The sequence below is a fragment of the Longimicrobium sp. genome, assembly GCF_036399255.1.
Classification (GTDB): Bacteria; Gemmatimonadota; Gemmatimonadetes; order Longimicrobiales; family Longimicrobiaceae; genus Longimicrobium.
Genome location: NZ_DASWNM010000134.1, coordinates 1 through 56754 on the forward strand (window position 1 = coordinate 1; position 56754 = coordinate 56754).

Here is a 56754-nt window from a genome sequence, read left to right on the forward strand (position 1 = left end):
TTGTATCGTTGCCTACGGCGCGCGCAGCCCGACCCGGAGCGCAGCGGAGGGACACGCCCACATTCGCCGTTCGTCCTTTTGGTTCCGGCTACGCCGGGTTAGGGAATAGGGAATAGGGAATAGGGAATAGGGAATAGGGAATAGGGGACAGGTTACAGGGGACAGGGGACAGCCGGCGGCGGCGGGGTGGAGGCCGCTACTGCTGGCCCAGGTTCCGTGAGCAGGGGTCTGCGCGGCAGGTGGGAAACTCACACGGAGTCCACGGAGTTTTCTCGTGCCGTTTCCTCTGCGTCACGAGGCAGAACGCTGATCCGTGGTGAGCGGAGACATGGCGCGCCGGTCGGCGAGGCACGAGCCGGCGTGGGGGGTCGGGAACGGGAGAGGGATGGAATGCGGCAGGGGGCCATCCGCGTTTGGGGGGGGAGGATGCGGATCGCCCGGTGATCTCCGCGGCGCACAGGAACAGGCGGTACGCACCACCTGATGCGCGATCTCGTGAACCGTCCGCCACCTCCACGTTAGACCGGGTTCCCCGGTGCGCGGCGCGGTGCTCAACGACCTGGATACCGCCCGCACCGGCTTCGGCTACTACGGCATGGAAGAGGAGCGCCAGAACGGCCGCCGCAACGGCAAGGACCACTGACCCGCATCCCCAGGTGAAGAGAAGCCCCGGCGCGATCCGCTCGCGCCGGGGCTTTTTCGTGTTCGCTTGCGGTCACCAGCAGCACAGGCAGTTGGGCCCGCCGACCGTCAGGGAAGGATCGTTGCTATCGCAGGCGCCGCAGCCGCTATCGCAGCTGCCGCAGTTGGTCCAGCCAGTGCCGCATGCCGCATCGCAGGTGTTGCACCCCGGACAGGTGCACGCGGTCTGGCAGGTGCACTGCTCGCCGAGCACAGTGCCCTTCTTCTCGTCAGCGGGCGTCGTGCCGAACGAGTCCACCGTCAGTTGATCCAGATTCAACTTGAGCTTTCGCATGATGCTCTCCTTGCTTGGAAGGTTGTGCCGGCGCCGCCGGGGTGGAACGGTGTGCGACAGGTTTGGCTGAGCCTTTTTCCTCTATTTCCGGCCGCATCTTACATGCCGCTCTCCGGATGGCCGCCGGGAACGGTGGGTCCGGACCCCGCGCGATCCCGGCCGCCATGGCCTGGATCGTCCCGTCCACACTTCGGGGCTCTTCGGGGACCGAGCGCGCGAACGGTGCGCCCACCCGGGACAAGGGCGCGGACCCAAGCGGATCCGCGCCCTTCTCGTCTCCTTCCAGCGTCAGGCCGCGAAGCCGTCAGTACGCGGCGAGGCCGGTGATGTCCTGGCCCAGGATGAGGCCGTGGACGTCGTGCGTGCCCTCGTAGGTGTAGACCGACTCCAGGTTGGCCATGTGGCGCATGGACTGGTACTCGATCAGGATGCCGTTGCCGCCCAGCAGCCGCCGCGCCTCGCGCGCCACCTCGGTGGCCATGTCGACGTTGTTGCGCTTGGCCAGCGACACCTGCTCGGGGCGCATGGTGCCCTGCTCCTTGAGGGTGCCCAGGCGCCACGCCAGCAGCTGCGCCTTGGTGATCTCGGTGAGCATCTCGGCCAGGCGCACCTGCTGGATCTGCGTGGCGCCCAGCGGCCGGCCAAACATCTCGCGCTGCTTGGCGTAGCTCAGCGCCTCGTCGTAGCACGCCATCGCCGCGCCGATGGCGCCCCACGCAATGCCGTAGCGCGCCTGCGTAAGGCACATCAGCGGGCTCTTCAGGCCGCCCGACCTGGGAAGCAGCGCGCTGTCGGGCACGCGCACGTCCTGCAGCACCAGCTCCGACGTGTCGCTGGCCAGCAGCGACAGCTTGCCCTTCTGGTCCCTGGCGCTGAACCCCGGCGTGTCGGTGGGGACGATGAAGCCGCGGATGGACTTGCTGTCGTTCAGCTCGCCCGTCTTGGCCCAGATGATGGCGATGTTGGCCGTGGAGCCGTTGGTGATCCACATCTTGGCGCCGTTGATCACCCACCCGTCGTCCGTCTTCTGCGCCCGGGTGATCATGCCGCCCGGGTTGGAGCCGAAGTCCGGCTCCGTGAGCCCGAAGCAGCCGATCACCTCGCCCGCGGCCATGCGCGGCAGGTACTCGTGCTTCTGCTCTTCGCTGCCGAACGCGTAGATGGGGTACATGCACAGCGCGCCCTGCACGCTGGCGAACGAGCGGATGCCGCTGTCGCCGCGCTCCAGCTCCTGCATGATGAGCCCGTACGACACGTTGTCGAGCCCGGCGCAGCCGTACTCCTCGGGGAGGTTGGCGCCAAAGACGCCCAGCTCCGCCATTCCGGGAATGAGCTGCTTGGGAAGGTAGCGGCCGATGTAGGCGTCGTTGATGACGGGCATGAGCTCGTCATCCACCCACTGGCGCACGGTGTCGCGGATCATCCGCTGCTCTTCGGTGAGCAGCGCATCCATGTCGTAGTAGTCTACGCCCTGGAACCTGGCCATATATAGGGGCTCGTCTTCGGGTATCGGGGTCCGTCTCGAAATCGGTCAAGAGGGCGCGGAAGATAGGCTTCGCCGCGGGTTGCGGCAACCGCTCCCCCCGCGCTCCGCGGCGGAGATCGGCGCCAGCGCGCGACGCCGCGACCTTCGCTGGCGAAGCTCGTCCGCAAAGCACCGATTGCGCCGCCCGGCGCGGCCCGTAATCTTGTCGGGCCTCCCCGCCCGGCGTTTCCAGCCTCCGAGGCCCACCATGAAGAACAGAATCCTCGTCCTGCTGCTCCTGCTGGCCGCCGCCGCATGCGCCCCCTCGCCCGGCGGCGCGGGGGGCGTTCATCCGCGCCGCTCCGACCGCCTGACGTTCGAAGAGATCCAGGCGGTGGGGGTGACGAACATGTACGACGTGGTCCAGCGGCTTCAGCCCGGCTGGCTGCGGCAGCCGCAGGCGGTCGTCGGCAGGTCCCTGATCGGCGTGTTCATGGATGGGACGCGCATGGGCGAGGTCGAGTTCCTGCGCCAGATCTCGCCCAGCATGGTGGGCTCGGCGCGCTACCTGACCGGCGGACAGATCGGGGTGGAGCTCACCGAGCTGCAGCAGGTGGGGCTGGGCGGCGCCATCATGCTGACCAGCGGGCGAAACCGGCGGCCGTGACCTGACGCGCGGCAAAACCAGGTCTCATACCAGATCCTGAAAAAGAATGATCGTACAGAGGAACAGGGTCAGACAGAGAAAGCGAGCTGAAATATCATCTTGGTTCCTCTGTCTGACTCTGTTCCTCTGTACTCATGAAGGTGTTGTTTTCCCGGATCCGGTATCATGTCACGCAGAAACGCGGAGGACGCAGAGAGAAGCTCTTCTCTGCGTCCTCCGCGTCTTTGCGTGAGCACATCCTTTTGCCGCGGCCGCGCTACTCGATGGTGTGCGACCCGTCGCGCTCGCTCCCGGGCCCGCGGCGGCTGGCGCGGGCGCGGTCCACCAGCGTCCACCACAGCAGCAGCAGGCCGATCACCGTCCAGACGATGCCCACGACGGTGATCCCGCCCGGAAGCGAGCCCAGCCCGTACCCCAGCGCCATCCCGCCCGCGATGGCGCCCACGATGTTCACCCACGGCGAAGCCAGCCAGTCGCGCATCAGCCCTTTCCGTCTTTCGTCGGTCGGTCACCCGTCGCCCGGCCGCGCAGCACGTCGAAGAACACGCGGCGGGCCACCTTGTACGCCACGAACCCCAGCACCACCCCCAGCACCAGCCAGAACGCCATCATCGGCGACTCCAGCAGCCCGCTCCACGCGATCAGCCACAGGTACAGCGCCGCCACCACCACCGCCGGGACGTACGCCAGCCGCGTGGCCCGCTCGATGTGCGCCCGGCGGCAGACCGCGCAGCGCCCTTCGGAATCGGGCTTTTCGCCCTGCACGCGCCGCCCGCACTGCGCGCAGGTAAAGGGAGGGTGCTCCTCCACGGCGGCCGGGGTGGCGGAGGCGGCCATCTCAGAGGCGGCGGATCAGGGCGTCGGCGAACGTGTCGGTGGTCCCCGTGCCGCCCAGGTCCGGCGTAAGCGTGTCCTTTTCGCGGATGGCGGATTCCAGCGCACGCTTGATGCGGCCGGCCTCGCCGCGCATCTCCAGGTGCTCCAGCATGAGGACCGCGGCCAGCAGCAGCGCCGCCGGGTTGGCGATCCCCTTCCCCGCGATGTCGGGCGCCGAGCCGTGCACCGCCTCGAAGATCGCCGCGTCCTTGCCGATGTTGGCGCCCGGCGCCAGCCCCAGCCCGCCCACCAGCCCCGCGATCTCGTCCGAGAGGATGTCGCCGAACATGTTCTCGCAGACGATCATGTCGAACCGGGTGGGGTCCATCACCAGCTGCATGGCCGTGGCGTCGATGATGCGGTCCTCGAACTCCACCCGCCCCTCGTACTCCTTGGCGATCTCGCGGCCCACGTCCAGGAAGAGGCCCTGCGTGTACTTGAGGATGTTGGCCTTGTGGGCCAGCGTCACCTTCTTGCGCCCGTTCTTGACCGCGTAGTCCATGGCGTAGCGGATGATGCGCTCCACCCCGAAGCGCGTCACCAGCATCACGCTCTCCGCCGCCGCGCGCGGGTCGCCGCCGATCCCCACGTAGTGCTCCACACCGCTGTAGAGCCCTTCGGTGTTCTCGCGGATCAGCACGATGTCCACGTCCTCGTAGCGCCCGCCGGGCACGATGGTCTTGGCGGGCCGCACGTTGGCGTACAGGTCGAACTCCTTGCGCAGCGCCACGTTGATGGAGCGGAAGCCCACGCCCACGGGGGTGGTGAGCGGCCCCTTGAGCGCCACGCGGGTGCTGCGGATGGCGTCGATGGTCTCCTGCGGCAGCGGCGTGGTGTGCTGCTCGATGGCGGCCACGCCGGCGGCGCGCCGGTCCCACTGGATGTCGGCGCCGGTGGCTTCCACCACCCGCACCACGGCCTCGGTGATGTCCGGCCCGATCCCGTCCCCGGGGATCAGCGTTACGGTATGCGGCATCTTGCTCGGTCTCTGTCGGTCATGGGCGGGCGCCGGCGGCCCCCGCGTCTTCGCTCGTGATTCGTCCCGCGCGTCCGCCCCACGCGCCGTGCAAGACGGATGCGAGCGCCTTCGCACGGGGGCAAAGGGCTCGGGGCGACAAGCTAGATTGGCAGCCCCGCCAGCGCGAATCCGGAGCCGTGAGTTACATCACCTTGCTGACTTGGTCGGCCACCTCTCCGATCAACCTACCAATCTTCATCCCACTGGTCAGAAGCTTCTGCACCGCCTCAGATCGCTCGTTCATCTTGGTCAAAGTGCCCCATATACCGGATAACGCCTTCACCTCCGGAGCATCTTTGTGCTCATCGACAGCAGTTTCGTGCTCCGCGTAACTAAGTGATCCTTCTACGAGCGCACGTCTGAACGCCCGCGCACCAGTGATTTCGTAATCATCTAGTGCTTTCTCAATTATCCCAATCTGCTCAAGAATAAATCGGCGCACCTCGTCAGGAAGATCGGACGTAGCGACATCAGTTCGCAGTGCCTCCAGCTTTGCCCAGAGACTGTCAATTTCCTCTGTCTCAAGAAGTTGTCCCTCATCAGGCAACAGCTCTGAGCAAAACGCAAGCGCGTTCAACGTCTCGGGAGTAATCAGCGGCTGATAGTTGCTCCACGAAGCTCCCAGATGACTCGGATCAATTGCCCGCAGAGCACTTCGGAATGCATTCGCATAGAGTTCATCGCTGATGTTGGTTTCCGACATTGCATCACGTGCGTACGTGATTTCCTTGTGGAGCAGTCCCAACTTATCAGTTACAGCAAATGCAAGTTCTACAGCGTTGTCGGCCTCAATCCAAAGACACTGGCCCACACGGACAATGCAGAAGATCCCGGGTTCTGGTTATGTGCACGTCGGAGGATTCGAAGGCTCCGGAAGGCGGAGTTGATGTGCCTCGGCATCAGTTTCGGTTCCTGATCAGTCTAAGATGGTATTCCCGCGGTTCAGTCCGGGATCAGCAGTCGCACCGCTAAGGCTGTCGCCGCCGAAGTGACGAGCGCGCGGTCGGCGGGGTCGCCGGGGGCGCCGTCGGCCTCGCCCCACCACACCAGCATGCCGGTGCGCGCATCCACCACCGCCGCGCTCAGCCGCACGAAGGCGGCGCCGCTGTCGGGGGTGACGAGCGTGGCGCTGCGGGGGATGACCACCAGCCGCGCCTCCGTGAGCGCCATGTAGCGCCGCACCGCGTCGTGCAGCCCGCCCTGGATGCGGCGGGCGCCGTACGCCTCGTAGCGGTCGTTGGGAAGCGCGGCGGGGTCCGGGGCAAAGTTGGGCGATCCCGCCAGCGTCCGGCGCAGCCGCGCGGGGTCGATCCACTGCGTCCGCGTGTCGCGGGCGTGGATGGCCGCCACGATCTCGTCGGTGATGATCTCGCGGTTGAACGGCAGGCCGCTGGACGCCTGCACGGGGAGGATCAGCACCCGCTGCCCGCCCAGATCCATCGGCGCGATGGAGACGGCCGGCGCCACCTGCCCCGGCGGCGGCTTCTTTCCCCCGCACGCGGCGGCAAGGACGAAGAGCGCGGCGCAGGCGAGCGGAAGCGTCCGCCGCGCGAGGGGGCGGCGGAGACGCGGGGTGGGGCGGCGGATCAAAGCAGGTGTCCCCCGTCGACGGGAATCACGGCGCCGGTCACGTGGCGCGCGTACTCGGAGCAAAGGAAGACCACCACGTTGGCCACGTCCTGCGGGTCGCCCAGGCGGCCCAGCACGGCGCGCTCGCGGGCGGTGTCGAGCACCTCGGCCGGAACGCCGCTGGTCAGGCGCGTGGTGCGGATGTAGCCGGGCGCCACCGCGTTCACGTTCACGTTGTTGGGGCCCAGCTCCAGCGCGGCGCTGCGGGTAAGGCCCAGCAGCCCCGCCTTGCTGGCGCTGTAGTTGGCCAGCCCGAACTCGCTGCGGATGCCGTGCACCGACGACACGTTGACGATCTTGCCGTCGTGCTGGCGGCGGAACAGCGGCGCCACCGCGCGGATCATGTTGAAGGCGCCGGTCAGGTTGGTGTCCAGCACCGTGCGCCACTGCTCGTCGCTCAGCCGCCAGAGCGCGCGGTCGCGGGCGATGCCGGCGTTGTTCACCAGGATGTTGACCGAGCCGAACTCCTCGTGCGTCTGCTGGACGAAGCGGTCCACCGCCTGCGAGTCGCGCACGTCGCACTCGGCGCAGCGCACCGTCACCTCCAGCTGGCGGATCTCGCGGGCGGTCTCTTCCGCCTCTTCGTGGATCTCGCGGCTGCCGTCGTAGCTGAAGTAGTTGAAGGCCACGTGCACGCCGTGGCGCGCGAACTCCAGCGCAATGGCGCGCCCGATCCCCGTGGCGCCGCCGGTGATGATGGCCACGCGGCCGCGCAGCCCGGTGCCGTACTTGAGGGCCTTGGTCTGCGTCTCCTCCACCACGTCTTCCAGCAGCTGCTCCACCGGGTCGTTTTCCGCGGGAACGCGGATGATGTTGCCGGGGATGCTGGGCATGGGCTGGTACGAGGCCCGGGCCTGGTCGGCTGCGCGCGGGGGATCTTCGCGGGGATCGCGAGGGGGCATTCCGGCGACCGGGTGTGGGGGTGCGGTGAGGCAGAGGCGGCGCAAGGATTCTACCGCCCGCGGCGCCGCCGGGGCAAGCGCATGATGCGCCGCGGCGTACGCCCGGAGTGTGCGGAAGGCAACTTTCGTGCGCGGGGGGTCCTCTCCGTTCGCTCGTTCCTCGCGGCGGCTGGCGATGCCACTTCGAAGCCGATGGATCCAGGCTCGGCGACGAAGATCGAACTGGCGTCCGACAGGGGTGCCCCTCCCCCGGCCCCTCCCCGTTCGTTCCTCACGGAGAGGGGAGAATTCGATCCCGCTTCGGCGGGATGAAGTGTTCTGGCCTCGCGCACCGAACCTTCGGCACGCGTCACCTCTCCCCCGCAGTTTGGGGGAGAGGCCGGGAGAGGGGGCGCCCGTCGGACGCAGCTCGAACCTTCCGCGGCGCTACGCATCCTCCGAAGCGAAAAGGGACCCCGCCGCAGCGCGACGGAGCCCCCCCGATCAGCAGAACGCCGTTGCCGGCTGTTCCCTGTTCCCTGTTCCCTATTCCCTATTCCCTGTTCCCTGCAGTCTCCTCAGTACGGCGACGCCTCGTAGTTGTCGATCTGCGCGCGCTGCAGCTTGCCGCTGTAGTCCAGGTAGCAGACCTTGGTCTCGCTGTAGAACTCGTAGACCTCCCAGCCGCCCTCGCGGTGGCCGTTGCCCGTCTGCTTTACCCCGCCGAACGGCAGGTGCGCCTCGGCGCCGATGGTGGGCGCGTTGACGTAGGTGATGCCGTTGTCCAGGTCCTGGAACGCCCGGAAGCTGGCCACCGCGTCGCGCGTGTACAGCGAGCTGCTCAGCCCGTACTTCACTTCGTTGTTGATGCGGATCGCCTCGTCCAGCTCCTTGAAGCGGATCACCGACAGCACCGGCCCGAAGATCTCTTCCGTCGCCAGCCGCGAGCCCGGCTTGACGTCGGTGAAGATGGTGGGCTGGAAGAAGTAGCCGTCGTCCAGCCCCTCGCCGGTGGCGCGCTCGCCGCCCATGGCCAGCGTGGCCTCGCCCTTCCCGATCTCGATGTACTCCTCGACCTTCTGCAGCGAGGCCTCGTGGATCAGCGGGCCCACCTCCACGTCCTTCTCGAGCCCGTAGCCCAGCTTGAGCCCCCTGGCGCGCTCCATCAGCCGCGCCACGAACTCGTCGTGGATCTCGTCCTGCAGCAGCAGGCGCGACGTCGCCGTGCAGCGCTGCCCCGTGGTGCCGAACGCGCCCCACAGCACGCCGTCGATGGCCAGGTCCAGGTCCGCGTCGGCCAGCACGATCTGCGCGTTCTTGCCGCCCATCTCCAGCGACAGCCGCTTGTGCATGCGCCCGCACGTCTGGGCGATGATGCTCCCCGTCTCCGTCGATCCCGTGAACGAGATCACCGGGATGTCCGGGTGCTCCACGATGGCCGCGCCCACTTCCTCGCCCAGGCCGTGCACCAGGTTCACCACGCCCCTGGGGATCCCGGCCTCTTCCAGCACCTCGACGAGCAGCGCCACGGTGTGCGGCGTGTCCTCGGCGGGCTTGATGACCACGGTGTTCCCGCAGACCAGCGCCGGGAACATCTTCCAGGTGGGGATCGCGAGCGGGAAGTTGAACGGGGTGATGAGGCCGCAGACGCCGATGGGGCGGCGGTACGTCATCGCCCACTTGTTGCGCAGCTCCGACGGCACCGTCTGGCCGAACAGGCGGCGGCCCTCGACGCCGGCGTAGTAGGCGGTGTCGATGCCCTCCTGCAGGTCGCCGCGCGTTTCCTGCAGCGTCTTGCCCATCTCGCGCGTGGCGGCCCGGGCGATCTCGTCCTTGCGCGCGGTGAGCAGGTCGCCCACGCGGCGCAGGATGTCGCCGCGGGCCGGGGCCGGGGTGCGGCTCCAGTCGGGGAAGGCGGCCTTGGCGGCGGCCACGGCGCGGTCCACGTCCTCGCGACTGCTGCGCGGAAAGTTGCCGATCAGGTCCGACCGCCTGGCCGGGTTGCGGTTCTCGAAGTATTGGCCCGTCGACGGCTCCACCCACGCGCCGTCGATGAAGTTCTTGAAGCTGTCCGCCATGCTGCGTTCGTCCGGTCAGAGCGTAAGCGGCTCGCGCGAGCCGGTGGATCGGGAAGCCGGGGAATCTAACCTCCCGGGCAAGAGGGGCAACGGAGCACGCATCCGCCAATCCTTCCGCCACGGCGCGGCGGCGGATCTTCCCGGGGGGACCGGGCGCGCGGAGGGACCGAGATGAAGCGGCGTGAAATGCAGCGTGCCGAATCCCCCTCCACCAGGTGCGGAAAAGGCGCGGAGAACCTGCCTCCGCGCCTCCGGCGATGACGATCTCGTTCCCCCGCGACGTCAGCCGCAGCGCCGCACCGGCGCGTCGGCGGCGGACGGGGCGGGCCCGTCCGCGGGGCGCAGGACGAACGCCGCCGCCGCGTCCGGCGCGGCGGGCGCCCACCCGCGCCGTGGCGCGCGCAGGCAGCCGCGGACGGTGCCGTCGGCCTCGGGCACCCCGGCGAACTCCACCGCGCTCCCCGCGTCGCCCGCCATCGCGCCCAGGCCCCAGACCAGCGAATCGCCCTCCATCCGCCCGTGGGCCCGCTGCTCGCCCGCGGCGGCGCGCGCGAACGCCCACACCGTGTCCGCTCCCGCCGCCACCCGCCGCCACTCCGGGGTGAACGAGACCGCCATCGTGTCGCGCGACGGGCGAATCCACACGACGACCCCGCGGTACGCGCCCGGCCGCGGCGCCGGCCCGTCCGCGCCCGCACCCGGGCCGGGGCACGCGCACAGGGCCAGCGCCAGCGCCGCCGCGAGCGAGCGACGGCGCCGGATCACGGCTGGGGCTGGCCCACGCAGAACTGCGCCACGTCCTTGCCCACCGCGTGCGACAGGATGATCAGCGCGTCCTGCGCCGTCACCTGGCGGTCGCAGTTGGCGTCGCCGTACGCGGCCGTCCACCCGTCCGGCAGCGTCTTGCCCACGGCGGACGAAAGCACCGCCAGCGCGTCCTGCGCCGTGATCCGGCCGTCGCCGGTGGCGTCGCCCGCGACGTGCGTGACCGGCGGCGTTCCTTCCACCCGCAGCCGGAACACCCGGTCGCCCGCGGTGCCGTACAGGGTCCCGTCCGGCGCCAGCGCCATGGCCTGCGGAAACGGCTGCGGCGTCCACCACGACCTGTCCAGCTGGCCCTGGGCCGTGAACCGGCGCAGGTCGGGGTAGTCCAGGTAGTAGCTGCGGCCGTAGAACGCGCCGCCCTCGCCGATCTCCACCTGCTGCTGGATGCTGTTGTCCGACGCCATCACCGTGGCCGTCACCGTCCCCGTGGCGGGGTTCACCCGGCGCACGGCCTGGGTGCTCACCATGCTGGCGTAGACCATCCCGTCGCCGGCGTTGTAGGCCACGCCGTAGGTGCTCTCGGTAAAGACGCGCGACGCCGCTCCGCCCCGCGGCACCCGCCACAGCCCCTCGTCCGCCGCGGCGTACAGGTCGCCCGCCGGCGTGACGACCACGTCGTACACCGTGCCCAGGGCGCTCAGGGCGATGGAGGTGGTGCCGTCCTTCGCCACGCGCGTCACCCGCTGATGCTCGGCGATGTACGCCGCGCTGTCGGGACCGAACGACATTCCCCACCACGCCGAGGTGGTGGTCGTGGCCCAGGGCCGGGTGGCGCCGGTGACGGGGTCCATCCGCAGCACCTGTCCGTCCACCAGCACCACGCCCAGGTCGCCCTCCGGCGCCACGGCCAGCGCCACCGGCCGGCTGGCCATCCTGGCGGGGGTAAGGAAGACGACCTCGCGCTCGTGCACGCGCATCCGCACCTCCACCACGGCCGGGCCCGCCCACCCGTCCGCCGCCTGCACGGCCACGTATCCCGTGTAGTCGCCCTGCGTGCGCGCGCCGCGCGTGGCGGTGAGCAGCACCGGCGTGGAGCCCGGGTGCGAGGCGGACGGCGCTCCACCCTCCTCCGCGGCCGCGGAGGAGGCCGCCGCCGGCGCCGGCCCCCCGGGCGCCGCGAGCGCGGGGCCCGAGGGCGCCGGGGCGCGCGGCGCGCCGGCGGCCGCGGACGCGCTTCCCACCGCCAGCCAGGGGGCGTCCATCGGGGTGATCACGGGAGCGAGCACCCCCGTCCCCGCGTTGCCCACCCACATCGTGTCGCGCCCGGTGGCGCCGTCCACGGGCACGGGCAGGTACATGCGGGTGCCCGGCTCAGCCGCGGGCACGGGCCCGGCGGGGCGAACCTTGAACACGTAGTCGCCCGCCCCCTGGCTGCTGGAGATGACCACGCGCCACACGCCCGCCGTGGGCAGGGCGCGGCCCGCGGAGACGCGGCCCCGGCGCACCCCCGCCCGGGCGCCCGTGGTGACCACGGGAAGCGCCTGCGCGGCGCCCGCGGGCGAAACCAGCGTCATGGTGGGCGAGAAGGTCCCCGCCCCCGCGTCGAAGACGGCGAAGTCCAGCACGTCGCCCGCCGCCGCCTGCACCAGCAGGGTGTCGCGCTGCCCCGCGCCGCCGATGCGCCCCGCGGCCGAGTCGCCCGGCACCAGCAGCCCCGGCTGGACCGTGTACTCCACCACCGTCCGCAGGGGGGAGTTGACCGCGGACGAGGAGGTGATCAGCACCGTGTCGCGGTACACGCCGGGCGCCAGCCCCTGCCCCCGCGCCGTCAGCACCAGCACCGCGGGGGCGCTGGCCGTGTCGGGCGAGACCGTGAGCCACGCGCTGCCCAGCGCCTTGCGCGCGCGCACCCCCACGGGGCTGCCGCTGGTCGTCGCCACCGCGATCTGCAGGGTGGCCGCCGTGTCGGCGCGCGACCGCAGCCGCGCCGTGGCGGGGGCCGTGAGCATGGTGCCCACCACGATGTCGAAGGTCACGGCGTTCGTCGCCCCGTTCAGCGCCAGGTTCCGCAGCTCCAGGTCCGAGGCGGTGGCGCTGTTGGAGCGGGTGTTCGGCGTTCCGGTGTCGCCGAAGGCCGTGCGCCCGGTGGACCCCGGGAACGGGTCCCCCGCGTCGCCGCGGTTGCTTCCCGCGCCCAGGTGGTCGGCGCCGTCGGCCTGCTCCAGCGCCACGCCCATCCGCGGGTGTCCGTTCACGCGGTTCCACCCGCGCGTGCTGTCGATGACGGCCGGGTCCACGTGGTACACCAGCAGCCCCGCGCGGCGCAGGTTGCGGTCGGACCCCACCATGCCGCGGTTCTCCATCAGGAAGTACTCGGGCGTCCCCGGCAGGTCGTAGCGCAGCACCGTCCCCCCGGCGTACACCTGCGGCAGGGTGACGGCGCGCGAGGCCGTCACCGTCTCCACGTTCACCCACCCCAGGTAGTCCTTGGACCAGGCGCCCATGTGCGCGGGGGCGTCCTGCAGCCGCCAGTTGCCGCTGGACATCAGGTCCCACTCGCCCAGCCCCGACGAGGTCCCGTCGGCCGCGTACGTGTCGTACAGGTCCGGCAGCCCCAGCGCGTGCCCCATCTCGTGCGAGAAGGTGCCGATCTGCATCAGCCCCGCGCCGTCGCACTCCAGGCCGCCCTGGATCAGGTAGTCGTCCACCAGGATGAAGCCGCCCCCGGCCCGCGCGTCGCCGGTGGTGAACGGCGCCCCGAACCACGCCCGGTACACCCAGCGGTGCGGCCAGATGCCGGGCCCGCCGCACGACATCCCCGCCGCGGGATACACGAACGCCGCCGCGTCCACGTAGCCGTCGTCGTCGCCGGAGTTGGGCACGCCGTCCGGCCCGTCGTTGTCGAACTGTCCAAAGTCGACCTGCGCGTCCGCGCCCTGCAGCGTGTGCTGCAGGTACTCGCCCGCGCGGCCGTAGCGCGCGTCGGTGGCGGAGCTGGGCTGGTAGTACGCGGCGTTCTGCGGCAGCGTAATCCAGGGCGTCACCGTGCCGTCCAGGGTGAACACGCCGCGCGACATCTCCTGGTAAAAGGTGCGCGCCGAGTACTGCTGCGGCCCGAAGAGCCGCGTCTGGTAGTCGGACTGGGGGTGCGGGGCCGCCGCGTCGGCGTACAGCCCCATCAGCACCGGCACGCGCAGGGTGCCCGTGACGGCCGCCTCGGCGGCGGACAGCTCCTGCACCGAAAGCCGCAGCCCCGACCGCCGCTCCAGCGCCGCGCGCCGCAGCCGCACCCGCTGCGTCTTCTGCCGCCACGCGCGCTGGAACTCGAAGGCGGTGGAGTCTTCCCGCAGCAGCCGCAGCAGCTCGGGCGTGGGGGCGATGCCGTGCGCGCGCCCGGCCTCCACCACGTCCTGCGCGGCCAGGGCGGGAGCGCCGGCCGCCAGCAGCAGCGCGGCGCAGGCAAGGGAGCAACGAAGGATCGGGCGCGTCATGAACGATGCGGTGCGAAGGCGGAGGAAAGAGCGGACCTCAGTCGTGCAGCGGCGTGGTGGAGAACAGGGGATGCGCGCGGTCGACGAAGCGCGGCGTCAGGTCCTCGAACGCCGCCGCGCCCACCAGCTCCTGCATCCGCACCTGGAACGCGGACTCGCCGATCTCCCCCCGAGGGGTCGCGCGCAGGGTGAGCGCCAGGGAGCCCCCCAGCCCGTCCGGAGCCGCGGCGGCAAAGCGGACGCGCCCCGGCTCCACCTCGTTCCACGCGCCCATCACCCCCGCGGGAAAGGCGCCGCCCTGCACCGTCAGCAGCGAGGCGTCGTAGCGCAGCTCGCCCTGGTAGCTGGCGATCGGCGTCACCACCCCCTCGCGGCGCAGGTGCAGCTGCACCTCGGTGGGGCTCCCCGGCGCGGCCGGCGGCACCACCACCACCGCGTGCACGCCGGGGGCAAGGATGGGGGTCTCGGTCTGCGTCTGCAGCGTGTTGTCGCAGCCGCCCAGCAGGGCGAGCACGGCGGCGGCTGCGGCCCAGCGGCGGGCGCGGATGCGGTTGCGGCTCATCTGGATGCTCCCGGAAAGATCGATGGCGAACAGGGAACGCGTCAGCGGATGCGGACGCGTCCCGCGACGACGACGGGTGCGGAAAACGGCGTCAGCGCGGTGCTGCGCGGCGGCTCGGCGAACTCGGTCTGAAAGGTGGACACGGCGCCGGCCGCCGCGTCGCCGCGGACCACCAGCACCAGCGTGGCCAGGCGCACCGGCCCCGGCGCCCGCGGCTCGGTCCCGGCGTACGCCAGCCCGAAGCGCCCCGGCGCGCGCAGGTGCCACACGGCGTTGCCGGGGACGTCGTCCGCACGGACGAACTGGAGCACGGCCGGGTCGAAGACCACGTCCAGCTGCGCGGACCCCAGCTCGTTGGTGGGGCTGGGGCGCGACAGGTCCAGCACCACCGGCACGCGCACGGTGTCGCCGCGCTGGGCGGTGGCGTCGATGGCGCCGCCGGGAAACGCCGTGGCCAGCACGCTCGCCGGCCCCAGCACCGCGACGGTCGCCGTGTCCGCCAGCGCGTTCAGCGAGGCGACGATGCGGGCCACGCCCGGCGCCACGCCCGTGGCCGTGCCGCCGGAAAGGCTGGCCGTCGCCGTGCTGGTGCTGGCGAACGCCACCTCGGCGCCCGGGATCACCTCGCCGTCCGCGGTGCGCACGGTGGCGCCGAACGTCTGCGTAGCCCCCACGTTCAGCGTGGCGAAGTCGGTGGCAAGGGTCACGCTGGCGGGGACGGGGGGGGCGGCGGCGGCGCGAAAGGCCACGGGCGAGCCGGCCAGCCCCGCCACGGTGGCGGTCGCGGTCTGCTCGCCGGGGGTGCCGCCCAGGCGCCAGGCGGCCTTCGCGGTCCCGTCGGCGCCGGTGACGGCGTTGGCGGGGGCCAGCTCGCCGCCGCCCGTCGTGGCGAACGCGACGGCGACGCCCGCCACGCCGGTGCCGTGGCGGTCCGTCACGCGCACGGCCAGGCTGTCGGCCAGCAGGCGGCCGGTGGTGCCCGCGCGGTCCGCGGAGCCGGACACGGCCAGGTGGGTGGCCACCACGGTCACGGTCAGGCGCGTGGAGTCGGCCACGGCGCCCACGCTGGCGCGGATCCACGCCGCGCCGGGGCGCAGGGCGGTCACCAGCCCGCTGCCGTCCACCGACGCCACGGCGGCGTCGCCGCTGGTCCAGGCAATGCTGGCGCCGCCGGGAAACGTGGTCATCACGGCCCCCCGCTGGTCCGTCACGGAGGCGGTGAGCTGCCGCGTGGCCCCGTCCGCCACCGTGGGCCCGGCGGGGCTCACCGTCATCGCGGTGGGGACCGGATCGGGCTCCGGATCGGGATCCGGGTCCGGGTCGGTCCCCGAGCCGTTGCAGCCCAGTGCCGCGACAAGCATCAGCGAAAACACGCCGTTACGGCGCATCCGGCGAAATTCGATCATGGAATTGAGAAGCGGCGGAGGGCGTGCGGAACCTTCGCGGCGAGTCCGGGCGCGCGGCATACGTCCGGGGCCGGTCCAGCGGGAGGAGTCCAGGCGGCGTCCAGTCTACACACGCGGAGTTCCGCGCACAAGGGGCCGTTACTGCGCTGGAGGGGCCAGTCTGCTCCAAACGTGCGAACAGATGGGGTTGTGGATCAGGGCGGATTGTGGATCAGGGCGGATTGTGGATCAGGGCGGATCGTGGATCAGGGGCGGATCGTGGATCAGGGCGGATCGTGGATCAGGGCGGATCGTGGATCAGGACGGATCGTGGATCAGGAGCGGGTTGTGGATCAGGGTGAATTGTGGATCAGGGTGAATTGTGGATCAGGGGCGGGTTGTGGATCGGAGGTTTACGAATCAGGGCCTCCGGGTCGCGTTGCCCGAACCGCGGTCCTGGTGGGATGGGCATCCGCCCACGCAAACCTGCCCCGGGCGCCCGAAAATCCTTTCGTCCGAGCCGGGGGACGGCAATGTTCCGCGAAACGTCGGCCTTCGTGACCCGCGGAGGGGGAGTCAGATGCAGTTGTTCAACGGCATCAACGTCGTCTCCATCGCCGTGCCGGACCTGGCGCGGGCGCGCGAGTTCTACCGCGACGTGCTGGGACTGGGCGCCCCGGTGTACGATCTGCCGGAGGCGGGGTGGATCGAGTTCGGCACGGGCGGGGCGGGCGGCAACCTGGCGCTGACCGCCGCGGAGCCGGGATGGGCGCCGGCCACCGGCACGACGATCGTGCTGGACACGGCGGACTGCCACGCCGCCTGCGCCGAGCTTCGCGCGCGGGGCGTGCGCTGCGACGATACCGTGGTGTTCCCGGGCTTCGTGACCTGGTGCAGCTTCTACGACCCCTTCGGCAACCGCCTGCAGATGGCCGGCCCCGCGCCGGAGGAATAGCACGGCGTCAGGTCGGACATGCCGAGAAGCAACTTCTAAAGACTGAGAAGCGGGCTCCGCCTAATGGGAGGAGCCCGCTTTCGAGCGCGAATCACAGAGTTCCTGCCCATCTACTCACGAGCCGTGCGGGACCCGCTCAATACCCCGACGTTCGCGCGCCTCTCTAGAAGCAGGAGATACCATGTGGCCGAATTCCCCTACGATTCGTGTCTTTATGCTTGTACTTGGCTGTGCTCTCATCCCCTCCGAGACGCAGGCCCAGGGCGGCAACCTCGCCATTGCCACACAGAAGAGCCGCGCACGCCCAACCCCGCCGCTACCGGCCAACGAGATGCGTGTTCCCGCCGTTCGCTGGTTTACCGACCGGCCCCGGCAGTATGTGCTCACCGAGGCGTTCAAATACGTTCCGCCCCTGAGCCGGGAGCCCATCATCGTACCTGCAGGCTTCGTCACCGACTTCGCGAGCATCCCTGGACTGGTCCAGCCGCTATTCGGGCCTTCCGTGCACGATCTACCCGCCCTCGTCCACGACTTCCTGTACTGGAGGCAGTCGTGCTCGCGCGAGCAGGCGGACGACGTGTTCTACACCGCCTTGAACGTGATGGGCGTGTCAAAGGCCCGCAGAGTGGGAATCCACCTTGGTCTCATCCTCGGCGGGCCCAGCGCGTACCGCAGGAACAAGCGCGAACGCAACGAGCAACTCCCCCGGATAGTGCCTCCGTCGTCACTGCAGATCCCGGTGACGACATGGACCGATTTCAGAAAGGAGTTGCGTCGCCAGCGTGTTCCGCTCGATCCACTTGATCCTAAGCCGCCAACGTACTGCCGTGGGTAATTACGCAATGGCGAGCGCTGGTCTAAATCAGAAATAGTCGCGCGCGATCCCCCGGCCCACGTACAGGCCCAGCGCGGTGCCGATGACGCCGAGGAAGAGCGCGGCGAACAGCCCGAACGGCGCGCCGACCGTCCATCCGATCCACCCACCCACGCTCAAACCCAGGAACACCAGCAGCTTCTCCATATCAGCACTCCGGTGGATCGGGGATGCCCGCACGGCCGCGGGTGGGACGGGAGTCACACGCGGGCCGGGCCGCGCGTTGTATGAAACACGAGTTCACTGATCCACCGATCCGCGAAAACCCCATGCCCACCCCCCGCCGCTCCGTTCTGCGCGCCACGCCTCTGCGCGCGGCTGCCGCGCTGGTGCTTGCCGCCGCCCTCGCCTCGTGCGCCGAGGCGCTGGGGCCGGGCGTCAACCAGCAGAGAACGCCGTTCTACTACTACGAAGGCCAGAAGATCTACCTGCGCGTGGACGCGGCCAGGCTGACCGCGGTTCCCGAGGTGGAGGGCGACACCGCCACGCTGCGCGCCGTTCTCGCCCGGGCCGGCGTCCCCGCCGACTCCATCCGGCCGCTGTGGGTGCCCGGGCACTGGTTCATCCACCTGCCCTCCGGCACCAGCGCCCGCCGCGCCGAGGACGCCGCGCGCGAGCTGCGGATGGATGAGCGCGTACGCTTCGCCAGCGCCGTGTACCGCCTGCGCGAGGAAGGCAGCTGCCCGCTGTACATGGTGAACCGGCTGGTGGTGCAGTTCCGTCCCGGCGCCGCCGCGTCCGCCATCGACCGCCTGAACGCCTTTGCCGGCGTCCGCAACGAGCGGGTGGAGCCGTGGGGCACGCGCTCGTACGAGTTTCCCGCGCAGATGGCGGATACGCCGCTGGAGCTTGCCGCCTACTACCACGAAAACCGCAACGTCGTGGACTGGGCCGACGCCGACCGCATCGACGGATGCCTGCGGCTGGACGGCCGGTAGACACCCTGGCCACTGACGCAACGGCTGAGCTACGCCAGCCGGCTTATCGTGAGCCGGCTGGCACTACGTCCCCCAGGATTCCGTTCGCACGGGCCCAATCCGCTGCCGCAGCAGATGCTTGGCGCAGGTCATCACCGAATTGCAGCAATGCCTCCGCTACCACGGGTTCCATCGCAAGCTCGTCCTCCGGCACATGGCGAGCAAGCTTGATCGTGGAACCAGCCACCGCCTCGAACGCACCGAATCGATCAGCCAGTATCTCCAGCAACCGAATCGGTGAAGCAAGATTCCGCTCACGTGCCGCAAGCATACGCACCTCCGCAGTTCCGAGATGATCAACTGCCGCTCGCGCTAATACTATAGTCTCTAGTACAAAAGTGCTAGCCCCCTGCACTCTCCTCTCTGTCTCTCACCGAGTGGAGCCAGTGGACGCTTTCGAGAAGGTTCTTGGGCGAGTAATTGCTGATGCGCGGCGGAGTGCCGGCCTGTCGCAGGAGGCACTCGCGTACCGCTGCAATCTTCATCCAACCTACATCAGCCAGTTGGAGCGCGGCCTGAAGTCTCCGACGATTCGTACCCTGCGCATGATTGCGGAGGCGCTGGGCACAAAGCCCTCGACTTTGCTTCTCAGGGCAGAGGCTGAAACCTGAGTTCCCGGACAGTCAACGATTCCGTGAATCGATCCAAGCATACGTTCGTCTCGTTCATGGACGAGCTCTACCGGAGCATGCAGGCGGATTACGAACGCATCCGCGCACGAGCATCGGAAGATCCAGGCACGGCGGGTGACGAAGGGGAGGAAAGCTGGGCAGAGCTTCTGCGGAGTTGGTTGCCCGCGACATACCCGGTCGTAACCAAGGGGCGCATCATCAATGCGGATGGGGACGCCAGCCCCAGGTCGACGTGCTCGTCTTACATCCAGCCTACCCGCAGCACCTGCGCAACCGCAAGCTCTATCTGGCGGATGGGGTGATTGCGGCCTTCGAATGCAAGCTCACGTTGCGAGGGCGACACATCCCGGCGGCCGCCGAAACCGGCGCCGCCGTCAAGCGCCTGTACCGAGAGCGGACCGGTACTCCGTACTCAGAGCTTCACCGGCCCATCATCTATGGCTTGCTCGCGCATTCCAGCGACTACGCGGGTACCGCATCCAACGTCACCTTCAAGGTTCAGAATCGCCTGAAAGCTGCGCTACTGGGTGTGATCGAGCATCCATCCGAAATGCTGGACGTCGTTTGTGTGGCGGATGCCGGCATCCTTTGCCTGTCGCAGGACGTAGCGATTGGATCAGGGATCGGGGAGCATCAACGGGAGATCCTTGAGGATGTGCCGGGTGGAATTATCAGTTCGTATTTCGGCACGTCGGTAGGCGCGGATGAAAACCGATGGGATCCGCCAGGAGCGGCTTTGGGGCAGCTGATCTCGTATCTGTTGCGCAAAATGGCGTGGGAGGACACCAGCTTACGGCGACTGTCAGGCTACTTCGAGGACACGCTTCCCTTCGCCGGCATCGCGCAGCCCATCGTCTGGACCGCCGAGGTGTTAAGCGACGCCGTGATCCGGAAGATCCTCAGGCGGGGATTCGAGGACGACTGCTGGAGCGAGTGGCACAATATCTTTTTCTAACGCCACACACGCTGAGGCGGGACCGGGCGCCCGACGGGGCCTACATCCGCACCGCGCCCAGCGCGAACAGCAGCGTGACGACGGCGCTCAGGATGGCGGACCAGAACGCCCACAGCTTGTAGAACGACAGCGACGGGTGGAGGCGCTTGTACAGCCACGCCAGGATCCACCCGCCGCCGAACGCCCCCGCGAACCACGCCGCGCCGACGATCAGCCAGTCGGTGCCTTCGATGCCCATCAGCCTTCGCGCACCAGCTCGTACCGCTCGATTTTCTTGTACAGGTTGCTGCGCGGCATGTCCAGCAGGCGCGCCGTCTCGCTGACGTTCCAGTCGTTCTCGCGCAGCTTCTGCAGGATGAAGGCGCGCTCGGCCGCCTCCTTGAACTCGGCGAAGGTGTTGCACCCCAGCAGGTCGCCCGACAGGCCGCCGCCCTTCATCCGCCCGCCCACCAGCAGCTCCACGTCGTCTGCACTGACGGTGGCGCCGCTGGCCAGGATCATCAGCCGCTCCACCGTGTTGCGCAGCTCGCGCACGTTGCCGGGCCAGTCCATGCGCTGCATGCGCTCCAGCGCCTCGTCGGTGAACGGGCGGGGGCGCAGGTGGGCCTCGCGGGCGTACGTCTCGACGAAGTGCCGCACCAGCATGGTGATGTCTTCGCGGCGCTCGCGCAGCGGCGGCACGTGCAGGGGGATTACGTTCAGGCGGTAGTACAGGTCCTCGCGAAACCGCCCGCCCTTGATCTCTTCTTCCAGGTCCTTGTTGGTGGCCGCCAGCACCCGCACGTCCACCGTGATGGGCTTGGCCCCGCCCACGCGCGTGATGATGCCCTCCTGCAGCGCGCGCAGCACCTTGGCCTGCGCCTGCAGGCTCATGTCGCCGATCTCGTCCAGGAACAGCGTGCCGCCGTCCGCCAGCTCGAACTTGCCCGCGCGGTCCTCGTGCGCGCCGGTGAACGAGCCCTTCATGTGGCCAAACAGCTCGCTCTCGATGAGTTCGGAGGGGATGGCCGCGCAGTTCACCTCCACGAACGTCTTGTCCGCGCGCGGGCTAAGGCGGTGGATGGCGCGCGCCACCAGCTCCTTGCCCGTTCCGTTTTCGCCGGTGACCAGCACGCGCGCGTCCGTGGGCGCCACCTTCTCCACGCGGTCCAGCACCTGGCGAAGCGCAAAGCTGCGGCCCACGATCTGGTGCCGGCTTTCGATCTCGCCGCGCAGCCGCAGGTTTTCCTGAACCAGCCCCTGCTGCTGCAGCGCGTTGCGCAGCACGACCAGCAGCCGGTCGGTGTCCAGCGGCTTTTCGAGGAAGTCGAAGGCGCCGCGGCGCGTGGCTTCCACCGCCGTGTCGATGGTCCCGTGGCCGCTGATCATGATGACCACGGCCGCGGGGTCGTTCTCGCGGATGCGGGTGAGCGCCTCCAGACCGTCCATCCGCGCCATCTTCACGTCGAGGAAGGTGACGTCGGGGTGGAACTCCTGGTGGATGGCGATGGCCTCGGCCCCGCCGCCCGCCGAGCGCACCTCGTGGTCCTCGTACTCGAACAGCTGGTGCAGGACGCGGCGGATGCCTTCCTCGTCGTCAACGACCAGAATGCGTGCCATCGTGGGTCTGTTTATCTGGAGTGTAGACGGATTCGACTGCGATGTGGAGGATCGAACTGCGTCCCTTGGGGTCCCCTCCCCCGGCCCCTCCCCCCCCTCGTTCCTCGCGGAGAGGAGGAGAATTCGATCACGCTCCGGCAGGTCGCGGATTCGATTTTGGAAATCCGCCCCGCGGGAGCGAATGAATTCGCCGCGGGAAAGGCGCAAAGTCCGCCTTCGCGGACTCGGCGGCCGGTCGGCGTGCGGCATCCCACGCACCTGCGCGTCCGCAACCGGGCGCGTGGCCAACCGACCGGATGTCATTCCGAAGGAGCGCCACACAAGCCTCTCCCTTGCCGTGGGCCCAGCGCGCGACTGAGGAATCTACCGTCGGCCTCTTCCGCGCCCGCCGTAGCGCGCAGCACTCGCGGCCACAGTCCGCGCAGGCGGACTTCGCGAACTTCCAGCGGCGAATTCATTCGCTCCCGCTGGGCTGGGCTCCGGGCTTCCTACCGCTGCTCGCCCGGCGCCAGGACCAGCATCCCGTTCTCCACGCGCGCCGCGCCGACGCCGGGAGGCAGCTGAAAGGCCACCTCATCGCGCTCCAGCCCCGGCTCGTCCATCCCGCCGATGCGGTCCAGGATGGGGAGGTAGCGCTCGCGGGGGATGGGGAACCGGGCGAACGAGGCGGACTGGACCTTCAGCGCGCCGCGGCCGGGAGCCAGCATCCGCAGACTTCCATCCACCCCGATGTCCGCCGTGTCGGGAATGAAGTCCGCGCCCGCGCCCAGCTGCCGCAGCTGCGCCGGGGGAATGCGGTCCTTGGGCAGCCGTCCCGCCACCTTGACCGTCTGCCCCTCGAAGTTGACGGTGGGCAGCTCCAGGTCGCCCGTGGCGAAGCGGTTGGCCATGCGGTAGCGCACGTAGCTGGTGAACTCCGCGCCGCTCAGCCGCACCGTGTCGCCCTCCTCGCGCAGCCGCTTCAGCTTGGCGTCGGCCGCCACGGCGCCCGCCTCGGACACCTCGGTGATCACCGTTTCGCGCTGCCAGGGTCCGGGGATGAACCCGCGGAACATCCACGCGCCGCCGGCCAGCACCGCCAGCAGCACGAGCAACAGCAGCTTCCCCACCACGCCTCTCCGCGCCATCGTCTTTATCCCTTCAGATTTCTTGCTCGATCTTCGTGCGCAGATCGCAATGCCTTCGAACGAAACAGGCGCCCTGCAGTCCGCCCGCGGGAGCGAATGAATTCGCCACTGCAACTGCACAAAGTCCACCTGGCGTGGACTCGGCGGCCCGGCTGTGTGCGGCATCCCACGCACCTGCGCGTCCGCAACCGTGTCGGCCGACTCCGCACCCTTCCAATCCGCCCGACACCCGCCGCTACAGTCCGCGAAGGCGGACTTTGCGATTTTCCAGCGGCGAATTCATTCGCTCCTGGTGTGGACTCGGCGGCCCGGCCGTGTGCGGCATCCCACGCACCTGCGCGTCCGCAACCATGGCGGCCGCCTCCGCACCCTTCCAATCCGCCCGACACCCGCCGCTACAGTCCGCGAAGGCGGCGCGAAGGCGGACTTTGCGATTTTCCAGCGGCGAATTCATTCGCTCCTGGCGCGGACGCCGCGATCCGGCGATCCAATCCGCGACCACATCATCCCCGCCCCGATGCGACGTCCTGATGCGGCAGGTTGATTCCGCCTGATCCGCATCCGCTTTCCCTGTCTCGCCCGGTGGACGGTCGCGTTCAGGCTACCCGCGCGCGCCGGCTTTTGTTTCCGCGAGGTGGCGCACCGCCGCCGCCGCGCGGCCGATCTCCGCGTCCGTCGTCGCCCAGCCGATGGAGAAGCGCAGGGCTCCGGTCGCGCCGGTGCCCAGGATCTCGTGCGACTCCGGCGCGCAGTGCTGCCCCGCGCGCACCAGCACCCCGAACTCGCGGTCCAGCCGCAGCGCCGCTTCGGACGAATCGATCCCGTCGATGGTGATGGTCACGATCCCGGCGAGGTCCAGCCCCGCCGGCGAGTGCATGCGAACGCCGGGAATCTCGTCCAGCGCGTTCCACAGGCGCGTCCGCAGCCCGTACTCGTGCCGCGCGACGGCATCCATCCCCCGCTCCAGCAGCCACTCCACCCCCGCGAGCAGCCCGGCGATCCCGGGGCCGTTCATCGACCCCGCCTCCAGCCGGTCCGGCAGCAGCGCGGGCATGTCCGGCGAATCCGAATCCCCCCCCGTCCCCCCGAAGTACGTCGGCGGCAGCTCGATGCCCTCCCGGATCCACAATCCCCCCGTCCCCTGCGGCCCCAGCAGCCCCTTGTGGCCGGTGAACGCCAGGAGGTCGATCCCCATCCGCTGAACGTCGACCGGCAGGTGCCCGGCGGACTGCGCGGCATCCACCAGCACCAGCGCGCCGGCCGCGTGCGCCCGCTCCGCAAGGTCCGCCACCGGCAGCACGTTTCCGATGACGTTGTTGGCGTGGGGGATCACCAGCAGCCGCGCACCCTTCAGGGCATGCTCCACCTCGAACATGCTGATGCCGCCGTGCGCATCGCCCTCGATGACCACGGCCTGCACGCCGCGCTGGCTGAGCGCCAGCACGGGACGGCGGACGGCGTTGTGGTCGTATTCCGTGCGCACGACACGGTCCCCGGGCCTCAGCAGCCCGAAGAGGGCCGCGTTCAGCGCGTGCGTGGCGTTCAGGTGCAGGGTAACGCGGCCGGGGTCGCCGGGGATGTTGAAGAGCGCCGCGAGCGCGCGCCGGCAGCGCAGGACGATGCGCCCCGCCTCCACCGCGCGCCGGTGCCCCGCGCGGCCGGGGGTGGCGCCCACGTCGCGCAGGTAGCGCACGACCGCCTCCGTCACCGCCTCGGGGCGAAGCGCGGAGGTCGCCGCGTAGTCCAGGTAGACGACGTCGTCCGTCACCGATCAGCCGGCGCTGCCGTCGTCATCCTGTGCGGCGAGGTCGAGGGCGACGTAGCGAAAGCCGAGCGCCTTGACCTCCGCCGCGATCGCCGCGCCCTCGTCGCCCAGCATCCGCGCCCACGCGTCCCCCGCCACGCGCAGGGCCGCGATCTCGCGCTCGTGCCCCTCGACCGACACGTCCGCCGCCACGCCGTGCCCGGCCAGCACGCGCTCCGCCTGCGCGATCCGCGGATCGTCCGCCGCCATCCCGTTCACCCGTTCACCCGTTCACCAAACGCTCCCAGCTGTACCAGCTGCGCGCCCGCCAGCCCCTCGTTCAGCGAGCCGCGGCGGTAGCCCTGCAGGTCGATGAGCACACGCCGGAACCCCGCCGCCCGCACCGCCTCCGCGATCTTGGCCCGATGGTCCGCCATGCGGGCGATCTCCGCGGGATGCACCTCCAGCCGCGCCAGGCCGTCGTGGTGCCGCACGCGGAAGTCACGAAAGCCCAGCGCCCGCAACCCCAGCTCGGCGGTCTCGATCTGCCGCAGCCGCTGTGGCGTGACGGCGATGCCGTAGGGGATGCGGCTGGCCAGGCAGGGCGCCGCGGGCTGGTCCCAGGTGGGCAGCCCCAGCTCGCGCGACCATTCGCGGATCTCGTCTTTCGTCAGCCCCGCCTCCAGCAGCGGCGAGCGGACGGCGTTCTCCGTCGCGGCGACCGCGCCCGGCCGATGGTCGCCCACGTCGTCGGCGTTGCTGCCGTCCAGCACCGCCCCGAAGCCCTGCTCGCGTGCCACGTCCGCCAGCCGCGTCCACAGCTCGCTCTTGCAGAAGTAGCAGCGGTTGCTGGGGTTGGCGGCGTAGCGCGGGTCGTCGATCTCGTGCGTCTCCAGCTCCAGCCAGGGAATGCCGAAGCGCTGCGCCACCTCGCGCGCCGTGTCCTCCATCCACGAGGCGATGCTGTCGCTCTTTCCCGTCACCGCCAGCACGTTTTCCGCACCCAGCGCCTCCACCGCGACGCGCGCCAGGAAGACGGAATCCACCCCGCCGCTGTAGCCAACGACGACGGAGCCGCACTCGCGGAGAACGCGGACCAGGTGCTGGCGCTTGGTATCGGGAACCATCACGTCTGCTGCTGAAAGACAAGAAAAAGGGCGCGCCCAAGATAGGCGCGCCCTCCCGTACCCCGCCAGCCGTCCCCGGGTGCGGATCAGACCGCGCGCGGCTCCGGCCCGGAGGGGTGCATGGGCCGTGCGCGGCCGCGGCGGGCCCGGCCCATCATCTCGAACACGATCACCGGAATGGCGAGCGGGATGGAGAGGAACAGCGCGATGTCGGCCACGTTGCCGGGCGGCAGCCAGTAGTCGCCGTAGCGGATGGACAGGTAATCCGTGACGCCCCAGTGGATCAGCCGCTCGCCCAGGTTGCCCATCATCCCGCCGAGCACGAAGCCCACGAACACCCACGCCCAGCGCCGCTGGTTGCCGGGCAGCCGGTGCGCGCGCCCAACGATCTGCAGCAGCACCAGCAGCCCCAGAACGGCGGCGACGGCCGCCAGCACCTTGCGGCCGCCCAGGGGAAAGTTGGCCCACAGCCCCAGGATCATCGCCGGGTTGCGCACGTGCCACAGCGCCACGGCGCCGTCGATCACCGGGCGAAAGTGGCCGATGGGCATGGAGGCGATGATCGCGGCCTTGATGCCCCAGTCCAGGAGCGCGATCCCCAGCGCGATGATCAGCGACGGGCGCCAGCCGCGGATGGGCTCGTAGTCCGCCGCGCGCCGGCCGGGCGCGGCGCCGGGGCGGTGGTCCGTACGCCGCTGAGCCAGCAGGCGGCTGAAGATCTGCTGCAGACGGGAAGGGCTGGACACCACGGAATCCACGAGACAGGGTACGCGTGCGGTGGACGCAGTCGGTCCCCCGCACGGTTCCGCCGTTCAAGATGCGGGCCGATGCGGATCGGGCCGCGCTTTCCGGTCACACGGGTCCGCATCATCGCCCGTACCGCCAAGCTCATCACCCCTTGATTGGCGGCGCCGCTTTCCCGACGTTGCACGACCAGAAAAGCCGCACCGCGCCGAGGTACGCACGGACCCTGCGCGCACGGCGCCGACCGCTTGCATCCCCAACAACGCGGGCGAGCGCCGCCGACCGGCGGATGAAGGCATCCGCCTCGCGCAGCAAGGCCTGCCGATCGACATGGTCCACGTATCGAGCCCGCAGCACGCGGACGATGGCGAAATCCCGGTAGCTGCTGACGAAGCCTGCGAGATCGGCGAGTTCCGCGTAGAGGCCGAGAATCTCCCGTTCCAGCCCTGGATCAGGTGCGCCGCGGAGCAGTGCGTTCAGCAGCAACCGGAAACGCCAGGCCGTTGCGACCTGCCGCACGAAGAGCACGCCCCGCAACGGACGCCGGCCCAGCGCTTCCGCAACCCGCACCAACTGCTCTATCAAATCGACTTCAGCGGTACGTCGGGGTGGCTTCCAGGGAAGCGCCAGATACGGGGCGAGCAGCACCCGCCCATGTGTGGACATCGACGTGTACGGCTCCCACGTCAACTCCTTGGCGTCGCGCGCCACCCGCAGGATCTCGGCGGGGCTCATCGCCCGGGCGCGAGCGCTCAGCAGCCGCCCCCGCGCGTATGCGGAGCCGAGCGTCTCACTCTCGGCTCCCCCACCGAGCCGGTGGTGCTCAATCTCCTTGGCCGGCGCACCGCGCTCACGCCCCGCGATCGCCAGCAGATGATGGTAGCGTCGTGGATCGAACCCGGGATTGCTCGCTTCGGCACGCGCATAGGCATGGGGGTCGAGCACGTCCACGTTCAGGCCGAGCGCGTTTGCCACGGCGCAGGTCCGCACGGCTCTCTGCCCTTCCAGCGCCGCGGCCGCCAGCCGGCGGCGGAACGCCGCGGCCCAGTCGAAATCCGGTAGGCTGTGCCCCGGCGAAGCGATCCCCGCAAGACGGGCAATCAGCTTTCCCGTGTTCGCCGGCAGTAGCGCCGATCTGCCGAACGCCGTCCGTAGCGCGGAGAGGCTGGCCGGGGCAGCTGCGCCATCGTGCTGCACGAATACCAGTGCGGATGCCGGCCACGCACGCGGCGGTTGCTCCCTGAAGTACGGTGTTACATCAAAGGAATCGCTCACGCTGTACCCCACCATCAACAGCAGCCCGCCCGATTCGAGGCGTTCCTCCAGTGGCTGAAACGGCCTGGGAAGTCCTTCTTTGATGCGTGAGAGTGTCGCGCCCAGGTACTCCGGGTCGTTCGCCACCCCGTGAAAGTGCACGATCTCCCCTGCCCCGAACTCCGGACTCAGACGGAACCGGACCACGGAACCCGCCGAGTAGACGGCAAACGGCTCCGTACGCCCCGTCAGCCGCCGGACGGCCTCCTCGATGCAGAGATCGAAGTTTGAGGTAAACAAGGCCGCGCCCCGGAGCACGAGCGAAGCAAGGGCGACGTGGTTAGCGTTCGGCGGCGCCTCCGCGAAGGAGGTGAAGCCGGGCATGAACGCCAGGGCGGGCTCTACCGCGTCACGCTCCAGTTCGGCGAGCCCGCCGAGAACGCTTTCCAGCCGCGGTCGCCACGAAAACGGTTCCGCCCAATCGGGTTCCGAGCAGATTTCATTCGCCTGCTTCCACACCGCGAGAAGCTTTTCGCGGACTTCGGTGCCGCATGTCTCTTCGAGCGCGAAATCAGTCAGCGGAAAGCCGAGTGGCAGGGCCGCGGGCGGGTCGCGGGAGATTCCGGCTCCCGCCCATATGATCCACTTCTCGATCGGGTACTCTTCGACGAGAGATTCTCCGGAATGCGGCGTCGAAAACATGAAAGGCGTCGACATGAGGGGTCCGGCGCGATCGGTGGATTGCGGCTTGTTGCACCCGCAGAGGTTCAACACGGCCGCGGAACTCTACCTTGACCGCCGCAGTAGCTCACATCGGCTCACGGAACCGCCGGTGCGCCCAGGAAGGCCGCCGCGAACTCGTCCGGCGGCAGGGGCGGCGAGATCAGGTAGCCCTGCGCAAAGTCGCACCCCAGGGCGCGCAGGGCGGCCAGCTGCTCGCTGGTCTCCACCCCCTCGCCCACCACGCGCACGCCCAGGCTGCGGGCCAGCGACACGATGGTGCGCACGATCTCGGCGCCCTTGTGCGCGCCGGTGGTGCCGCCGTCCATCCCCGCCACGAACGAGCGGTCGATCTTCAGCGCGTCCAGGGGAAGCCGGTGCAGCGTGCTCAGGCTGCTGTACCCCGTGCCGAAGTCGTCCAGGTACACCTGCACCTCGCGCTTCTTCAGCGCGCGCAGCACCCCGGCCGCCGCGGCGGAATCCTCCACCAGCGAGCTTTCCGTCAGCTCCAGCTTGAGCGCCGCGGCGGGAAGGCCGTGCTCGCCCAGCGTGGCGGCCACCGCCTCAACCAGCCCCGGCTCCTTCAGCTGCCGGGGTGAAAGGTTCACGCTCACTTCCAGCGCCGCCGCGCCGGCCAGCGTGGCGCGCCACTCGGCCAGCTGCCGCGCCGCCTCGTTGAGCACCCACGCGCCCAGCGACGCGATGAGCCCCGTGTCTTCGGCCAGGGTGATGAAGCGGTCCGGCGGAACGCGGCCGTGTACCGGGTGCTCCCACCGCGCCAGCGCCTCCGCCGCGACCACGGCACCGTTCTCCAGCGACACGATGGGCTGAAAGAACAGCCGCAGCTCGCCGCGCGAGAGCGCCGCCCGCAGGTCCGTCTCCAGCCCCAGCCGCTCCAGCACGGCGCGGTGCATGGAGCGGTCGAAGACGGCGCAGCGCGTGCCCCCACCGGCCTTGGCGTAGTACATCGCCATGTCGGCGTTGCGCAGCAGCTCGTCGGACGAGATCGCCGTGCCGTCGGCCACCGCGATGCCCACCGTGGCGGTGGTGTACGTGCGGTAGCTGCCCAGCTCCAGCGGCGCGGCCAGCACCTCGCGCACCTGCGCCGCCACCTGCAGCGCCTGCTCGCGCCCGGCGCCGCGCAGCAGGATGATGAACTCGTCGCCGCCAAAGCGCGCCACCGTGTCGCCGGGGCGCGCGCAGGCGGCCAGCCGCAGCGCCACCTGCCGCAGCAGCTCGTCGCCCACGCCGTGGCCCAGCGAGTCGTTGACGTTCTTGAAGCGGTCCAGGTCCAGGAACAGCACCGCACAGGTGCCGCATCCCTCTCCCTCGTCGCCGCCGTCGAGCGCGGCGTGCATCCGCTCGGCCAGCAGCACGCGGTTGGGCAGTCCCGTCAGCGGGTCGTGCAGGGCCAGGTGGCGCAGCCGCTCTTCCAGCGCCTCGCGCTCTTCTTCGGCGCGGGTGCGGTGGGTCAGGTCGTCCACCATGATCACGCCAAAGCGCGGGCGCCCGTCGCCGTCGCGCACCACCGACGTGGTCAGCCGCACCGGCAGCTCGGTGCCGTCCGGGCGCAGGTAGCGCTTCTCGAGCTGGTAGCTGGAAAGCTCGCCGCTCACCAGGCGGCGAAACTGCAGCGCCTCGTGGGCGTGGTCGTCGGGGTGGTTGAGCGAGTGAAAGGGAATGCGCCGCAGCTCGTCCGCTCCCCGGCCGATGATGCGCTGGAACGCCGCGTTGGCGTCGATGAAGCGCCCTTCCATGTCCACCACCGCGATCCCCATCGCGGACCCTTCGAACACGGCGCGGAACCACTCCTCGCGCTGCTGCAGAGTGCGCAGCAGCTCGTCCGTGGAGTGGGGAGGCGCCAGCAGGGGCGGAATCGGCATCGTCAGCCCCGCGCGGCGTGCACGCGGAGCCGCCGAACGCTTCGGCCTGATCGGAACGGCGGATGCAACAAGAGCTCGCGCGACAGGGACCCGCACGGCGGACGCACTCGGCCCGCCGCAGCCGCGCGCCCCGGTTCAAGATGCGGGCCGAACGCGAATCTGGCGTCCCGGTGCGGCGTTCCGGTGTTCAGCCCGCCGCGCGGCGCTTCGGCGGCTCCGCCGGATCGTCGGGGAGCGGGATGTCGAAGGGGGACATGTGCAGAACCTCACCATTCTCCCACATCGCCATGGGCACGTTCGCGGCCCGGTGACGACGCACCGCGTCATGGAACGCGAGGTCCATCACCTTGTCGATGGCCTTTCCGTCACGCCACTTCTGCCGGAAGCCCTGTTCTTCACTCATCAGTCCCTCCCTCAGTCGATCGCAAAGCCGACTGCGCCTGAATTTCGCGCCACACACCCGCGTCGTAAACGTCTACCGCGCCATGGTCATCGCCCCGTGCGACGACGTCCCCGCCCGTGCCCCAGGCACCATGGACCGAATTGTACACTCTCCACTCGGTCACGAGGTGACGGTAGACGGCTTCGAAGTTGTACACGCTGCGCAGGTAGCGCCGCAGGATATCCTCCGAAGGAATGTGGTGCCCACCGGTGCGCACGCGGCCACTGACGCGGCTGACCGCAAGCCGCGCGCTCGGCAGCCAGAGATACAGCAAGTAACTCTCATAACCCGCTGCGTGCAACTGTTCAAGGGTCCGCCGCAGAGACAGCCCCGAGAGCGTGGTCTCCAGGGCAAAATCCGCACGAGCCGAGCGGAGCTCCGCGATCCGCGCGTGCATCAGCCGGCCCGCGCCGATCGCCGCGCGCTGCGGGTCATCGGCCAGCAGCTTTGCGATCGCATCCGCGTCCAGATAGACGTCGATCCCGAACTCCCGCAACAGCAGGGGAGCCGCCGTCGTCTTTCCCGCGCCGTTGATCCCGGCGATGATCACGACCCGTGGTCGTCTGCGCTCCATGATCCTCTCTTTCACGCGTGTACAGGTGCCGGCGCCGCGGAGGCGCGGTCCAGCGAGCGGTACTGGATGGCTTCGCTGACGTGCGCGGTGGTGATGTCGCCGCCGCCCTCCAGGTCCGCGATGGTGCGTCCGATCTTGATGACGCGGTGGTAGGCGCGCGCGGACAGCCCCAGCCGCGCGATGGCCGTGCGCAGCAGCGCGTCGCTTCCCTCGCTGACGCTGCAGAACTCCTTGAGGTCGCGCGGCGCCATGTGCGCGTTGGCGTGGATGTCGGCGCGCCCCTCGAAGCGCGCCCGCTGGATCTCGCGCGCCCGTGCCACCCGCTCGCGAATGGCGGAGGACGGCTCGCCCGCGCGCGTGTCGGCCAGGTCGCGGTAGCGCACGGCCGGCACCTCCACGTGCAGGTCGATGCGGTCCAGCAGCGGACCCGACACGCGCCCCAGGTACTTCTGCACCGCCAGGGGATTGCAGGTGCACCGGCGCTGCCCGTCTCCGTGGTATCCGCACGGACACGGGTTCATGGCCGCGACCAGCATGAACCGCGACGGATACGTCAGCGAGACGGCGGCGCGGCTCAGCGTCACGCGCCCGTCCTCGAGCGGCTGGCGCATCACCTCCAGCACGTTGCGGCGAAACTCCGCCAGCTCATCCAGGAACAGCACGCCGTTGTGCGCCAGCGACACCTCGCCCGGCCGCGGGTTGCTTCCGCCGCCAATGAGCCCGGCGTCGCTGATGGTGGTGTGCGGATTCCGGAACGGCCGGCCGATGATGAGCGACTTGCCGCCCATCAGCAGCCCGGCGACCGAGTGGATCTTGGTCGTCTCCAGCGCCTCCTCGAAGGTCAGCGGGGGCAGGATGCCGGGAAGCCGCTGCGCCAGCATGGTCTTGCCCGAGCCGGGCGGCCCCACCATCAGCACGTTGTGCGACCCCGCGGCGGCCACCTCCAGCGCCCGCTTGACGTGCTCCTGCCCCTTTACGTCCGCGAAGTCCGCGTCGTACTCGCAGGCGGTGCGAAAGAGCGCGTCGCGGTCCGCCGTGGCGCGCGGCAGGTCCGCCGAGCCTTCGATGAAGCGGATGACCTCCAGAAGCGTGTCCGCGGCGCGCACCTCCAGCCCCTCCACCACCGCGGCCTCGGCCACGTTGTCGCGCGGCAGCACCACGCCCGCGAGCCCCGCCGTCCGTGCCGTGATGGCGATGGGAAGCGCGCCGCGGATGGGCCGCAGCCCGCCGTCCAGCGCCAGCTCGCCCAGGAGCAGGTAGCGCCCCAGCCGGTCCTCGGAGCGCAGCTGCCCCGTCGCCGCCACGATTCCCATCGCGATCGGCAGGTCGAACCCGCTCCCCGATTTCGCGATGTCCGCGGGCGCCAGGTTCACGGTGATGCGCTTGGGCGGCACCAGGTACCCGCTGTTCTGCACGGCGGCGACAACGCGCTCGCGGCCTTCCTTTACCGCCCCCTGGGGCAGGCCCACGGTGAAGATCGCGGGAAGGCCGCTGGCCACGTCGGCCTCCACGGTGACCATGTACGCGTCGATGCCGAGCACCGCGCCGGCAAGGGCTCGTGCAAGCAAGGGAGTGCTCCGTTTTCGATGGGGATGACGGGCGCGAAAAACCGCCGCGCCACAACGGTAGCAGCAGCCGTTTGCTTCGTCAACTTGCCTGGTGGGGACTGGGATTAACGCATGCCAGCGCTGGCGCGGGAGGATCGGGACCGATGCGCCAGCTCCGACACGATCACTACCCGCCGCCCACACCAGAAGGGCCACCGCGCGGTTTCGATCGCACGCGGTCAAGGAGGGGGAAAATCGCTCCGCGGGGACCGTCTACACTCCGTACGCACCGCGATGCGTGCTGCATCCCCCGGTCTTTCATGCAGAGGAGCATTCATGCCCGAACTCCCCGCGGCAGAGCACTCGTCTCACCCGCACCTGATTCCACGAACGGCGAACGCGCGCATTTCCCGCATGCCACGTACGCTCCGCGGGCTCCGCCGGCTCGGCAGCCGCCATCCGGAGTGGTGGATGCTGCCGGCCGCCGCAGCCGCGTGGGTGCTCCTCGCCGCGCAGCCGCATCCGCAGCCTCATGCGCACGCAGGCCACGGGGCGGCTCACGGCGCGAGCGTGGACGCGTTCGGGCTGGCCGCGATGATCGTCGCGATGATGCTCCCCCTCGTCATCGCCGACGTGCGGAGCGTGGCGCGCTTCAGCCCGTGGCGGCGCCGCCACCGCGCCATCGCCGCGTTCGTAGCGGCGTACCTGGCCGTCTGGATGCTCGCGATGCTGGTGATCGATGCCGTGTGGAGGCTGGCGGCTTCGCGCGTGGAGTCGCCGACGGCAGCGGTGTGTGTAATGATCGTCGCGGGGCTTTGGGAGATCGGCCGATCCAATCGGCATGCCGCCTCGCATCCGCGCCCGACGACGCCCGCCACACGCGGGTGGCGAGGGGATGTGGAGTGTGTCCGCGCCGGCGCCATCACCGGCGGCAGGTGCGTGGTGGCGTGCTGGGCGCTGATGGCGGCATGTGTCGCGTTCGCCCACAGCCTGCCGGTGATGATCGGAATGTTCCTGGTGCAGCTGGGCGGGCGGTATCGGCAGTCTGCGCGCGCCGCCGTTCTGGCGCTGGTCCGTCGGCGCGAGGTTGGCACTCCACGCCTCGTGAACGGCGGGGCGGCGGCGCATCAGGAGGCCTGATATCAAATCCACAAAAAGACCTGCCTCACGCCAGAAAGAAGCAGAGGAGGCGGAGTGGTTTTCTCTGCGGCCTCTGCGTCCTCTGAGTGAGACTATTCTTTTGCCAGGGCCGGCATGCGCGGAGGCGCGTAGGCCGAAGCGGAATGGAATGCGACTCGCGGCGTGCGGTCCGGCACGCTCCTCTGCTGCGTCCACGCGAATCGATCCGCCCGCGACTCCGGCCATGCTCACCAGCCAGCGCCACCTGTTCTCGCTTCCCGAGGGCGAGCACTACCTGAACACCGCGTACCTCAGCCCGCTCGCGCGCCCGGTGGAAGAGGCGGGGATGGCGGCCCTCCTGCGCCGCCGCGATCCCACCCGCATCCGCCCGGTGGACTTCTTTACCGACGCCGACCGCGCCCGCGCGCTGTTCGCGCGGCTGGTCAACGCGCCGGAGCCGTCGCGCGTCGCGTTCATCCCCGCGGTGTCGTACGGCATCGCGACCGTGGCAAAGAACCTCGCGTTGCGGCGCGGGCAGAACGTGGTGGTGGCGCACGCGCAGTTCCCCAGCAACGTCTACAGCTGGCGCAGCCTCTGCGCTGATACCGGCGCGGAGCTGCGGGCCGTGGCCCCCACGCCGGGAAGCCCGCGCCGCGGCGAGGAGTGGAATGACCGGCTGCTGGAGGCGATCGATGCCGACACCGCGCTCGTGGCGCTGGGCAACGTGCACTGGGCGGACGGGACGCGCTTCGACCTGGAGCGGATCGGGGAGCGCGTGCGGCAGGTGGGGGCGATGTTCGTCATCGACGGCACGCAGTCCGTGGGCTCGATGCCGTTCGACGTGCAGCGCGTTCAGCCCGACGCCCTCATCTGCGCCACCTACAAGACGATGATGGGTCCGTACGGACTGGGCGTGGCGTGGTACGGCCCGCGCCTGGACGGTGGCCGGCCGCTGGAAGAGACGTGGCTGGGACGGCGGGGGAGCGAGAACTTCGCGGGGCTGGTGGATTACGAGGACGAATACCAGCCAGGCGCCGCGCGCTTCGACATGGGCGGCCGCAGCAGCTTCGTCTACATGCCCATGCTGATCGCCGCGCTCGAGATGCTGCTGGGGTGGGGCCCGGAGAACGTGCAGGCCTACTGCCGCGCGCTGATGGCGGACGCGGTGGACGAGGCGCGGCGGCTGGGCTACACCGTGGAGGACGAGGCGTGGCGCGGCTGGCACATGTTCGGCCTGCGCCTGCCGGATTCGGTGGACGCCGCGCGCCTGCAGGAGCTGCTGCGCGAGCGCCGCGTCACCGTCTCCGTCCGCGGCGACGCCGTGCGCGTGGCGCCGGGCGCCTACAGCGAGCCCGCGGACGTGGACGCGCTGCTCGACGCCCTCCGCGCCGCCGTGGCCTGACGGCGGCACCGGTCCCGCAACACCGAAGCGCCGCCGTAGCCTGACCGCGGCAGCCATCCCGCAGCACCGAAGCGCCCCGTCCGGACCCGCGGACGAGGGCGCTTCCTCATGCGGCCATCATCGCCGCGAATCCCGCCATGGCCAGCCGGCGCACCGTTCGAGGCAGGCCTGCGTGCACCCGGAGCGACTCCAGGTACTCCTGCGCGGAAAGCGGTGCGCGGCGAAGCGACAGCCGGTGCCGCTCCGCCGCGCAGAGCACCGCCGGCCCGTTCCGTCGCCACAGGCGCACGATGAACTCGTCCGGATCCACCGGCCGGATGCCGCGCGGGCGCAGCACGTCGCCCGGAAAGTGCCGCAGGTTGCGCGTGACGATGAAGTCCGCCTCCTGGTGCACCGCCAGCGCGACCACGTGGCGGTCGCCCTCGTCGGGCAGCACCAGCCCGTCCGCCGCACCCTCGAACCCCGCGCCCCAGGCTTCCGGAAACGCGCCGCGCATCTGCCCCACCAGGTGCGCGCACTGCTCCTCGGTAAGCCCGGCGCTCGCGCGCAGGTTGCGCACGCATTCGTCCACGATCTGCTCCGACCACAGCGGATCGAACAGCCCGTCCACCGCCAGGTGAAGCAGCAGGTTGCGCAGCTGGAACGGATACAGGACGTTCGCGTCCAGCACCGCGGCCGCGGCCCGCATCAGTAGCCCAGGCCCAGCCGGTCCGTGTAGTCGGCCATCTCCTCGAGGGCGCGCAGCTTTTCGGCGCGCGAGGGTGCCGCGCCGCCGCGCCGGGTGCTCATCTTGTAGGCGAGCAGCCCCACGATGGGCACGCGCCGGTGCGTCCCCACCATGCGGTAGGGGATGAGCCCCTTTTCGAGCAGATCGATGAGCGTGGGGCGCGACATGCCCAGGATGCGCGCGGCCTTGCTGGTGGTCACTTCTTCCTCCCCGTCCGCGATGGTGTGAACCGCGACCGTGTGCCCCTGCGCCAGGTCATCGAGAATTCGGACGAGCATGTCGGCCAGGGGGCGCGAAAGCTCTACCTGCTCGATGCGCACCGTGCCCGCCCCCTCGTGGGGCTCCGGCGCCTGCTGCACCGCCTCGGCGACGAGATCACGGGCCCGCAGCGCCGCCTGCGAAAGCCGCGCGTCGGGTTCAAGGACGCCGATGGGTTGTGCAACTGCCATGGGAACACTGATCCGGTTGAGCTGCCTGCACACCAAAGCTAATCACCATCCGCAGTCTTCGCAACATCCGCAGCAAACGCAAACCTCTCCCTTCGCCACGAACCCTCCCATCCAATCTACCATCCGGTACGCACGTGGCTCCAGGCGAGCGCCCCCGTCCAGCCATCGACGAACACCCCCCTTCACCCCTTCACCCCTTCACCCCTTCACCCCTTCACCCCTTCACCCCTTCACCCCTTCACCCCTTCACCCCTTCACCCCTTCACCCCTTCACCCTCCGCCACCCGCAGCCGCAGGTGCACCGTCGTCCCCTCGCCCACGACGGAATCCACCGTCACCTCCCCGCCCCACGACTCCACCAGCCGCTTGACGATGGCCAGCCCCAGCCCCGTCCCGCTGCTTCGCGTGGAGAACTGCGGCTCGAAGATGCGGGGGAGCGACTCCGGCGAGATCCCCTCGCCCGTATCGGCCACGTCCACGTGCACCCACTGGCCCCCGCCCGCCGGCGCCGCCGCGATCCGCACCCGCCCGCCGCCGTCCAGCGCACCGCGCGCGTTCTCCAGCACGTTCACCAGCACCTCCTTGAGTTCGCCGGAGCGGGCCAGCACGCGCGGCAGCTCCGGATCGACCTCCAGCGCGTAGTCGATGCCGTCGTGGCCGCCGCGGTACAGCGCCAGCGTCTCGTCGGCCACGCGCCGCACGTCCACCGGCTCCGCGGGGGCGCCCTCCTCCGCCGGCGCGCCGAAGCGGGCAAAGGCGCGGCTGATCTCGCCCAGGTGGTCGATCTCCTGGAGAATGCTGGCCACGTTGCGGTCCAGGATGGTGCCGAAGTCGTCGCGCCCGTCCTTGTAGGCGCGGCGCAGGTGCTGCACCGCCAGCTTGATGGGTGTCAGCGGGTTCTTGATCTCGTGCGCCACCTGCCGCGCCATCTCACCCCAGGCCAGCACGCGGGCGCTGGTGATCTCGCGCGTCACGTCCTCCACCACCAGCACCGCGCCGCGCGGCCCGTCCGTGTGCAGGCTGCGCATCCGCAGGCGGATGGTGCGCCCGTCCACCTCGCGCTCGTCCACCCGCTCGCGCGCGCCCGAGGCAAGGAAGTCGCGTAGCGTGGCGGCCACCATCGCGGGCACCGGCTGGTCCTCGGGGATGCGCGACCCCACCGGCACCTCCGCGCCCAGGATCTGCCCCGCGCGGGGGTTGATGAGCTGCACCCGGCCGGAGGCGTCCAGCGCCAGCACGCCCGTCCCCGCCTCGGAGACGATGGCCTCCGTGCGCCGCGTCTCGCTGACCAGCGCGCTGCGTGCCTGGCGCAGGCTGCGCACCATGCGGTTGAACGAGCGGTACACGCGCCCGAACTCGTCGCGCCGGCCGCCGGGCAGGCGCACCGACAGGTCGCCCGCGCCCACCGCGCTCGCCGCGCCCGAAAGCGCCTCGATGGGCCGCGACAGCGCGCGTCCAACGAGGAGGGAGAGGACCACGGACAGCGCCGCGCCGAAGAGCCCCGCCAGCGCCACCACGTCCGCCAGCTCCTGCTGCCGCCGCGCGATCTCGCCCGTGGCCAGCGGCGTGGGCGAGGCCAGCACCTGCCGGTCGCCGAAGCGGCGGTACGCCACCAGGTACTCGTGGTTGGCCAGCTCGCGGTTCTCCGCCCGCTCCACCGCTTCGCCCACCGCGAAGTCCAGAAAGACGGGCGGCGAGAGCCAGGCGTGGTACAGCCCCAGGTCGATCACCTCCGGCGCCGCCGCCTGCGAGAGAACGCCGTCGCGGTACAGCAGCAGGTCCGCCCCTACGTGCCGCGCCAGCTCGCCCAGGGGCTGGCCGTGCGCCTCGGACTCCGCCTGCGTCAGCGCGCGGTCCGCCAGCGCCGCCGCCGTGCGCTCCACCTCGCGCGACAGCGCGCGGTACGCCGTGGCGCCGAACCCCGCCATCGGCAGCAGAAAGAAGACGAACAGCGCCGCCGTCAGCCGGCCGCGAAAGGTGAACAGCCACCCCCACTGCGCCCGCTCCATCCCCAGCGGCTCGCCGCACAGCGTGCGCGCCAGCGCCCACAGCGCCGCGGCCAGCCCCACCACCATCACCAGCGCCAGCAGCCCGCGCGCGATCAGGATGAGGCGCGAGGGCGTGGGCACCGTCATGTGCGCGTGCATCTGCGCGCCGGGAAAGGCCACGCCGATCTCGCTGCGCCACCCGTCCTCCGTCCGCAGCCAGCGCATGTCCCGGCCGGGCGGCGGCGCGTGCGTCATCGCGGGAACCAGCGACAGCGTCGCCGCGCCCACGCCGCTGTCCGCCGGCTTCTCCGGGTCCAGGAAGCGCGCCAGCGAGGTGGAGCGCCCCAGGTACGCGCGCGGCGGCACCGCCACCGACACGCTCTGCCCCGCCGTCAGCGGAACCACCAGCAGGTAGTGCAGGCCGGGCACGTTGGTCACCCGCTCCAGCCGCGGCTCCTCGGCCCCGCGCGCCGCCTCCAGCAGCTGCGCCACCCGCTCTGCCGGCACCGCCGCGTCCGCCAGCCGCAGCTCCGTCCGCGGCGCGCCGTCCTGCCACAGCGTCACCCGTCCCTCGTATCCCTCCCGCGCCAGCCCCGCCTCCACCCAGGCCTGGTAGAGCAGGCTCACCCCCTGCCGCCCCTCCGCGTCCAGCCGCAGCACCTCTTCGCTGAACTGGCGAAGGAGAAAGTCCAGGAACGGGTCCGCCTGCGTCCCCAGCCGCGCGATCTCGCGCTCCGAGACGCGCAGCCGCTCGTTCAGGTGCATCGTCCACAGGGTGGAGAGCGCCAGCGTCGCCGCGATCCATCCCGCGCAGGCCCACGGGAGCAGCGCGCCCCGCCGCACCTCCGAGCGCGGCACGCCCAGCGAGGCGATGGCGAACGGAACCGCCCACAGCGCCGCCGCCCACACCGGCACCTCGCGCCCCGGCCGCCACCACGCCGCCACCAGCGCAAAGCCCATCAGCGCCGCCAGGAAGAGCGCCGCGACCACGTGCTCCACCCGCACCCGCCGCCCCTCACCGCCGTGCCCGATGAGCACGAAGAGGGGAATGGCCCCCAGCAGCGCCAGCGCCACCACCAGCGGCGCCCCGCCGGCCGGCTGGTCCGCCAGCACCCCCGCCGCCACCGAGGCGCGCACCAGCGCCACCGCCCCCGGCAGCGCCGCGCCGGCCAGCGCGACGCGCAGGGCCAGCGGCAGCCGGTCCGCCGCTTTGGCGGGCTGCAGCCGCGCCAGCAGCCACGCCGCCGCGCCCATCAGCACCAGCAGCAGCTGGCCCAGCGTCACGTCTCCCGGCGCGGGGAGGACGAAGCGGATGGGGGCGAAGGCGCTGGCCGCCCCCGCCATCCCCCGCAGCACCTCGCCCAGGGGAATCAGGACGAGAGAGAGCGTCAGCGCCGCGATGGGAATGCCCGGCGGGCGCGATCCCCCGCGGTACCAGGCAACCGCCAGCAGCAGTGCCGCGAACAGCCATGCCGCCCCCACCTCCCAGCGTCCGTGGCGCGACACGCGGTCGCGCCAGCGGTCCTGCGTAAGCGCCTCGAAGACGCCGCTGAGGATGGTGTCGTTCTCCGTGGTCCAGTCCCAGATCCCCTCGCCCTGGGCCAGCTCCGGCGTGGTGAAGTGCGGCATCACCCCGTGGCGGCGGGCAAAGCGGTCCGCGTACGGCTCCGCCCCCTCCCCCACCTCCACGTGCGCGTCCAGCAGCGTGGCCGCCACCGCCACGTTGCCGCTCTGCAGCCGCTCCGCGAAGTACACGTAGCCAAAGAGCGGGCCGGACGAGAAGAACGACTCCACCAGCCCCCGGCGCACCGAGTCCGGCACCGTCCCCCGGTGCTCGCCCGCCCACACCAGGGGCGATCCGTCCGCGCGGTACACCGCCAGCGCCGTCGTCTCCGTGCGCCGTCTCACCTCCTCCAGCCGGGCGAACAATTCCGCGTTCACCCGCGTGCGGGGGCCCACCAGGTCCGCCGCGCCCAGCACCGCGCGCCCGCCGCGGTCGAACAGGCGGTCCAGGTCCTCGTGCACCCGCGCGCCGGCGACGGTGTCCACCGCAAAGCGCACGTCGCCCCACTCCGCGGCCACGCGCCACAGGCGCAGCTGCGTGCGCGCCGCCAGCCCCACCGCCAGGGCCAGCGCCAGCGCGCCCGCGATGCGCCAGGGCACGCGGACCGAGCGCGCCAGCACCGCCCACGCCGCCGCGCAGGCGGCGGCCGCGGGAAGCCAGGCGGGGGTCAGCCGCTGCAGCCAGGCCGCAAGAAACAGCACCGCCAGCCACCCCGCCGCCCACCCCGCCGCGTCGCCGATGCGGCGGGCCGGGCGCGGCGGCGCGGACGGTGCGGCTTGCGCCACCGTCGTGTCATCCGCTAGCGTCGTTTCCGTGTCTACCAAGCCCATGCGCTCCTACGCCATCTCCGACCTGCCGTGGACGGACGTCGCCGCCCACCTCAAGCACGACCGCCGGCTCATCGTCCCGGTGGGCGCGTGCGACCAGTCGGGTCCGCACCTGCCCGTGGGCGCCGGCACCTGCGTGGCCGAGGCGCTGGCGCGCGACCTTTCGCTGGAGTTCGGCGTGCTGCGCGCCCCCACCTTTCACTACGGCGTCAACCTGCCGGGTGAAGAGGCGTACGCCGGCACCGCCGCCCTGCGCGCCAAGACCCTGCACCGCGCGCTCAACGAGCTGCTGGCCGTGTGGGCGTCGCAGGGGTTCTGCGAGTTCATCGCCATCACCGCCAACGCGCACGTGCCCCACGCCGAGGCCATCGCCACCCTGCGCGCCATGGACGCCCGCGTCCGCGTGGTCGAGGCGCTCAGCGTGGACCTGGGCGCCCTGCTGGAGGGGAGCACGCGCCAGGAGCACGCCGGCGAGGCGCTCACCTCGCTGCTGCTGCACCTGCGGCCGGACGCGGTGCTCATGGATCGGGTGCAGGAACCCACGGTGGACCCCAGAAAGGTCGGAAAGTTCAGCATCGGGCGGCTGCGGCGCATTCCCCCCGCCACCCGCGGGATCCTGGGCGACGCCGCGCTGGCCTCCGCCGAGAAGGGGCGGCTCATCTACGAGCACATCCTGCAGAAGATCCGCCTCAAGGTATTCATCGCCCCGCCTCCCGACGAGGACGACGAGTAGGCGTTTTCCGAGAGATCTTCGTAACTGCTTACGGATGAACCGCCTGGGGTGGGCGTGTCCCTCCGCTGCGCTCCGGGCCGGGCTGCGCGCGCCGTAGGCAACGATACCACTGTTGCCAACGGCGCCGAGCCCCCGGCGCGCCAGGAATCCCGCGCGAGATCCTCCGGTTCCGTGCATGGCGCGCCGGGTTCTCGGCCCTGCGGGCGCGCATCCCTCACGCGGGCCCCTCCCCGCTCGTTCCTCGCGGAGAGGGGAGAATTCGATCCCGATCCGCCCGCATCCTGCCAGCCGCCTTCCCAACCCTCCACATGGCAGGCACCTGCCCGCACCACGGAGCCGCCAGTCCGCGAAGGCGGCCTTCGTGTGGTCGTTGCAGCGAATTCATTCGCCCTTGCCCGCCGTGCTGCCCTACACCCAACACCTTTCCTCCCAGCACCTTACCCCCGCCCCGCGATCCCCCGTCCGAAACCCCTGCCGGCCCACGGGGTACGGAGCGTGCGGACCGACGCCGGCCGTGACGGGCGGCGCACATCCAACGAGGAACCGATGAAGATCAGCAAGCGCGTTCTCTACGCTTTCGCCCTCCTGGGCCTTCCGCTCGCGGTGCCGGTGCAGTCGGCGGCGCAGGCGGCGGACTCCGGCACGTTCGTGGTCTACGTCGAAGACCGCAACGTGGGAACCGAAGCGTTCCTCACCTCGCAGGTAGGCAGCGACTTCGTGGCCACCGGCCGCGTGCGGCTGCGGCTGCCCGAGGGCACGCTGGAGCTGGACCCCGTGCTCACCACCCGCGGCGTGGGCACCGATCCCGTCAGCTACCAGGTGGACGTGGGCGGCAGCTCGCCCAGCCGCGTGGTGGGCACCGTGGGCAGCGGCCGGTTCAGCGCCAAGATCGTCACCGGCTCCGGCGAGCAGCTGCGCGAATACGTGGCCAGCTCCGGCGCGGTGGTGCTGGACCAGGGCGTGGCGCACCACTACCAGTTCCTGGCGCAGCGGACGCACCAGGGCCGCGTCCCCGTCATCGTCCCCCGCGAAAACCGGCAGGTGATGGCCACCGTCACCAGCCGCGGCGAAGAGACGGTGCAGATCGGCGGCGTGTCGGCCACGGCGCACCACCTGGTGGTGCAGCCCGCCGGCGGCGACGAGCACCACGTGTGGGTGGACGACCTGAACCGTGTGATCCGCGTGGAGGTTCCCGCCCGCGCCTGGCGCGCCGAGCGCACCCGCATGCCCCGCTGACCCACGCACGGCACGCAATCGACGGACGAGCGGGGGAGGGCCACGGCGGCCTTCCCCCGCTCTCGTTTGGGGGATGAGTCGCGATCCGCGAAATCCACGACGGTCCAAAAGGCATCGAACGGCGCCGGCGGGGTGCCCCTCCCCCGGCCCCTCCCCGTTCGTTCCTCACGGAGAGGGGAGAATTCGATCCCGATCCTCCGGCATCCTGCTGGCCCCACCACAAAACCCTCCACGTGGCAGGCACCTGCCCGAACCCCGGAGCCGCCAGTCCGCGAAGGCAGCCTTCGTGTGGTTGTTGCAGCGAATTCATTCGCCCTTGCCGAGCCCTGCCCCAACATCAACATCAACCTCCCCCGGCAGTTTCGGGGGAGGTGGGCGAGTCATGCGAGCCCGGAGGGGGCGCCGCGGGTCGCGACACACTCGCCGCCATCCCGCATCATCCATCCACGCGCCCCCGTCCGAACACCCGCGCCCCCATTCTCCTCCCATCCTCGCCGCCCCTGCCCCGATCCTGAGCTGCTGTGCAACTTCGGCGGCCAACGTCCCGTAGCGATGCGCGCTGGACGGATCGTCGCGCTTACCCGAAAGGCGCGGGCCGATTATCTTTGACGCTTCCTACCTGCTCGGAGACCCTCCCATGTCCGACACCATCGTCTTCGCCGATTCCTCCGCCCCCCAGGCGCAGGAGCCCCATGCCGGATCGTTTCCCCGGCGCGTGATCGACACGTTCTTTTCACCCGTGGCGCTGTTCAGCCGCTTTGGCGCGCGTCCGCCCTGGGTGGACGTGATGGTGCTTTCGGTAGTGCTGGGCGCCATCGCGTTCGCCCTGGTGCCGATGGAGGTGTGGGTCGCCACCATGGAAGAGGCCATGCGCGCCCAGCCCGACGCGCCGCCGATGGACGCAGAGGCCATGGCCGGCGTGCAGCGCATGGTGGGGCTGGCGGGCGCGGTGATCTTTCCCTGGATCGTGACGGCCGTGGTGGCCGGGCTGCTGGTGCTGGTCTTTTCCGTGGCCCTGGGCGGCCGCGCCACCTTTCGCCAGTACCTCTCGGTGGTGGCGCACGTGAACCTGGTCGGCGCGGTGGGACAGCTGGTCGCGCTCCCCATCATGATCCAGAAGGGGGTCATGAGCAGCGGCATCACGCTGGGCGCCCTGGCGGTCGGCATGGACCCCGAGTCGCCCGTCCACCAGTTCCTGAGCACCTTCAACGTCTTCGTGGTCTGGCAGCTGGTGCTGGTGGCGCTGGCCGTCTCCACGCTGAACCGCAAGATCGGCACGGGCACCGCGCTGGCCGTGATGCTGGGGCTGAACGTGCTGGTCGCGCTGTTGCGCGCGGTGGTCTGAAACCTATCCCCGGGCGTGCCGTAGTGGGCCTTGCGGCCCACCGGCCGCCCTCTCGCTGTACCCGAATCATCAAAGAACGTCCGATGTCGACTCAACGCCTTGCCCGCGCCGCGGGCCTTTCGCTGCTGGCCGCGCTCGCGGCCGCGCCCCTGGCCGCGCAGCAGCCCGCCGCCGCCCCCGCCGGTCCCGGGCTCAGCCTGGAAGAGGCCGTGGCCGCCGCGCGCCAGAACAACCCCGACATGCAGGCGCAGCGCAACGACACGCGCGGCACCCGGGCGGCCATGCGCGCCGCCCGGGCCGACTTCCTTCCCTCGGCCAACGCCAGCGCGGGGTTCGGCTACACCGCCTCGGGCGTGCAGCGCTTCGGCAGCGAGGTGTTCGGCGAGCGGCCCCAGTACTACTCGTCCAACTGGAACCTGGGGCTGAGCTACGACCTGAGCGGCGCCAAGCTGCTGCAGCCCCGCTTGGCGCGCTCGCAGCACCAGGCCACGGAAAGCCGCATCGCCGGCTACGAGGCCGACCTGGTGATGCAGGTGCAGCAGCAGTACATCACCGTGCTGCAGGCCGGCGAGCAGGCCGCGCAGGCGGCGCGCGAGGTGGAGCGCACCCGCGAGCACGAGCGGCTGGCCAACGCCAAGCTCGAGGTGGGCAGCGGCACCCCGCTGGACGTGCGCCGCGCCGAGGTGGAGCGCGGCCGCGCCGAAGTGACCGTCGTACAGCAGCAGAACACCTACGCGACGGAGCTGCTGCGCCTGGGGCTGCTGATGGGCGTGGACCTTCCCGTGGAGACGCGGCTGGAAAGCACCTTCGAGCTCTTCGAGCCCACCTGGGCGGCCGAGGACCTGGTGCGCTCCGCGCTGGAGAACAACCCCGGCGTGCTGGCCGCCCGCGCCAGCACCGGCGCCGCACAGACGCAGGTGCGCGCCGCCCGCTCGGCCTACCTTCCCAGCCTGAGCTTCCAGGTGGGGATGGTGGGCTCGGTGTACAGCGCCGGCAACATCGACCCCCTGGTCCAGCAGCAGCTGGGGGGAATGCAGGGCGCCTTCGCCAGCTGCAACGAGAGCAACACCGTCCGCGCCGCGCTGGGGCTGTCGACCGCCAACTGCGCGCAGTTCGACGTCAACGACCCCGTGGTCCGCGAGCAGGTGCGCCGGCAGGTGGAGGCGGGGAACCCCAGCTTTCCCTTTGGCTACGAGCGCCAGCCGCTGCAGGCCAGCATGAGCATCTCGCTTCCCCTGTTCGACGGGCTGAGCCGCGAGCGCCGCATCGAAGAGGCGCGCGTGCAGGAAAGCGACGCCCGGCTGGCCGTGCAGGCCCAGGAGCAGCGCCTGACCCGCGACGTGCGCACCGGGCTGCTGAACGCCCAGACCGCGTACCGCACCGCCCAGCTGCAGCGCCAGGTGGCCGAGAACGCCGCCGAGGAGCTGCGGATGGCGCGCGAGCGCTTTCGGCTGGGCGCCGCCAACAGCATCGAGGTGACCGACGCGCAGACCCGCCTGGCCGAGGCCGAGCGCGCCGTGATCGACGCCGTGTACACGTACCACAAGTCGCTGGCCGCGCTCGAGGCGCTGGCCGGCCGCTCCCTTCGCTAGATCCATCGCACGGGCCCCCACCCGAGAAGAGGACGATACATCCATGTCGACGAAGAAAAAGGCGCTGATCATCGCCGGCGTCGTGGCGGCGGTGAGCGTGCTGGGCGCGCTGACCCTGCGCGGCGGCGGTGAGAAGGGCGCCGAGGTGAGCACCGAGGCCGTGGCCCGCCGCACCCTGGTGGAGGTGGTGACGGCCAGCGGAAAGATCGAGCCCAAGCGCAAGGTCGACATCAGCGCCGACATCAGCGGGCGCGTGGTGCAGGTGGCCGTGGAAGAGGGACAGTGGGTGGACGCGGGCGCGCTGCTCCTTCGCATCGACCCCACCCAGTTCGTGGCCGCCACCCGCCGCGCCGAGGCCGCCGTGTCGCAGGCCCGCGCCCGCGAGGCGCAGAGCCGCGCGCAGCTCACCAAGGCCCAGGCCGACGCCCGCCGCGCCGAGCAGCTGATGCAGACCAACGAGCTGGTGAGCGCCGCCGACGTGGAGAACGCCCGCACCACCGCCCAGGTGGCCGAGCAGGAGCTGCAGGCCGCCCGCTTCGCCGTGACCCAGGCGCAGGCCGCGCTCAGCGAGTCGCGCGACCAGCTGAGCAAGACGACCATCGTGGCGCCCATGAGCGGCCGCGTGACCCGGCTGAACATCGAGCAGGGCGAGACGGCGGTGGTGGGAACGATGAACAACCCCGGCTCCCTGCTCCTCACCATCGCCGACCTGTCGGTGATGGAGGCCAAGGTCGAGGTCGACGAGACCGACATCCCCGGCCTGACCGTGGGCGACAGCGCCGCCGTCAAGGTGGACGCCTTTCCCGGCCAGGTCTTTCCGGGCCGGGTGACGGCCATCGGCAACAGCTCCATCCAGCTGGCCTCCGGCCAGTCGGCCGACCAGCAGTCGGTGGACTACGAGGTGGTCATCACCCTCGACAATCCCCCCGCCGAGCTGCGCCCGGACCTGAGCGCCACCGCCGAGATCGTCACCGAGACGCGCGCCAACGCGCTCAGCGTCCCCATCCTGGCCCTGACCGTCCGCGACGCCCAGGGGAAGAAGTTCCGGGTGGAGGACGCGGACGAGAAGGAGGACGGCGCCCCCGCCGCGCCCGCCCGCGAGGACGAGGAAGAGATCGAGGGCGTGTTCGTGGTGCGCGAAGGCAAGGCCCGGTGGGTGCCGGTGCGGATCGGCATCGCGGGCGACCGCTACTTCGAGGTGGTGAGCGGGCTGCGCGGCGGCGAGACGGTGGTCAGCGGCAGCTACGCCGCCGTGCGCGAGCTGGAGGACGAGGACGCCGTGCAGGTGCCCGCCGAAACGGAGAAGGACAAGGCGGGCGAGAAGGGGAAGGCCGCCGCCGGCGAGCGGAGGAAGGGATGAGCGCCACGGCCCTGATCCACACCCGCGGGCTCGAGAAGCACTACGACTTGGGCGCCGAGACGGTGCGCGCGCTGCGCGGGGTGGACCTGGAGATCCACCGCAACGAGTACGTGGCCATCATGGGCCCGTCCGGCAGCGGCAAGAGCACCTTCATGAACCTCATCGGCTGCCTGGACACGCCCACCTCGGGCGAGTACGTGCTGAACGGCCACCCGGTGGCGGGGATGGACGAGGACGAGCTGGCCCGCGTGCGCAACAAGGAGATCGGCTTCGTCTTCCAGACCTTCAACCTGCTGGCGCGGAGCACGGCGCTGGAGAACGTGGAGCTGCCGCTGGTCTACGGCGGGCTGGGCAAGCGCGAGCGGCGCGAGCGGGCCACCGAGGCGCTGCGCCACGTGGGGCTGGCCGACCGCATGGACCACCGCCCCAACCAGCTTTCCGGCGGCCAGCGCCAGCGCGTGGCCATTGCCCGGGCGCTGGTCACCCGGCCCAGCATCATCCTGGCCGACGAGCCCACGGGCAACCTGGACTCGCAGACCTCGGAAGAGATCATGGGCCTGTTCGCCCGGCTGCACGCCGAGGGGCAGACCATCATCATGGTGACGCACGAGCCCGACATCGCCGCGCACGCCGAGCGCGTGGTGACGCTGAGGGACGGAAAGATCGCGGACGACCGGCGGCAGCAGCCCACCGCGGCGGGGACGGAGTGGGGAACGCACGCCCCCGCCGTCGCCGCGGAGGTGTGACGCCATGGGCATCCGCGAGGCGGTGCGGATCGCGCTGGCCAACATCCGCGCCAACAAGCTGCGCGCCTTTTTCACCGTGCTGGGCACGGTGGTGGGCGTCACCTTCCTGATCGCCGTCATCACCCTGCTCAAGGGGATGGACGCGTACATGAAGGAGGAGTTCGCGGGGCGCATCTTTGGCCAGAACACGGTGCTGGTGCGCCGCATTCCCGAGCTGGAGGGCCCGTCCACCGAGGAGGACTGGCGCGAGTGGCAGCGGCGCCCGCTGTTCCGGCAGCAGGACGCGGAATGGCTGGCGGCCAACATGCGCACCCCCGGCAAGCTGTCGTACAGCTTCGACCAGGACGCCCGGGTGGGCGACGGCCGGGGGCGCGAGGTGCAGGGGGTCAACATCATCGGCGCGTCCGAGAACTTTTTCGCCATCCGCGAGCTGGATTTTTCGGCCGGGCGGCCGTTCTCGCGCAACGAGGCGCAGCGGGGCGTGCCGGTGATCGTGCTGGGACAGGACGTGGCGGCGGGATTGTTCGAGGGGCGCCCGGTGGTGGGGCAGACGGTGCGCGTGGGCGGCTTTCCCTACCGCGTCATCGGGCTGCTTGAAAAGCAGGGCTCGCTGTTCGGCATGTCGATGGACCGCATGGCCATTGCCCCCGTGAAGTCGCCCGTGAACGGCGGGATCTTCGAGAACGCGGGGGTGGTCGAGGACATCTCGTTCAAGGTGGACAGCCCCGAGCTGCTTCCGGCGGCGGAGTCGGAGATGATCGGCCTCCTTCGCACCCTGCGGCGGCAGCGGCCCAGCGAGGACAACAACTTCTCGGTCGAGACGGCCAAGGGGTCCATGGGCTTCTGGGACAAGATCTCGAGCTTCATGCTCACCGTGCTTCCCATGCTGGTGTCGGTGTCGCTGCTGGTGGGCGCGGTGGTGATCATGAACATCATGCTGGTGTCGGTGTCGGAGCGCACGCGCGAGATCGGCATCCGCAAGAGCCTGGGGGCGCGCCGGCGCGACATCCTGCTGCAGTTTCTCATCGAGAGCAGCACGCTGAGCGGCGTGGGCGCGCTGGTGGGGATCGGGCTGGGGATCGGGCTGGCGTCGCTGGTGTCGGCGCTGTCGCCGCTGCCGGCGCGGGTGTCGGGCGGGTCCATCGGGCTGGCGCTGGGGCTGGGGATCGGCGTGGGGCTGGCGGCGGGGGTGTACCCCGCGTGGCGCGCCTCGCGGCTGGACCCCATCGTGGCCCTTCGGGCGGACTAGGAGCACACCATGAACCTGACGAGCGCAAAGGGCGGCGTGCTGATCGCCCTGGAGCAGCTGCGCAGCAACAAGGTGCGCGCCTCGCTCACCATCCTGGGCATCGTGATCGGCGTGGCCACGGTGATGACCATGGCCGCCGCCATCTCGGGCTTCCAGGGCTCCATCATGGACAGCCTGAACGCCATCGGCCCCAACAACTTCTTCGTGGAGCGGTTCGACCAGACCAAGGTGCGGATGGTCGACAACGGGCCGCCGCCGTGGGAGGGCAAGCCTTCGCTCACCTTCACCGAGGCGCAGATGCTGCGCGACCTGCCCTCCATCCGCAGCGTGGCCACCAGCGCCGGGACGGGGGGCACGGTGAAGTACCGCTCGCGCTCGGTGCCCTCGGTGAGCCTGCAGGGGTACAGCGCGCAGTGGGTGGACTACACCCCGGGCGACTTCCTGGAGGGGCGCAACTTCCTGCCCGTGGACGAGGCGCGCACCAGCAGCGTGACGGTGCTGAGCGACAAGCTGGCCGAGGCCCTGTTCCCCAGCGGCAGCGCGGTGGGCAAGGAGGTGCGGCTGCGGGGCCAGGCGTTCCGCGTGGTGGGCGTGTACCGGCAGAAGGAGAACATCTTTTCCGGCGCCCAGGGCAACTGGGCGGTCATCCCCACCACCACCGCCATCAAGCGGCTGGGGGCGGACCCGGAGTGGATGAACCTGCTGGTGGTGCCGGCCACGGGCTACACGCAGGAGCAGGCGATGGACGACGTGGTGGCGCGGCTGCGCCAGGCGCGCAGCCTGCGCCCGGCGGAGGAGAACAACTTCGCGGTGGTGCGGCAGGAGGCGTTCGCCGACCTGATCAACGGCGTCATCCAGGTGTTCGCCATCGTCATGCTGGTGCTGGCGGGGATCGGGCTGATCGTGGGCGGCGTGGGGGTGGTGGGGATCATGATGATCTCGGTGACCGAGCGGACGCGCGAGATCGGCGTCCGCAAGGCGCTGGGGGCCACCCCGCGCGAGATCCTGTGGCAGTTCCTGGTGGAGTCGATGACGGTGACGCTCATCGGCGGCGTGATCGGCCTGCTGATCGCCATGGGCGCCGCCGCGCTGATCAGCGCCTTTACCCCCATCCCCGCGGCCATCCCGCTGTGGGCCGTGGCCGCGTCGCTGCTGGCGGCGGCGGTCTCGGGGATGGGCTTTGGCCTGTACCCGGCGTTCAAGGCGGCGCGGCTGGATCCGGTCGATGCGCTGCGGTACGAGTGACGAGGGGATAGGGGACAGGTTACAGCCTGCAACTGCAGGGAATAGGGAACAGGGAATAGGGAATAGCCTGCAACGGCTCCCGGCTGATGAGCCCCCGGCGTCTCGCGTGTTTGCGCGGGAGGCCGGGGGTTCGGCATTTTGGGCGACGGCTGGCAAGGGCGAATGAATTCGCTGCAACAACCACACGAAGTCCGCCTTCGCGGACAGGCGGCCCTGGGGTGCAGGCAAGTGCCTGCCACGTAGCGGCTTGGGAAGAAGCAGCCAACCGGTGGCCTGCAGGTCGCGATCGAATTCTCCCCTCTCCGTGAGGAACGAGCGGGGAGGGGCCGGGGGAGGGGCACCCGCGGACGCAGTTCGATCCCGTCCGTCGAGCCCCTGGTCCCTGCCCTGCCTCAACCTCCCCCAGCAGTTTTGGGGGAGGTGGGCGAGTAATGCGAGCCCGGAGGGGGCGCCCACCGCTCGCACCGAACTAGCCGGAGCGCGCTCGAATTCTCCCCTCTCCGTGAGGAACGAGCGAGGAGGGGCCGGGGGAGGGGCACCCCGCGGACGCAGTTCGATCCCGTCCGTCGAGCCCCTGGTCCCTGCCCTGCCCCAACCTCCCCCAGCAGTTTTGGGGGAGGTGGGCGAGTAATGCGAGCCCGGAGGGGGCGCCCGCGCGGAATCGTCCGGAGCGCCCTCCTCCCATCCACCAACACCACCTGAGCCGCATCCGATGACCGATCCCCACACCTCCGCCACCGAACCCCTCGCCCCGCCAGTGGACCTGCTGGCCATCGCGGCGCACCGCGACGACGTGGAGCTGCTCGTGGGCGGGACGATGGCGCGGACGGCGGCGCAGGGGCACCGCACCGGCATCCTGGACCTGACCGCGGGCGAGCGCGGCACCGACGGCAGCGCCCAGCTGCGCGGCGAAGAGGCCGACGCGGCGGCGAAGATCCTGGGCGTCACGGCGCGGCGCAACGCGGGGCTGCCCGACGCGGGGCTCGAGAACACGCCCGAGACGCGCCGCATCGTGGCGGGGTTCATCCGCGCGTTCCGGCCGCGCGTGGTCATCCTGCCCTACATGACGGGGCGCCACCCGGACCACCGCATCGCCTCGCAGCTGGCGTACGACGCCTGCTTTCTGGCCGGGCTCGGCAAGCTGGACGCGCCCGGCGAGCCGCACCGCCCGCACAAGCTGCTGTACGCGCTCACCTACCGCGAAGACCCGGTCAAGCCCAGCTTCGTGGTCGACATCACCGGCTTCATGGAAACCAAGATGGAGGCGGTGCGGTGCTACGGCTCGCAGTTCGACGGCAAGACGTGGGGCGGCGAGGTGTACCCCGGCGGCGACCGCCCCCTCTACGACCAGGTGCGGATGCACGCGGCGCGCTACGGCTCCCTCATCCGCACGGAGTACGGCGAGCCGTTCTACGTCACCGAGACCATGCAGGTGGATGACGTCGTGAACCTGCCGGTGCGGAGCATCTGATCCTGGTGCAGGGAATAGGGAACAGGGAATAGCCTGCAACTGCTCCCGGCCGATGAGGCCCCCGGCGTCTCACGAGTCTGCACGGGAGGCGGGGGATCCGAAAAACGGTTCGTCCTTGCCGGGCTTCGGATGACCATCGTGGATGGGGGATACGAAAAGCGGGCGCGGGGATCCGTGTGGATCACCCCGCGCCCGCAAACGGGTGGGACCGGCCTCTCGTCGCGGTTCGAGCTCGCGGCGTGCCGCGGCTCCATGCGTGCTCGATCGCTCGGCACATGCGACTGGTGAGAGACCGGCCCCTCACCACAGTATGCGTCGCGCTATGCCCCGGCGCAATGAACTTCGATGATGAGCCGCTTCCAGCTGGGCACGTCGGTGCCGTGCACCCGCGTCACGGTGGCCCTGGCCGAGCCGCCGCGCAGCAGCCAGGGCGCCATCCAGCGGTTGATCTCCGGCGGCAGGTGCCCCACCGGGTCGCCGGTGCGGGAGTGGACCCACACCTGGGGATCGTCCTCCATGGGCGGATCGGGGATCAGGATCAGCTCGTCGCCCTGCGCCAGCTGGTCCACCATCGTTGCGCGTTCCCCGAAAACGGTGCCGTGGACGCTGGTCCGGAACGTGGCCGGCTGGCTTTCGGGAAGCGGTGGAAGCATGCGGAGCAGACCATCTGCGGTGAACGGGTGCCTGTGGGCGCAATGTAGCGGGGCCGCCCGGCACCCTCAAGGGTTTCCGCGCGCCGCGAAACCTAATCCGCGCTTGCGTTTATCAATCCGGTTCACCCGCGCCCGCAAACCATGACCGAGCCCGTTTACCTGGACTACGCGGCCACCACGCCGCTGCGCCCCGAAGCGCGCGACGCCATGCTCGACGTGCTGTCGCGGCGCTGGGGCAACCCGTCCAGCGTGCACCGCTGGGGCCGCGAGGCGCGCGCGGCGCTGGAGGACGCCCGCGCCCGCTTTGCCGCCGTCATCGGCGCGGCGCCGGCGGAGATCGTGTTCACGCGCGGCGGCACGGAGGCCGACAACCTGGCGGTGCTGGGCCGCGCGGCGATGGACGCCGGACGCCCCGTCGCCTGCTCCGCCATCGAGCACAAGGCCGTGCTCGCCGCGTCGAAGGCCGCCGCGGGGGATGGCGGACATCTGCGGATGATCCCCGTGGACGGCGACGGTGTGGTGGACGTGGACGTGCTCGCGGAGATGGTGCGGGACGCGCAGCCGGCGCTGGTCTCGGTGATGTGGGCCAGCAACGAGGTGGGCGCGCTGCAACCGGTGGAGCGGATCGCGGCCCTGTGCGCGGCGGCCGGTGTTACCTTTCACTCCGACGCGGTGCAGGCGCTGGGCAAGGTGCCGGTTCGGGTGGACCAGGTGCCGGTGGACCTGCTGGCCTTCAGCGCGCACAAGCTGGGCGGCCCGCGCGGCGCCGGGGTGCTGTTCGCGCGGCGCGGCACGCGGCTGAGCCCGCTGCTGCACGGCGGCGGCCAGGAGCGCGGGCTGCGCCCGGGGACGGAAGACGTGGCCTCCGCCGTCGCCTTTGCCGTCGCGGCGGAGCTGGCGGAGGCGGAGCGGGTGGAGGGGATGGCGCGCATCGGCGCGCTGCGGGACGGGCTGGAGGCGGGGCTGCGCGCGCGCGTGCCCGGCCTGCGGATCAACGCCGCCGCCGCGCCGCGCCTGCCCACCATCAGCAACCTGTCCGTGCCCGGCGCGGACCCGGAGATGCTGCTGATGGCACTGGACCTGGAGGGCATCGCCGCCTCGTCCGGCAGCGCGTGCAGCAGCGGTGCCGTGGAGCCCTCGCACGTGCTGCTGGCGATGGGCCTGCCAGCGGAGATCGCCGGCCCGTCCGTGCGCTTTTCACTGGGCCGCGACACCACGGAGCAGGACGTCGAGCGCGTGCTGGAGGTGTTTCCGCAAATCGTGGAGCGCGTGCGGACGTAGGAGACTCTCCCCCGCCCGGCCTTTCGCTCGTTCCTCGCGACGGCGGGCGACCCCTCCCCCCAAACTGCGGGGGAGGGGTGACGCGAGCCACAGGCTGCCGGAGCGCGATCGAATTCTCCCCTCTCCGTGAGGAACGAACGGGGAGGGGCCGGGGGAGGGGCACCCCGCGGACGCAGTTCGATGCCGTTCGCAGTTGCACGCGAAGAAGCCGGATGGCCACGCTCGTCGCCGTTCGCGTGAGGGATGCGCGCCCGCAGGGCCGAGAACCCGGCGCGCATGCACGGGCGCGGCGGGAACGCGCAGGGGACGGTGAGCGCCGGGGGCTCGGCGCACTTGGGCACAGTTGTATCGTGCCCTAGTGCGCGCGCAGCCCGGCCCGGAGCGCAGCGGAGGGACACGCCCAAACAGCAGGGAATAGGGAATAGGGAACAGGGAACAGCCGGCCAAGCGCAACAACACGCATCGGAAACAGGTTCGCCAGATGGAGAAGAAGAACGTCCTCGTCGCCATGTCGGGCGGCGTGGACTCGTCGGTGGCGGCGGCGCTGCTCGTGGAGCAGGGGCACAACGTCATCGGCGTGACGATGAAGACCTTCTGCTACTCGGAGGCCGACGCGCAGGCGGACGGTCCCACCCGGTCGTGCTGCGGCCTGGACGGGATCATGGACGCGCGCATGGTGGCCGACCGGCTGGGCATTCCGCACTACGTGTTCGACGTGGAGCGCGAGTTCACGCGCGACGTGATCGACGACTTCGTGAGCGAATACGCCGCCGGCCGCACGCCCAACCCCTGCGTGCGCTGCAACGGCAACACCAAGTTCCGCGACCTGCTGCGCCGCGGAAAAATGCTGAACTGCGACTTCATCGCCACCGGCCACTACGCGCGCATGGGCACCGACGCGCACGGCAACGCCGTGCTGCTGCGGGGGATGGACGAAAAGAAGGACCAGTCGTACTTCCTGTGGGCGCTTCCGCCGCAAATGCTTCCGCAGCTGATGTTTCCCGTGGGCGAGCTGACCAAGCCCGAGGTGCGCGAGATGGCCCGCCAGCTGGGGCTGAGCACGGCCGAAAAGCCGGAGAGCATGGAGATCTGCTTTGTCCCCACGGGCGACTACGCGGGGTTCCTTGGCAAGCGGCTGGGCGCGGACCACGCGGCGCTCTCGCCCGGCGCGCTGGTCACCACGTCCGGCGAGGTGATCGGCGAGCACGACGGGTACGCGCGCTACACGGTGGGCCAGCGGCGGGGGCTGGGCGGCGGTCGCTCGCTGCCGCTGTACGTCATCGGCACGCGCCCGCAGACGCGCGAGGTGGTGGTGGGCACGGCGGACGACCTGCTGCGCGGCGACGTGGGCATCGGCGAGCTGAACTGGCTGGCCGCGCCGCCCGCCGCCGGCGACGCCGTGCGCGTGCAGCTGCGCCACCGCGCCCCCGCCGTCCCCGCGCGCGTGGAGGCGGTGGACGACGGCGTGGTGCGCCTGGCGCTGGACCAGCCCCAGCGCGCCGTGACCCCCGGCCAGTCCGCCGTCCTGTTCAGCGGCGACGTGGTGCTTGGAGGTGGGCGGATCACGTCGTAGCTTCGCATTTTCCCGACTCGGAGCACCGATGTCGTATACGATCACGCTGCGCAGAAACGACGAAGGCTACAGCGTCAGCTGCCCCGAGCTACCTGGCTGCTGGTCTCAAGGAGAAACAGAGGAAGAAGCGCGGACAAACATTCAGCACGCGATCCGTGAGTACCTGGCCGTCGCTGCTCAAATTCGCTCCTAGTCCCTCAGTAAGCGTGATCTGAGGCGGCTGGAGGGGAAAAAGAAACCGGAAAGACTTATCTTGCTTGGCGTAGGTGGGATTCTGCCAGGAATCACTTCCGCCGCCCAAGATAAGCCTTTCCGGTGAAGAGAATATCGCACGCTCAGAGTCGAAAGAACAGTGCCGCTCGTAAGCGGAAAGTCGCCCGCCGGCATGCTCGGGCGGGGCACTGGTCTGCGCGGCCGAAGCCGATGCTCGGCACGGGGAAGGTGCACTACGAGATCGGCGCGAACACGGACGTGACGAGCTACGGCGGCATCGCCGCGGTGCACCGCCTGGTGACGCGGGTGGGGCTGGCGCGGGAGATCGACCAGAAGCTGAAGCTGCTGAAGGTGCACCTGCCCTACCACGAGTCGGACCACGTGCTCAACCTCGCGTACAACGTGATGTGCGGGGGCACGCGGCTGGAGGACATCGAGCGGCTGCGGCACGACACGGCGTACATGAACGCGCTGGGCGCGGAGCTGATCCCGGACCCCACGACGGCGGGCGACTTCTGCCGGCGCTTCCGGGAAGAGGACGTGCTGACGCTGATGGAGTGCATCAACGAAGTGCGGCCGAAGCTGTGGCGGGGGCGTGCGAGAGAGATGCTGGGCCCGGTGACGTATATCGACGCGGACGGCACCATTTCGCCCACGGATGGTGAGCAGAAGGCGGGGATGGGGCTCTCCTACAAGGGGATCTGGGGATACGCTCCGCTGATCATCTCGGTGGCGAACACGCGCGAGGTGCTGTACGTAGTCAACCGGCCGGGCAACGCGCCGAGCCACACGGACGCGGCCGTCTGGATCGACCGCGCGCTCGATCTGGTCTGTCCGCACGCGCCGCGGGTGTGCCTGCGCGGCGACACGGACTTCTCGCTGACGGCGCATTTCGACCGCTGGGCGGAGCGGGCGGACTTCATCTTCGGGATGGACTGCAGCAAGGCGCTGCGCAGCCGCGCCGAGGCGCTGGACGAAGGCTGCTGGCGGCGGCTGGAGCGCAAGCCGAAGCGGGCGCCGCTCACGGAGCAGAC

Annotated in this window: 51 protein-coding genes and 1 pseudogene (1 of these 52 only partly in view); 22 read left to right on the forward strand and 30 right to left on the reverse strand. The window is 70.5% G+C overall.

Features of this window, described 5'->3' with window-relative positions; translation table 11 throughout:
* Positions 1-715 precede the first annotated feature (715 nt).
* Together VGC13_RS23815 and VGC13_RS23820 are read right to left on the reverse strand one after the other, a co-directional pair.
* A complete protein-coding gene (locus VGC13_RS23815) occupies positions 716-976 on the reverse strand; it encodes a hypothetical protein (RefSeq protein ID WP_331127805.1) in 261 nt (86 codons plus the stop codon).
* Positions 977-1280: 304 nt separating this feature from the next.
* Positions 1281-2462, reverse strand: a complete 1182-nt coding sequence (locus VGC13_RS23820; RefSeq protein ID WP_331127806.1) for an acyl-CoA dehydrogenase family protein — start codon at positions 2460-2462, stop codon at positions 1281-1283.
* A 247-nt stretch (positions 2463-2709) separates the two neighbouring features.
* On the opposite strand from VGC13_RS23820, the gene VGC13_RS23825 reads away from it, so the two are divergent.
* Positions 2710-3108 carry a hypothetical protein gene (locus VGC13_RS23825; RefSeq protein WP_331127807.1) on the forward strand — a complete coding sequence of 133 codons (399 nt, stop codon included), beginning with the start codon at positions 2710-2712 and terminating at the stop codon, positions 3106-3108.
* Positions 3109-3364: 256 nt separating this feature from the next.
* Here VGC13_RS23825 and VGC13_RS23830 read toward each other — a convergent pair whose 3' ends face one another.
* From VGC13_RS23830 to VGC13_RS23880, 11 genes are all read right to left on the reverse strand, one after another.
* On the reverse strand, positions 3365-3589 hold the full coding sequence (locus tag VGC13_RS23830) for a hypothetical protein (protein WP_331127808.1): 225 nt from the start codon (positions 3587-3589) through the stop codon (positions 3365-3367).
* A complete protein-coding gene (locus tag VGC13_RS23835; protein ID WP_331127809.1) occupies positions 3589-3945 on the reverse strand; it encodes a hypothetical protein in 357 nt (118 codons plus the stop codon). The genes VGC13_RS23830 and VGC13_RS23835 overlap by 1 nt, the downstream gene beginning before the upstream one ends.
* A gap of 1 nt (position 3946) precedes the next feature.
* A complete protein-coding gene (locus VGC13_RS23840) occupies positions 3947-4960 on the reverse strand; it encodes an isocitrate/isopropylmalate dehydrogenase family protein (RefSeq protein WP_331127810.1) in 1014 nt (337 codons plus the stop codon).
* A 184-nt stretch (positions 4961-5144) separates the two neighbouring features.
* A complete protein-coding gene (locus VGC13_RS23845; RefSeq protein WP_331127811.1) occupies positions 5145-5705 on the reverse strand; it encodes a hypothetical protein in 561 nt (186 codons plus the stop codon).
* A 239-nt stretch (positions 5706-5944) separates the two neighbouring features.
* Positions 5945-6592, reverse strand: coding sequence for a hypothetical protein (locus tag VGC13_RS23850; RefSeq protein WP_331127812.1), 648 nt, complete (start codon positions 6590-6592; stop codon positions 5945-5947).
* On the reverse strand, positions 6589-7533 hold the full coding sequence (locus tag VGC13_RS23855; RefSeq protein WP_331127813.1) for a 3-oxoacyl-ACP reductase FabG: 945 nt from the start codon (positions 7531-7533) through the stop codon (positions 6589-6591). Before VGC13_RS23855 ends, VGC13_RS23850 begins: the two co-directional genes overlap by 4 nt.
* Before the next feature lie 557 nt (positions 7534-8090).
* The gene (locus VGC13_RS23860) at positions 8091-9590 is read right to left on the reverse strand and encodes an aldehyde dehydrogenase family protein (protein ID WP_331127814.1); all 1500 of its coding nucleotides are present in this window, start codon (positions 9588-9590) and stop codon (positions 8091-8093) included.
* A 282-nt stretch (positions 9591-9872) separates the two neighbouring features.
* The gene (locus VGC13_RS23865) at positions 9873-10355 is read right to left on the reverse strand and encodes a hypothetical protein (RefSeq protein WP_331127815.1); all 483 of its coding nucleotides are present in this window, start codon (positions 10353-10355) and stop codon (positions 9873-9875) included.
* Positions 10352-13846, reverse strand: coding sequence for a M6 family metalloprotease domain-containing protein (locus VGC13_RS23870; protein ID WP_331127816.1), 3495 nt, complete (start codon positions 13844-13846; stop codon positions 10352-10354). Before VGC13_RS23870 ends, VGC13_RS23865 begins: the two co-directional genes overlap by 4 nt.
* Positions 13847-13883: 37 nt before the next feature.
* Positions 13884-14408, reverse strand: a complete 525-nt coding sequence (locus tag VGC13_RS23875; RefSeq protein ID WP_331127817.1) for a hypothetical protein — start codon at positions 14406-14408, stop codon at positions 13884-13886.
* A gap of 41 nt (positions 14409-14449) precedes the next feature.
* Positions 14450-15814: an Ig-like domain-containing protein gene (locus VGC13_RS23880; RefSeq protein WP_331127818.1), complete on the reverse strand. Its 1365-nt coding sequence runs from the start codon at positions 15812-15814 to the stop codon at positions 14450-14452.
* Between the two features lie 559 nt (positions 15815-16373).
* On the opposite strand from VGC13_RS23880, the gene VGC13_RS23885 reads away from it, so the two are divergent.
* Both VGC13_RS23885 and VGC13_RS23890 read left to right on the forward strand, forming a co-directional pair.
* Entirely contained in the window at positions 16374-16748 is a 375-nt protein-coding gene (locus VGC13_RS23885; protein WP_331127819.1) for a VOC family protein, read from the forward strand.
* Between the two features lie 181 nt (positions 16749-16929).
* Positions 16930-17583, forward strand: a complete 654-nt coding sequence (locus VGC13_RS23890; RefSeq protein ID WP_331127820.1) for a DUF1353 domain-containing protein — start codon at positions 16930-16932, stop codon at positions 17581-17583.
* A 27-nt stretch (positions 17584-17610) separates the two neighbouring features.
* Here the strand turns inward: VGC13_RS23890 and VGC13_RS23895 are convergent, their stop codons facing one another.
* A complete protein-coding gene (locus VGC13_RS23895; protein ID WP_331127821.1) occupies positions 17611-17769 on the reverse strand; it encodes a hypothetical protein in 159 nt (52 codons plus the stop codon).
* A 122-nt stretch (positions 17770-17891) separates the two neighbouring features.
* On the opposite strand from VGC13_RS23895, the gene VGC13_RS23900 reads away from it, so the two are divergent.
* The 4 genes and pseudogenes from VGC13_RS23900 (at position 17892) to VGC13_RS23915 (ending at position 20186) form a co-directional block, all read left to right on the forward strand.
* Positions 17892-18560: a hypothetical protein gene (locus VGC13_RS23900; protein WP_331127822.1), complete on the forward strand. Its 669-nt coding sequence runs from the start codon at positions 17892-17894 to the stop codon at positions 18558-18560.
* A gap of 118 nt (positions 18561-18678) precedes the next feature.
* Positions 18679-18840 (forward strand): hypothetical protein, encoded by a 162-nt coding sequence (locus VGC13_RS23905; protein WP_331127823.1) that lies wholly within the window; start codon positions 18679-18681, stop codon positions 18838-18840.
* A 145-nt stretch (positions 18841-18985) separates the two neighbouring features.
* Positions 18986-19210 (forward strand): helix-turn-helix transcriptional regulator, encoded by a 225-nt coding sequence (locus VGC13_RS23910; RefSeq protein WP_331127824.1) that lies wholly within the window; start codon positions 18986-18988, stop codon positions 19208-19210.
* A gap of 77 nt (positions 19211-19287) precedes the next feature.
* Positions 19288-20186 (forward strand): annotated as a pseudogene (locus VGC13_RS23915) (DUF6602 domain-containing protein).
* Positions 20187-20226: 40 nt separating this feature from the next.
* Here the strand turns inward: VGC13_RS23915 and VGC13_RS23920 are convergent.
* The 12 genes from VGC13_RS23920 to VGC13_RS23975 form a co-directional block, all read right to left on the reverse strand.
* Positions 20227-20424 carry a hypothetical protein gene (locus tag VGC13_RS23920; RefSeq protein ID WP_331127825.1) on the reverse strand — a complete coding sequence of 66 codons (198 nt, stop codon included), beginning with the start codon at positions 20422-20424 and terminating at the stop codon, positions 20227-20229.
* Positions 20424-21785, reverse strand: a complete 1362-nt coding sequence (locus VGC13_RS23925) for a sigma-54 dependent transcriptional regulator (protein WP_331127826.1) — start codon at positions 21783-21785, stop codon at positions 20424-20426. Before VGC13_RS23925 ends, VGC13_RS23920 begins: the two co-directional genes overlap by 1 nt.
* A gap of 488 nt (positions 21786-22273) precedes the next feature.
* Entirely contained in the window at positions 22274-22912 is a 639-nt protein-coding gene (locus tag VGC13_RS23930) for a hypothetical protein (protein WP_331127827.1), read from the reverse strand.
* Between the two features lie 601 nt (positions 22913-23513).
* Positions 23514-24680, reverse strand: coding sequence for an aminotransferase class V-fold PLP-dependent enzyme (locus VGC13_RS23935; RefSeq protein WP_331127828.1), 1167 nt, complete (start codon positions 24678-24680; stop codon positions 23514-23516).
* 3 nt (positions 24681-24683) lie between these two features.
* On the reverse strand, positions 24684-24935 hold the full coding sequence (locus tag VGC13_RS23940) for a hypothetical protein (RefSeq protein WP_331127829.1): 252 nt from the start codon (positions 24933-24935) through the stop codon (positions 24684-24686).
* Complete coding sequence (gene larE / locus VGC13_RS23945) at positions 24932-25783, reverse strand: ATP-dependent sacrificial sulfur transferase LarE (protein ID WP_331127830.1); 852 nt, start codon at positions 25781-25783, stop codon at positions 24932-24934. Before larE ends, VGC13_RS23940 begins: the two co-directional genes overlap by 4 nt.
* A gap of 86 nt (positions 25784-25869) precedes the next feature.
* Complete coding sequence (locus VGC13_RS23950) at positions 25870-26529, reverse strand: signal peptidase II (RefSeq protein WP_331127831.1); 660 nt, start codon at positions 26527-26529, stop codon at positions 25870-25872.
* Positions 26530-26674: 145 nt separating this feature from the next.
* On the reverse strand, positions 26675-28498 hold the full coding sequence (locus VGC13_RS23955) for an SIR2 family protein (protein WP_331127832.1): 1824 nt from the start codon (positions 28496-28498) through the stop codon (positions 26675-26677).
* 101 nt (positions 28499-28599) lie between these two features.
* Positions 28600-30384 carry a putative bifunctional diguanylate cyclase/phosphodiesterase gene (locus VGC13_RS23960; RefSeq protein WP_331127833.1) on the reverse strand — a complete coding sequence of 595 codons (1785 nt, stop codon included), beginning with the start codon at positions 30382-30384 and terminating at the stop codon, positions 28600-28602.
* Between the two features lie 187 nt (positions 30385-30571).
* Positions 30572-30787, reverse strand: a complete 216-nt coding sequence (locus VGC13_RS23965; RefSeq protein ID WP_331127834.1) for a hypothetical protein — start codon at positions 30785-30787, stop codon at positions 30572-30574.
* Positions 30780-31376 (reverse strand): zeta toxin family protein, encoded by a 597-nt coding sequence (locus VGC13_RS23970; RefSeq protein ID WP_331127835.1) that lies wholly within the window; start codon positions 31374-31376, stop codon positions 30780-30782. The genes VGC13_RS23965 and VGC13_RS23970 overlap by 8 nt, the downstream gene beginning before the upstream one ends.
* Positions 31377-31411: 35 nt before the next feature.
* Positions 31412-32968 (reverse strand): YifB family Mg chelatase-like AAA ATPase, encoded by a 1557-nt coding sequence (locus VGC13_RS23975; RefSeq protein ID WP_331127836.1) that lies wholly within the window; start codon positions 32966-32968, stop codon positions 31412-31414.
* Positions 32969-33418: 450 nt separating this feature from the next.
* On the opposite strand from VGC13_RS23975, the gene VGC13_RS23980 reads away from it, so the two are divergent.
* Both VGC13_RS23980 and VGC13_RS23985 read left to right on the forward strand, forming a co-directional pair.
* Complete coding sequence (locus tag VGC13_RS23980; protein ID WP_331127837.1) at positions 33419-34087, forward strand: DUF2182 domain-containing protein; 669 nt, start codon at positions 33419-33421, stop codon at positions 34085-34087.
* Between the two features lie 223 nt (positions 34088-34310).
* A complete protein-coding gene (locus tag VGC13_RS23985) occupies positions 34311-35468 on the forward strand; it encodes an aminotransferase class V-fold PLP-dependent enzyme (protein WP_331127838.1) in 1158 nt (385 codons plus the stop codon).
* 106 nt (positions 35469-35574) lie between these two features.
* Here VGC13_RS23985 and VGC13_RS23990 read toward each other — a convergent pair whose 3' ends face one another.
* The 3 genes from VGC13_RS23990 to VGC13_RS24000 all read right to left on the reverse strand — a co-directional run bounded on the left by VGC13_RS23990 (position 35575) and on the right by VGC13_RS24000 (position 40981).
* On the reverse strand, positions 35575-36156 hold the full coding sequence (locus tag VGC13_RS23990; protein ID WP_331127839.1) for a PIN domain-containing protein: 582 nt from the start codon (positions 36154-36156) through the stop codon (positions 35575-35577).
* Positions 36156-36644: a helix-turn-helix domain-containing protein gene (locus tag VGC13_RS23995; protein ID WP_331127840.1), complete on the reverse strand. Its 489-nt coding sequence runs from the start codon at positions 36642-36644 to the stop codon at positions 36156-36158. The genes VGC13_RS23990 and VGC13_RS23995 overlap by 1 nt, the downstream gene beginning before the upstream one ends.
* Before the next feature lie 254 nt (positions 36645-36898).
* Positions 36899-40981 carry an ATP-binding protein gene (locus VGC13_RS24000; protein WP_331127841.1) on the reverse strand — a complete coding sequence of 1361 codons (4083 nt, stop codon included), beginning with the start codon at positions 40979-40981 and terminating at the stop codon, positions 36899-36901.
* Positions 40982-41009: 28 nt separating this feature from the next.
* Here VGC13_RS24000 and VGC13_RS24005 point away from each other — a divergent pair, with 28 nt between their 5' ends.
* The 9 genes from VGC13_RS24005 (at position 41010) to bshB1 (ending at position 52000) form a co-directional block, all read left to right on the forward strand.
* Positions 41010-41756 carry a creatininase family protein gene (locus VGC13_RS24005; RefSeq protein WP_331127842.1) on the forward strand — a complete coding sequence of 249 codons (747 nt, stop codon included), beginning with the start codon at positions 41010-41012 and terminating at the stop codon, positions 41754-41756.
* A gap of 546 nt (positions 41757-42302) precedes the next feature.
* Entirely contained in the window at positions 42303-42992 is a 690-nt protein-coding gene (locus VGC13_RS24010) for a hypothetical protein (protein ID WP_331127843.1), read from the forward strand.
* A gap of 637 nt (positions 42993-43629) precedes the next feature.
* Complete coding sequence (locus tag VGC13_RS24015; protein WP_331127844.1) at positions 43630-44337, forward strand: YIP1 family protein; 708 nt, start codon at positions 43630-43632, stop codon at positions 44335-44337.
* An 83-nt stretch (positions 44338-44420) separates the two neighbouring features.
* A complete protein-coding gene (locus VGC13_RS24020) occupies positions 44421-45929 on the forward strand; it encodes a TolC family protein (RefSeq protein WP_331127845.1) in 1509 nt (502 codons plus the stop codon).
* A 43-nt stretch (positions 45930-45972) separates the two neighbouring features.
* Positions 45973-47289 (forward strand): efflux RND transporter periplasmic adaptor subunit, encoded by a 1317-nt coding sequence (locus VGC13_RS24025; protein WP_331127846.1) that lies wholly within the window; start codon positions 45973-45975, stop codon positions 47287-47289.
* A complete protein-coding gene (locus VGC13_RS24030; RefSeq protein ID WP_331127847.1) occupies positions 47286-48035 on the forward strand; it encodes an ABC transporter ATP-binding protein in 750 nt (249 codons plus the stop codon). Before VGC13_RS24025 ends, VGC13_RS24030 begins: the two co-directional genes overlap by 4 nt.
* Before the next feature lie 4 nt (positions 48036-48039).
* Entirely contained in the window at positions 48040-49284 is a 1245-nt protein-coding gene (locus VGC13_RS24035; RefSeq protein ID WP_331127848.1) for an ABC transporter permease, read from the forward strand.
* Positions 49285-49293: 9 nt separating this feature from the next.
* Positions 49294-50529 carry an ABC transporter permease gene (locus VGC13_RS24040; protein ID WP_331127849.1) on the forward strand — a complete coding sequence of 412 codons (1236 nt, stop codon included), beginning with the start codon at positions 49294-49296 and terminating at the stop codon, positions 50527-50529.
* Between the two features lie 712 nt (positions 50530-51241).
* On the forward strand, positions 51242-52000 hold the full coding sequence (gene bshB1, locus VGC13_RS24045; protein WP_331127850.1) for a bacillithiol biosynthesis deacetylase BshB1: 759 nt from the start codon (positions 51242-51244) through the stop codon (positions 51998-52000).
* 320 nt (positions 52001-52320) lie between these two features.
* Here bshB1 and VGC13_RS24050 read toward each other — a convergent pair whose 3' ends face one another.
* Positions 52321-52653, reverse strand: coding sequence for a hypothetical protein (locus VGC13_RS24050; RefSeq protein WP_331127851.1), 333 nt, complete (start codon positions 52651-52653; stop codon positions 52321-52323).
* Between the two features lie 141 nt (positions 52654-52794).
* Between VGC13_RS24050 and VGC13_RS24055 the strand changes: the two genes are divergently transcribed.
* The 4 genes from VGC13_RS24055 to VGC13_RS24070 all read left to right on the forward strand — a co-directional run.
* Entirely contained in the window at positions 52795-53934 is a 1140-nt protein-coding gene (locus VGC13_RS24055; protein WP_331127852.1) for a cysteine desulfurase family protein, read from the forward strand.
* Positions 53935-54355: 421 nt separating this feature from the next.
* On the forward strand, positions 54356-55507 hold the full coding sequence (gene mnmA / locus VGC13_RS24060) for a tRNA 2-thiouridine(34) synthase MnmA (RefSeq protein WP_331127978.1): 1152 nt from the start codon (positions 54356-54358) through the stop codon (positions 55505-55507).
* A gap of 28 nt (positions 55508-55535) precedes the next feature.
* A complete protein-coding gene (locus VGC13_RS24065; RefSeq protein WP_331127853.1) occupies positions 55536-55700 on the forward strand; it encodes a type II toxin-antitoxin system HicB family antitoxin in 165 nt (54 codons plus the stop codon).
* A gap of 122 nt (positions 55701-55822) precedes the next feature.
* A protein-coding gene (locus VGC13_RS24070; protein ID WP_414683015.1) for an IS1380 family transposase crosses the window boundary here: on the forward strand, positions 55823-56754 show its 5' portion. Its footprint extends 595 nt past the window's final position; only the first 932 of its 1527 coding nucleotides appear in the window; it begins with the start codon at positions 55823-55825; its stop codon lies beyond the right edge, outside the window.

Excerpts from the sequence above, each read along its gene's own strand:
- VGC13_RS23815 (WP_331127805.1), bottom strand. The coding sequence starts at position 976 with ATGCGAAAGCTCAAGTTGAATCTGGATCAACTGACGGTGGACTCGTTC.
- VGC13_RS23820 (WP_331127806.1), bottom strand. The coding sequence starts at position 2,462 with ATGGCCAGGTTCCAGGGCGTAGACTACTACGACATGGATGCGCTGCTC.
- VGC13_RS23825 (WP_331127807.1), top strand. The coding sequence starts at position 2,710 with ATGAAGAACAGAATCCTCGTCCTGCTGCTCCTGCTGGCCGCCGCCGCA.
- VGC13_RS23830 (WP_331127808.1), bottom strand. The coding sequence starts at position 3,589 with ATGCGCGACTGGCTGGCTTCGCCGTGGGTGAACATCGTGGGCGCCATC.
- VGC13_RS23835 (WP_331127809.1), bottom strand. The coding sequence starts at position 3,945 with ATGGCCGCCTCCGCCACCCCGGCCGCCGTGGAGGAGCACCCTCCCTTT.
- VGC13_RS23840 (WP_331127810.1), bottom strand. The coding sequence starts at position 4,960 with ATGCCGCATACCGTAACGCTGATCCCCGGGGACGGGATCGGGCCGGAC.
- VGC13_RS23845 (WP_331127811.1), bottom strand. The coding sequence starts at position 5,705 with ATGTCGGAAACCAACATCAGCGATGAACTCTATGCGAATGCATTCCGA.
- VGC13_RS23855 (WP_331127813.1), bottom strand. The coding sequence starts at position 7,533 with ATGCCCCCTCGCGATCCCCGCGAAGATCCCCCGCGCGCAGCCGACCAG.
- VGC13_RS23860 (WP_331127814.1), bottom strand. The coding sequence starts at position 9,590 with ATGGCGGACAGCTTCAAGAACTTCATCGACGGCGCGTGGGTGGAGCCG.
- VGC13_RS23870 (WP_331127816.1), bottom strand. The coding sequence starts at position 13,846 with ATGACGCGCCCGATCCTTCGTTGCTCCCTTGCCTGCGCCGCGCTGCTG.
- VGC13_RS23875 (WP_331127817.1), bottom strand. The coding sequence starts at position 14,408 with ATGAGCCGCAACCGCATCCGCGCCCGCCGCTGGGCCGCAGCCGCCGCC.
- VGC13_RS23880 (WP_331127818.1), bottom strand. The coding sequence starts at position 15,814 with ATGATCGAATTTCGCCGGATGCGCCGTAACGGCGTGTTTTCGCTGATG.
- VGC13_RS23885 (WP_331127819.1), top strand. The coding sequence starts at position 16,374 with ATGCAGTTGTTCAACGGCATCAACGTCGTCTCCATCGCCGTGCCGGAC.
- VGC13_RS23890 (WP_331127820.1), top strand. The coding sequence starts at position 16,930 with ATGTGGCCGAATTCCCCTACGATTCGTGTCTTTATGCTTGTACTTGGC.
- VGC13_RS23895 (WP_331127821.1), bottom strand. The coding sequence starts at position 17,769 with ATGGAGAAGCTGCTGGTGTTCCTGGGTTTGAGCGTGGGTGGGTGGATC.
- VGC13_RS23900 (WP_331127822.1), top strand. The coding sequence starts at position 17,892 with ATGCCCACCCCCCGCCGCTCCGTTCTGCGCGCCACGCCTCTGCGCGCG.
- VGC13_RS23920 (WP_331127825.1), bottom strand. The coding sequence starts at position 20,424 with ATGGGCATCGAAGGCACCGACTGGCTGATCGTCGGCGCGGCGTGGTTC.
- VGC13_RS23925 (WP_331127826.1), bottom strand. The coding sequence starts at position 21,785 with ATGGCACGCATTCTGGTCGTTGACGACGAGGAAGGCATCCGCCGCGTC.
- VGC13_RS23930 (WP_331127827.1), bottom strand. The coding sequence starts at position 22,912 with ATGGCGCGGAGAGGCGTGGTGGGGAAGCTGCTGTTGCTCGTGCTGCTG.
- larE (WP_331127830.1), bottom strand. The coding sequence starts at position 25,783 with ATGGTTCCCGATACCAAGCGCCAGCACCTGGTCCGCGTTCTCCGCGAG.
- VGC13_RS23955 (WP_331127832.1), bottom strand. The coding sequence starts at position 28,498 with ATGTCGACGCCTTTCATGTTTTCGACGCCGCATTCCGGAGAATCTCTC.
- VGC13_RS23960 (WP_331127833.1), bottom strand. The coding sequence starts at position 30,384 with ATGCCGATTCCGCCCCTGCTGGCGCCTCCCCACTCCACGGACGAGCTG.
- VGC13_RS23965 (WP_331127834.1), bottom strand. The coding sequence starts at position 30,787 with ATGAGTGAAGAACAGGGCTTCCGGCAGAAGTGGCGTGACGGAAAGGCC.
- VGC13_RS23980 (WP_331127837.1), top strand. The coding sequence starts at position 33,419 with ATGCTGCCGGCCGCCGCAGCCGCGTGGGTGCTCCTCGCCGCGCAGCCG.
- VGC13_RS23985 (WP_331127838.1), top strand. The coding sequence starts at position 34,311 with ATGCTCACCAGCCAGCGCCACCTGTTCTCGCTTCCCGAGGGCGAGCAC.
- VGC13_RS23990 (WP_331127839.1), bottom strand. The coding sequence starts at position 36,156 with ATGCGGGCCGCGGCCGCGGTGCTGGACGCGAACGTCCTGTATCCGTTC.
- VGC13_RS23995 (WP_331127840.1), bottom strand. The coding sequence starts at position 36,644 with ATGGCAGTTGCACAACCCATCGGCGTCCTTGAACCCGACGCGCGGCTT.
- VGC13_RS24010 (WP_331127843.1), top strand. The coding sequence starts at position 42,303 with ATGAAGATCAGCAAGCGCGTTCTCTACGCTTTCGCCCTCCTGGGCCTT.
- VGC13_RS24015 (WP_331127844.1), top strand. The coding sequence starts at position 43,630 with ATGTCCGACACCATCGTCTTCGCCGATTCCTCCGCCCCCCAGGCGCAG.
- VGC13_RS24020 (WP_331127845.1), top strand. The coding sequence starts at position 44,421 with ATGTCGACTCAACGCCTTGCCCGCGCCGCGGGCCTTTCGCTGCTGGCC.
- VGC13_RS24025 (WP_331127846.1), top strand. The coding sequence starts at position 45,973 with ATGTCGACGAAGAAAAAGGCGCTGATCATCGCCGGCGTCGTGGCGGCG.
- VGC13_RS24030 (WP_331127847.1), top strand. The coding sequence starts at position 47,286 with ATGAGCGCCACGGCCCTGATCCACACCCGCGGGCTCGAGAAGCACTAC.
- VGC13_RS24035 (WP_331127848.1), top strand. The coding sequence starts at position 48,040 with ATGGGCATCCGCGAGGCGGTGCGGATCGCGCTGGCCAACATCCGCGCC.
- VGC13_RS24040 (WP_331127849.1), top strand. The coding sequence starts at position 49,294 with ATGAACCTGACGAGCGCAAAGGGCGGCGTGCTGATCGCCCTGGAGCAG.
- bshB1 (WP_331127850.1), top strand. The coding sequence starts at position 51,242 with ATGACCGATCCCCACACCTCCGCCACCGAACCCCTCGCCCCGCCAGTG.
- VGC13_RS24050 (WP_331127851.1), bottom strand. The coding sequence starts at position 52,653 with ATGCTTCCACCGCTTCCCGAAAGCCAGCCGGCCACGTTCCGGACCAGC.
- VGC13_RS24055 (WP_331127852.1), top strand. The coding sequence starts at position 52,795 with ATGACCGAGCCCGTTTACCTGGACTACGCGGCCACCACGCCGCTGCGC.
- VGC13_RS24065 (WP_331127853.1), top strand. The coding sequence starts at position 55,536 with ATGTCGTATACGATCACGCTGCGCAGAAACGACGAAGGCTACAGCGTC.